40 protein-coding genes and 5 pseudogenes are annotated in these 43,067 nt (G+C 35.1%); 15 read left to right on the forward strand and 30 right to left on the reverse strand.

The features are described from left to right. Positions 1-463 precede the first annotated feature (463 nt). From ACQKMR_RS17210 to ACQKMR_RS17230, 5 genes are all read left to right on the forward strand, one after another. Positions 464-2,275 carry a helix-turn-helix domain-containing protein gene (locus tag ACQKMR_RS17210; RefSeq protein WP_427698382.1) on the forward strand — a complete coding sequence of 604 codons (1,812 nt, stop codon included), beginning with the start codon at positions 464-466 and terminating at the stop codon, positions 2,273-2,275. A gap of 661 nt (positions 2,276-2,936) precedes the next feature. After that, entirely contained in the window at positions 2,937-4,079 is a 1,143-nt protein-coding gene (locus ACQKMR_RS17215) for a ParM/StbA family protein (RefSeq protein ID WP_427698383.1), read from the forward strand. Between the two features lie 6 nt (positions 4,080-4,085). Continuing rightward, on the forward strand, positions 4,086-4,517 hold the full coding sequence (locus ACQKMR_RS17220; protein WP_427698384.1) for a hypothetical protein: 432 nt from the start codon (positions 4,086-4,088) through the stop codon (positions 4,515-4,517). 536 nt (positions 4,518-5,053) lie between these two features. Next, entirely contained in the window at positions 5,054-5,737 is a 684-nt protein-coding gene (locus ACQKMR_RS17225; RefSeq protein WP_427698385.1) for a MerR family transcriptional regulator, read from the forward strand. A gap of 580 nt (positions 5,738-6,317) precedes the next feature. Continuing rightward, on the forward strand, positions 6,318-7,007 hold the full coding sequence (locus ACQKMR_RS17230) for an alpha/beta fold hydrolase (protein WP_427698386.1): 690 nt from the start codon (positions 6,318-6,320) through the stop codon (positions 7,005-7,007). A 353-nt stretch (positions 7,008-7,360) separates the two neighbouring features. Here the strand turns inward: ACQKMR_RS17230 and ACQKMR_RS17235 are convergent, their stop codons facing one another. After that, positions 7,361-7,984, reverse strand: a complete 624-nt coding sequence (locus ACQKMR_RS17235) for a hypothetical protein (RefSeq protein WP_427698387.1) — start codon at positions 7,982-7,984, stop codon at positions 7,361-7,363. Between the two features lie 670 nt (positions 7,985-8,654). On the opposite strand from ACQKMR_RS17235, the gene ACQKMR_RS17240 reads away from it, so the two are divergent. The 5 genes and pseudogenes from ACQKMR_RS17240 (at position 8,655) to ACQKMR_RS17260 (ending at position 12,069) form a co-directional block, all read left to right on the forward strand. Then, complete coding sequence (locus ACQKMR_RS17240; RefSeq protein ID WP_427698388.1) at positions 8,655-8,816, forward strand: aldehyde dehydrogenase family protein; 162 nt, start codon at positions 8,655-8,657, stop codon at positions 8,814-8,816. Positions 8,817-8,862: 46 nt separating this feature from the next. Continuing rightward, positions 8,863-9,116, forward strand: a pseudogene (locus tag ACQKMR_RS17245) (aldehyde dehydrogenase family protein). Between the two features lie 148 nt (positions 9,117-9,264). Then, positions 9,265-9,564: pseudogene (locus ACQKMR_RS17250) on the forward strand (aldehyde dehydrogenase family protein). Between the two features lie 80 nt (positions 9,565-9,644). Further along, on the forward strand, positions 9,645-9,830 hold the full coding sequence (locus ACQKMR_RS17255; protein WP_427698389.1) for an aldehyde dehydrogenase family protein: 186 nt from the start codon (positions 9,645-9,647) through the stop codon (positions 9,828-9,830). Positions 9,831-11,274: 1,444 nt separating this feature from the next. Then, a complete protein-coding gene (locus ACQKMR_RS17260) occupies positions 11,275-12,069 on the forward strand; it encodes a hypothetical protein (RefSeq protein WP_427698390.1) in 795 nt (264 codons plus the stop codon). 772 nt (positions 12,070-12,841) lie between these two features. Here the strand turns inward: ACQKMR_RS17260 and ACQKMR_RS17265 are convergent. The 18 genes from ACQKMR_RS17265 to ACQKMR_RS17350 form a co-directional block, all read right to left on the reverse strand. Beyond that, positions 12,842-14,251, reverse strand: a complete 1,410-nt coding sequence (locus ACQKMR_RS17265) for a hypothetical protein (RefSeq protein ID WP_427698391.1) — start codon at positions 14,249-14,251, stop codon at positions 12,842-12,844. Continuing rightward, on the reverse strand, positions 14,248-15,027 hold the full coding sequence (locus ACQKMR_RS17270; protein WP_427698392.1) for a glycosyltransferase family 2 protein: 780 nt from the start codon (positions 15,025-15,027) through the stop codon (positions 14,248-14,250). The genes ACQKMR_RS17265 and ACQKMR_RS17270 overlap by 4 nt, the downstream gene beginning before the upstream one ends. Positions 15,028-15,145: 118 nt before the next feature. Continuing rightward, positions 15,146-16,195, reverse strand: a complete 1,050-nt coding sequence (gene pseI / locus ACQKMR_RS17275; RefSeq protein ID WP_427698393.1) for a pseudaminic acid synthase — start codon at positions 16,193-16,195, stop codon at positions 15,146-15,148. Between the two features lie 4 nt (positions 16,196-16,199). Beyond that, positions 16,200-16,742 (reverse strand): UDP-4-amino-4,6-dideoxy-N-acetyl-beta-L-altrosamine N-acetyltransferase, encoded by a 543-nt coding sequence (pseH, locus tag ACQKMR_RS17280; RefSeq protein ID WP_427698394.1) that lies wholly within the window; start codon positions 16,740-16,742, stop codon positions 16,200-16,202. A gap of 1 nt (position 16,743) precedes the next feature. Beyond that, on the reverse strand, positions 16,744-17,838 hold the full coding sequence (gene pseG, locus ACQKMR_RS17285) for a UDP-2,4-diacetamido-2,4,6-trideoxy-beta-L-altropyranose hydrolase (protein WP_427698395.1): 1,095 nt from the start codon (positions 17,836-17,838) through the stop codon (positions 16,744-16,746). 2 nt (positions 17,839-17,840) lie between these two features. Beyond that, entirely contained in the window at positions 17,841-18,611 is a 771-nt protein-coding gene (locus ACQKMR_RS17290; RefSeq protein WP_427698396.1) for a cytidylyltransferase domain-containing protein, read from the reverse strand. A gap of 15 nt (positions 18,612-18,626) precedes the next feature. Beyond that, positions 18,627-19,799: a UDP-4-amino-4,6-dideoxy-N-acetyl-beta-L-altrosamine transaminase gene (gene pseC / locus ACQKMR_RS17295; protein ID WP_427698397.1), complete on the reverse strand. Its 1,173-nt coding sequence runs from the start codon at positions 19,797-19,799 to the stop codon at positions 18,627-18,629. A 37-nt stretch (positions 19,800-19,836) separates the two neighbouring features. Further along, complete coding sequence (pseB, locus tag ACQKMR_RS17300) at positions 19,837-20,805, reverse strand: UDP-N-acetylglucosamine 4,6-dehydratase (inverting) (protein ID WP_427698398.1); 969 nt, start codon at positions 20,803-20,805, stop codon at positions 19,837-19,839. Between the two features lie 34 nt (positions 20,806-20,839). Beyond that, positions 20,840-21,802 (reverse strand): CgeB family protein, encoded by a 963-nt coding sequence (locus ACQKMR_RS17305; RefSeq protein ID WP_427698399.1) that lies wholly within the window; start codon positions 21,800-21,802, stop codon positions 20,840-20,842. A gap of 1,050 nt (positions 21,803-22,852) precedes the next feature. Beyond that, positions 22,853-23,305, reverse strand: coding sequence for a tyrosine-type recombinase/integrase (locus ACQKMR_RS17310; RefSeq protein WP_427698400.1), 453 nt, complete (start codon positions 23,303-23,305; stop codon positions 22,853-22,855). 174 nt (positions 23,306-23,479) lie between these two features. Beyond that, complete coding sequence (gene hepT / locus ACQKMR_RS17315; RefSeq protein WP_427698401.1) at positions 23,480-23,887, reverse strand: type VII toxin-antitoxin system HepT family RNase toxin; 408 nt, start codon at positions 23,885-23,887, stop codon at positions 23,480-23,482. Continuing rightward, entirely contained in the window at positions 23,877-24,284 is a 408-nt protein-coding gene (gene mntA / locus ACQKMR_RS17320; RefSeq protein ID WP_427698402.1) for a type VII toxin-antitoxin system MntA family adenylyltransferase antitoxin, read from the reverse strand. Before mntA ends, hepT begins: the two co-directional genes overlap by 11 nt. 550 nt (positions 24,285-24,834) lie before the next feature. Further along, on the reverse strand, positions 24,835-24,969 hold the full coding sequence (locus tag ACQKMR_RS17325; RefSeq protein ID WP_427698403.1) for a hypothetical protein: 135 nt from the start codon (positions 24,967-24,969) through the stop codon (positions 24,835-24,837). A gap of 572 nt (positions 24,970-25,541) precedes the next feature. Beyond that, positions 25,542-25,721: an IDEAL domain-containing protein gene (locus ACQKMR_RS17330; protein ID WP_427698404.1), complete on the reverse strand. Its 180-nt coding sequence runs from the start codon at positions 25,719-25,721 to the stop codon at positions 25,542-25,544. Positions 25,722-26,171: 450 nt separating this feature from the next. Next, positions 26,172-26,798, reverse strand: coding sequence for a hypothetical protein (locus tag ACQKMR_RS17335; protein WP_427698405.1), 627 nt, complete (start codon positions 26,796-26,798; stop codon positions 26,172-26,174). Beyond that, on the reverse strand, positions 26,782-27,270 hold the full coding sequence (locus ACQKMR_RS17340; protein WP_427698406.1) for a hypothetical protein: 489 nt from the start codon (positions 27,268-27,270) through the stop codon (positions 26,782-26,784). Before ACQKMR_RS17340 ends, ACQKMR_RS17335 begins: the two co-directional genes overlap by 17 nt. A 593-nt stretch (positions 27,271-27,863) precedes the next feature. Then, positions 27,864-28,733, reverse strand: coding sequence for a cation diffusion facilitator family transporter (locus ACQKMR_RS17345; protein WP_427698407.1), 870 nt, complete (start codon positions 28,731-28,733; stop codon positions 27,864-27,866). A gap of 470 nt (positions 28,734-29,203) precedes the next feature. Next, positions 29,204-30,031, reverse strand: coding sequence for a DUF2935 domain-containing protein (locus ACQKMR_RS17350; RefSeq protein WP_427698408.1), 828 nt, complete (start codon positions 30,029-30,031; stop codon positions 29,204-29,206). Between the two features lie 506 nt (positions 30,032-30,537). On the opposite strand from ACQKMR_RS17350, the gene ACQKMR_RS17355 reads away from it, so the two are divergent. Continuing rightward, positions 30,538-30,720, forward strand: coding sequence for a YolD-like family protein (locus ACQKMR_RS17355; protein ID WP_427698409.1), 183 nt, complete (start codon positions 30,538-30,540; stop codon positions 30,718-30,720). A 351-nt stretch (positions 30,721-31,071) separates the two neighbouring features. Here ACQKMR_RS17355 and ACQKMR_RS17360 read toward each other — a convergent pair whose 3' ends face one another. The 6 genes from ACQKMR_RS17360 to ACQKMR_RS17385 all read right to left on the reverse strand — a co-directional run bounded on the left by ACQKMR_RS17360 (position 31,072) and on the right by ACQKMR_RS17385 (position 35,461). Then, complete coding sequence (locus tag ACQKMR_RS17360) at positions 31,072-31,797, reverse strand: YetF domain-containing protein (RefSeq protein ID WP_427698410.1); 726 nt, start codon at positions 31,795-31,797, stop codon at positions 31,072-31,074. A 321-nt stretch (positions 31,798-32,118) separates the two neighbouring features. Further along, positions 32,119-33,351, reverse strand: a complete 1,233-nt coding sequence (locus ACQKMR_RS17365; RefSeq protein WP_427698411.1) for an MFS transporter — start codon at positions 33,349-33,351, stop codon at positions 32,119-32,121. A 48-nt stretch (positions 33,352-33,399) separates the two neighbouring features. Then, positions 33,400-33,708 (reverse strand): hypothetical protein, encoded by a 309-nt coding sequence (locus tag ACQKMR_RS17370; RefSeq protein ID WP_427698412.1) that lies wholly within the window; start codon positions 33,706-33,708, stop codon positions 33,400-33,402. Positions 33,709-33,722: 14 nt separating this feature from the next. After that, complete coding sequence (locus tag ACQKMR_RS17375; protein ID WP_427698413.1) at positions 33,723-34,127, reverse strand: MBL fold metallo-hydrolase; 405 nt, start codon at positions 34,125-34,127, stop codon at positions 33,723-33,725. A gap of 20 nt (positions 34,128-34,147) precedes the next feature. Further along, positions 34,148-34,801 carry an ArsR/SmtB family transcription factor gene (locus ACQKMR_RS17380; protein ID WP_427698414.1) on the reverse strand — a complete coding sequence of 218 codons (654 nt, stop codon included), beginning with the start codon at positions 34,799-34,801 and terminating at the stop codon, positions 34,148-34,150. A gap of 522 nt (positions 34,802-35,323) precedes the next feature. Next, positions 35,324-35,461, reverse strand: a complete 138-nt coding sequence (locus ACQKMR_RS17385) for a YjcZ family sporulation protein (protein WP_427698415.1) — start codon at positions 35,459-35,461, stop codon at positions 35,324-35,326. Between the two features lie 682 nt (positions 35,462-36,143). On the opposite strand from ACQKMR_RS17385, the gene ACQKMR_RS17390 reads away from it, so the two are divergent. Then, the gene (locus tag ACQKMR_RS17390; RefSeq protein WP_427698416.1) at positions 36,144-36,281 is read left to right on the forward strand and encodes a hypothetical protein; all 138 of its coding nucleotides are present in this window, start codon (positions 36,144-36,146) and stop codon (positions 36,279-36,281) included. Between the two features lie 558 nt (positions 36,282-36,839). Here ACQKMR_RS17390 and ACQKMR_RS17395 read toward each other — a convergent pair. After that, on the reverse strand, positions 36,840-37,373 hold the full coding sequence (locus ACQKMR_RS17395; protein ID WP_427698417.1) for a YhcN/YlaJ family sporulation lipoprotein: 534 nt from the start codon (positions 37,371-37,373) through the stop codon (positions 36,840-36,842). A 476-nt stretch (positions 37,374-37,849) separates the two neighbouring features. On the opposite strand from ACQKMR_RS17395, the gene ACQKMR_RS17400 reads away from it, so the two are divergent. Next, positions 37,850-38,254 (forward strand): VOC family protein, encoded by a 405-nt coding sequence (locus ACQKMR_RS17400; protein WP_427698418.1) that lies wholly within the window; start codon positions 37,850-37,852, stop codon positions 38,252-38,254. A 223-nt stretch (positions 38,255-38,477) separates the two neighbouring features. Here the strand turns inward: ACQKMR_RS17400 and ACQKMR_RS17405 are convergent. Continuing rightward, a pseudogene (locus tag ACQKMR_RS17405) lies at positions 38,478-38,928 on the reverse strand (transposase); the annotation flags it as partial. Positions 38,929-39,223: 295 nt separating this feature from the next. On the opposite strand from ACQKMR_RS17405, the pseudogene ACQKMR_RS17410 reads away from it, so the two are divergent. Then, positions 39,224-39,428 (forward strand): annotated as a pseudogene (locus ACQKMR_RS17410) (IS110 family transposase); the annotation flags it as partial. Positions 39,429-39,705: 277 nt separating this feature from the next. Here the strand turns inward: ACQKMR_RS17410 and ACQKMR_RS17415 are convergent. The 3 genes from ACQKMR_RS17415 to ACQKMR_RS17425 all read right to left on the reverse strand — a co-directional run bounded on the left by ACQKMR_RS17415 (position 39,706) and on the right by ACQKMR_RS17425 (position 42,385). Continuing rightward, the gene (locus ACQKMR_RS17415) at positions 39,706-40,326 is read right to left on the reverse strand and encodes a recombinase family protein (RefSeq protein WP_427698419.1); all 621 of its coding nucleotides are present in this window, start codon (positions 40,324-40,326) and stop codon (positions 39,706-39,708) included. A gap of 284 nt (positions 40,327-40,610) precedes the next feature. Continuing rightward, positions 40,611-41,501, reverse strand: a complete 891-nt coding sequence (locus tag ACQKMR_RS17420; protein ID WP_427698420.1) for a hypothetical protein — start codon at positions 41,499-41,501, stop codon at positions 40,611-40,613. A 389-nt stretch (positions 41,502-41,890) separates the two neighbouring features. Beyond that, positions 41,891-42,385, reverse strand: coding sequence for a hypothetical protein (locus tag ACQKMR_RS17425; RefSeq protein ID WP_427698421.1), 495 nt, complete (start codon positions 42,383-42,385; stop codon positions 41,891-41,893). A gap of 497 nt (positions 42,386-42,882) precedes the next feature. Here ACQKMR_RS17425 and ACQKMR_RS17430 point away from each other — a divergent pair. Next, positions 42,883-43,067, forward strand: a pseudogene (locus ACQKMR_RS17430) (IS110 family transposase); the annotation flags it as partial.

Here is a 43,067-nt window from a genome sequence, read left to right on the forward strand (position 1 = left end):
AATGATTGAATGCTAGATATACCAATGGATTGATCTAGTATACAGGTTCCGCTCAACTTACCATTCATGTGTCACTAATGGTGCATTTAAGATTGGTTTTTATATGCAGACTCCGCTCAAATTCAAACAAAACGGTGCGTTTGGTGCACATTGTTCCAATCTCCTTTATTCAATTTGTTACGCAGATGATTTTACGGATGTATGACATAAGATGAATTGGTGCATTCACTTTACATTTATTTAATGAACATACCAGAATGATTGCTCCAATTTGAACTATATTGGTGCTTTTTCTAAAAAAACTGCGGTCTCTGTGTACTAATTGGTGCATTTTGATTACGATAAACCATAAATCCTTGATATAATAGCAAAGGAGTGGTGCATTATTGTTTGAATTTAATAGAATGCACCACGTTTACTAGTTTTATAGAATGCCTTGCATGTACTAGAAAGGATGTTATCGATGAAGTATGAAAACATACCTGATTCTCTGATTTTAAACTATGAACTTTTAAAAATATCAATATACGAAGAAAATAAGGCCTTATTTAATGACCGGCGTTATATTCTGGAGAAATGGAAACAGGAAGCCTACCATATGACTGAGGAAGAAATGAGGAAACAGGCTCCTGACTATACAATGGGATTAAGTTTTCGCGCCCTCTACTCCTTGTTCACCCAGACATTATACTTTGAACAACCTATCAGCAAAAATATGATAAAAAAAGCTGTGAATGCCTATAAAGACACAATAAAGGTCATTTTAGCCGGACACTTTATCAATGAATTTCCTACAGATGAAATTAAGCGTAGCGTAAACGAAGAAAAAATTGATGAAGCCCTCCACCGGGATTACATTTATTCCAGCATGGATATGGATTTTCATTTAATGAGAGACATCGTAACGAAGAAAAAGGACTTCAAAGAAGGGGAGACTGGTCTTTTGGCAACCGAGATAATCGACAACAGAGGAAAGTTCAGGGGTTTGGCTGAACTCCGTCCCCATGAATTACAAACAACCGAGATCACCTCCGATCAGCAGGAAATGTGGCTAGAGCTGATTGAATCCACCATCAATTCCTTGGATGAAATGACAGCCGACCTCTTTGATTTAATTACATACTTATGGATGGTGACACCCAAGAGCCCGGACGGATATATCGAATTTCATAGTAATGATGCCCTCCGCCTTAGGAATTTAAAGAAACGGTCTGCCCATGGCAGAGAAATTGATTTTCGTGAAGAGGATCGCTTCAATATCATGAAACGGGTGGCAGCCCTTTCAAGCATATGGGTATCTCTTGGTGATGAACAGGTAAAAGTAGTACAGACACAAGATATCCAGGACAATGAACTGTATGAATTCAAGGACTTTCAAAGGATGTTCGAGATTGGAAAAATGCGAGTTGCCTATGATAAAAAGACGGGCCAGCCAAAAGGGATTTATGCGGTGCAAGTGAAACCCTCCCCTATCTTAACCCCCTACCTGGATGGACCAAACCAATCACTTGGAGTATTGGATCTGAAAGTATTCCAATACAGCCACTTTACTCAAAGGGAACATAAACGATTGACCCGATACTTAAACCTCCAGTGGAAAATCAGGACCCTTAAACGGACTCTGCAGCAGCCCTTTAAAGTGTCTACACTATTGAAAGTGATGGATTTCTCATCCAGATATAACGGGATACAAATCAGGGATAAATTCGAAAACGTTTTAGATCAATTAAAAGCGGACAGCGTGATTGAGAGCTGGACCTATAGCGAAGAGATTGACGAAGAACGGGTTGGAAAAAAAGGCTGGGTGAACAATTACTGGTCAAAGGTCAATGTTATCATTTTACCTACAGAGATGGTTGTAAGAGAAAATCAAAAAAAACTGATGATCAACTCCAACCGGCTTGTCAATGAAGAAATCCTAGAAAGAATGAACCTAATCGATCAAGAAAACCCGTATTCTCTTTCCGAGAACTTAGAATTAGCTCAAGTTGAATCAGCTGTCTCCAATGATTCAGGATTGATCTTGGATATGCCCTCAGCGACACCTTCTATAGACATCCAACAGTCATTCAATTTTGGAATGGAGGAAATCAGCTTGTCTCCGGAAACGATGATAGAGACTATGGATTCACTGAACATGAGCATTAGGAAAACGGCAGAGGAAATTGGCATTGCCCATACTACCCTTTCAAGGTACCTCAGGAGAGAAAACAAACGCCAGAATAATAAAAATGACGAAAAGATGCTCGAATGGCTAAAAGAGAAAAAAAAATAATAGTATAATTTTTACACATTGAATAAGTTTGACAAATTCAGATTTTAAAAAAGGCCACTGAAAATGTGGCCTTCTTAAACCAACAGCAAGGTTCTTGGACAAATAGCATGTGTCCTAAATCAAACAAAGCAGGTATTATTAATCAGATTTAAAACAGTTTGGCTCTTTTATACCCATTCTCTTATTACTCTTTCCCACATAAGAGCTTTACTACATTGAAGTAAATCCCCTTTCATAAATAATTCTAGAACCATTGGTAAAACGATGGTCCGTTTGCGAAAAGAACACCATGGATTATTGTTCTTTTACTAATCATTAAATCTGCTCTATTAGAAAATTGTTAAATTAATTTCTCCACCATTTCCTTATTTCTAAACTATACTATCCCTTTTGTCGAGCAAAATCTAACCCAACAAGACAATGGACTATTATTTACCCCCTAATATCCAAGAACATACCAGTTCCTAAGGCCCACTTCGTTTTGAACAGCATGAATGAAAATAAAACTACATTTCCCACCTAAATCTTAAAACCTATTAGATTTAATTAGCGATAAGTGCATGCAATTTGTATGCATTCTTGACATTTGTATGCAAATTGCATACAATGACAATGAATGTAGAATGAAAATCCAAAAATACCAAGGAGGAATCTTACTAATATGGCTAGATTCGTATCAATTGATATAGGTAATGATGCAGTAAAAGGTTTTTTGGGAGACCTTGAAACCCGCCTTTACATACCGAATGTTATTGCAAATGTACAAGACCGAGAAATCGTAGAAATGGAAAAGAACCCTCTGAATGCCTTGCATGTAGAAATTACTTCTTCTGCTTTGAAGAATAAAAATGGCAGTTTTGCCGTTGGAAAATTGGCTTCCAAATATCCGAATAACGATGAATTGACTCCAGACCAAGATAAAGCTGATAGCGATCAGCCCGTTATCATGCTCTTAACATCCCTTGCCTATGATGCTGTCGGGCAGTTCACAGAAGAAGATGGCGTGATCGAGGCTTCTTATTATTTATCTACCGGCCTGCCCCTTGACGAAACTAAACAAGGTAAAGCCAAAGAATTCAGAAAAAAACTGAAAAGTTCACAGCATGAGGTTAAATTCCTGAAAACACCATCTTTGGAAGGTAAAATCGTCCGGATTAAATTTGAACAAGTGCTTGTCAACACAGAAGGTTTTGCAGCATTCGTTGATTTAACAACAAACAATGATGGATCCACCAAAAATGAGGATTTGATAGGAAAAACCCTCTTAATAAATGATATCGGTGGCCTTTCTACAGACTCTGCCATCATTTCAGCTGAAGCAGAGGTTGATAACGAATACAGTAACGGTATCAAGAAAGGTGTTTCTACCTATCTTGACAACATCATTCGCAAAGTGTATACAAAATTCAAATACACGATTAAAAGCCGTCGGACCCTGGTCGAAATCATTACAAATGAGCAACCTGAAGAACAATATCATATCTGGGTAAATGGAAATCGGGTTTCCATCAAGGACATCATCGATGAGGAACTATCCATTCTCGCAAAAGAGGAATATAAATTGATTAAGGATATGTGGCGGAATGTCCCAGATACCCGACTTGCTTATCAAATTGGCGGGGGTTCGCTTGTATTGAAGCCCTATCTATCTGAATTGAATCAATCTGAAAAGAACTACCCTCTTCGCTTTGTATCTGAAGATGATAGCATTTGGATGATTACCCGTGCATATTTCAAGATATTGTTGATGTATTTGCAAAGTAAAGGGATTTCCACACAAAAACAAGCCCTAATCAAAGAGTGATTTTCCATGACTGAACGCTTTGAACCTGGAAAAACGGTCTCTTTTCGCTTGCCACCTGATACCCCTTTACATGTTGTAGACTATCTAACCCAAAAGAAGAATGAATTGGGCCGGAAATTCAGCAGTGAAATTGCCCCTATTTTTGTTGAGGCCGTTTCGCAAAAAGCCCTGGGTAATGCAGATAATGCTCAAATATCCATTACCCTACCCGAGGGTTTAACTGCCGATCAAAAAGAATGGGTGAAGCACCCCAATACGAAGGCATTGATTAGTCAGCTTCTTTATCAGGTAGTGACAAAGCCCACTACCCCACTTGATTTCGATAAGCAACTTCTTAAAGATCCAGTGGAGGAAAAAGAGCCTGTTTTCAAGACCAATGCCATGATTCAGAGCTTTACCCAGAAAACATTCTTAAATTTCGACGAAGATGACGATTAACCCCCATCCATAGATGGGGGGTTTTTTAAGTCAATTTTAAGTTTCAGAGGAAACTTTAGATTTGAAATTCCCTATATTCTTAATCCCTTTATAGAAAATCACCAAAAATATGTTAGGTCTCGCCCCCCTCCCCCACAAATATAGAGGAATAACAGGACAGGATGTCTAATACTAAGAATAACGCTATTTTTATGCACCACTTATGGTCAACACTCCATAACTAAACTACACAAACCGATAATCCACTCATTTTTTGTGGTCTATATATAGCATGTAGTCTACAATTGGAGTAAAAAGTTTTAGTTTAGAGTATCTGAATCATTTTATTCAACCCATTTTATTTTAATTTCTTTATTCTTTATATTAAGATAGAAAGTATGATAAAGATATTAGTGGACCATATATGGATTGTTCTCTACCATTTATGTATATGTTGTACACAATATGTACTCCACTAAATACATGTGGAACACATTTTATGATTATTAAAAGAAATACATAAAGAATTGCACCTTAAAAAAGGGGAGGGATAATACATGAAAGAAAATAGGCATTGGAGAATAAGCGATTTTGTAGAAGAGCTGAACAAAGTTTTCGATAATCAGCATGTACATATCAATACTGTCGATGGCTGGTTTAAACGTTTGGAAAAGAGCAGCATTCATTACATCAATCGCACGATGGAAACGAAAGAGAAGATATACGATGATTTGGATTTGAAAATTGCAATATTCATCAAAAAAAGAAGGGGGGAGAAGTGGGCTCTTTCCGCCATATCAAGAGATCTCCCCAATCACTTTGAATTACGTCCGTTTCCCGTAAAAGAGAACAAACCGACACCACATGTAGACGATATAGAGAGCATAAAAAAGCAGATATCCGAGGAAGTTAGAAGAACCTATGAAGAGTTGGCTGCCAGTCAAATTGAAGAGCTGAAAAATCAATATAAACAATTAATCACAAGCTTACCAAAACCACCGTCAACAGAAGAAAAAAAGAATCAAAGTTTTCAAGCCATGGTGATTCAAAGGAAAGTTGAAAGCACATTGGAAGAAGAAGCGAACCAGGCTTGGACCAAGTTACCTGACGATCAGCGCCTGAAGCGAATTGGATTTTTCAGAAAAGACATCGATTTGGAGAAAAAGGACAAATTTGTCCGAGATTATATCAATGAGAATTTCGTAGATCGGTTAAAAAAAGAAATGGAGCTTGACAAGTAAAGGATGAAAGAACATTAAGATTGAATACTTTCATCCCTATATTGATAGATTGAGGGGACATTGAAGGGGATAATTATACACAATCTATTGTACTATTGATGATAGTACTCACTTTCAGACACTATATCTTTTTATGCAGTAAAATTCTTGCATTTAATTTATGAAACTATCTTGATATAATATGGATTTCTATCTTAATAATCAAATGAAATTTTCAAAAGTCATCTATCAGGAATTTAATTTCCTAATAGATGACTTTTTTGTTAAGTGAACATGATTTGCGATGGTAGATTATGCTTATATTTAGTGAAGAAATTACTGGCTCGACAAGGGGTTACGCGGCAAAAAATGGTTTTATTGAAAAAGGGAGTTTTGGCTTTCTATTGAACTCTCATTACGTTTTAAAAAAGTAACGATTACAGTAGATGAACTATCTTGATTACAGGGGGAAGATGAGCAGGGAACGAAAGGGGAGAAGAGTTTAAGAAGGGAATATTCTCATATTCGCTGAAATATATAAGTATGTACATTAAATAATAGGGTTTCTAATGACGAAACTCACCCTAGGAGATGATCAGAGATGGAAACACGAGTGAATCAAATTGAATTGAATGGACTCACTTTTCAATATCGCGAGAGTGGGGAACCTTCTGCACCACCGATTGTTGCACTTCACGCGCTGGGGAAAAGTGCAAAATCATGGGATCAAGTGGCTGCTGTATTAGGAGAAAATTACCGCGTTTTAGCTCTAGATCAACGGGGGCACGGCGGGAGTGCGAGAACTAGTACATACACTTTTGAATTGATGTGCGATGACTTGCTTCATTTTGCGAACGCTATGAATTTGGGACAGTTTACGCTAATTGGTCATTCCATGGGGGGAACAGTATCCTATCTTTTCTCGGAAACATTTCCGTCAAGGATAGAACGGTTGATTGTTGAAGACACTCCTCCTCCTTTTCCGGATAAACCGATCGAAGTTCCTTCCAAACCTTCTGATCCATTACCGTTTGATTGGCTGGTTGTTCCTTCGATTCTACGGCAACTTAATGAACCCAATCCCGAATGGTGGGCGCGCCTTACAGAAATTATCATACCGACTCTTATCATAGGCGGTGGGTCCAGCCATATTTCTCAAAACAAATTGCAGGAAGTTTCAGAGCTTATTCCGACCTGCGAATTGGTGACGATAGTGGATGCGGGGCACCATGTGCATGATGCTAATTTACCAGCCTTCTTAACTGCCGTAAAAAGTTTCCTTAATTCATGAGTTTCCGAACGCTTTAACTGTTACCCTAATTCATATTAAACAAACGAGCATTTTAATTGAGGAAGGATTACAGAAATGATCTTTAACTTTTATAAAAGACATGATTCAATTGAATATATTAAGAGCGTGTTTTGATCAAACTTTTTTTCAGAACACGCTCTTTTCTATGATCGTTTATCAAGGTTATTAGTATTAATTTGATCAAACTTTATTTTAAAGCAACAATATGGAAGAGGCTTAAGACTTGATCAATGATGTTTAAAAAGAGTAAATCAAACCGACACCAAATACCACAATATCAATTTCTATAAAAAGCTATATAAACCAGTCCTAGTAGAACATAAACGTACTACTTATTTCAGTTTATCCAGCCACCCATTGATTGATTGCGATAAATTGCTGGTCCCGGTTTTCATTTCATCCACTATAAACGAGGTAATTGCGCTCCAGGATACCTGTTCCTCATAAGGATTGTTTTTATTGATGAATTTCATGACCTGTTTCAGCTCCCTCATTCTACCTTCATCCACGTGTTTGCTTAAAAAAATCCGGACATACTCATTGATGAAATCCGAGTTTTTCACACTGGCGTCCAGCAGTAAGGCAACAGCCGTCGTCGGTGTGACATCCAACGCGTAGCCTAGGGTCCTAATGTTCTCAAAAGACCGTTGGGAAAACCGCATGGTAATTCGCTCCTTCCGTCCGGCTGGAATTTCACTCTTGATTGAGGCATTAGCTAAGTCTCCCCTATATAACGTTTGATCCAACCAAATCTGACGACGGAAATAGACGGACATATGCTCCATGACCTTCTTCGAAACCACACCCGCCTCGCATATATCCACACACACATCTTTAACCGGTGTATTCGTGATATAGGAAATCCGGTAGATGCATTCCTTTAGCGTAACAGGAATTGTTGGCCTAACATCTCGTTTTTTATCCGATCGGGTGGATCTCAACTTTTCTTTTAACATGTTTTTCCCCTCCTAATCTTATTTTAAAGTTAGGACACTGTCATTTAGTCCCTGGCTAATTCTATTTATATGAGAGAGGCTAGGAAAGCATGTATAACTTTTGAAAAGCCTGTCCAAGATGAATAAAAAGACAATCGGGAGGGAACAATCCATGAAAAAAGAGGACGCAGCCACTTTGGCCAAAAAAATGATTGATCATGCAAACATCTATCATTTACCGTTGAAAAAAGGGAAGAAGAAAAAATAATCTGCCATTTACCGTTGAAAAAAGGGAAGAAGAAAAAATAATCTGCCATTTATCCAAAATCATATTACTTTTTTCGGAGATAAATGGCCTATAAATCTAGGACACCCTGACATTGTCCTAGATTTATAGGCCATTCTAACGATATATTCTAACGAGGTTTATGGTTGAGATATATACTTTCATATTCCCCTAATATATCATCATTAATTATCCACTGTTTTCCTTTTCACTTAGTGTCAAAAGTTGCCTACCTCGGTAGGGGGTAAGGAAATTACTTTTGATTTATTATCCACAAGAATGACCCTGTAAGGAGGCGCTGAATGGAGACAAAAGGTTTATTCATTAATGGTAAATGGGAAACAAAAGATAGAACCTATACACTTCATTCCCCCTTATAGTAGAGATGTTATAGGTAACATTAGTATGGCGGACGAAGCATATGTCAAAAAAGCTTTAGAAGGGGCACAGGCAGCTTATGAAACGATGAAAGAGATGCCTTCCTATAAGCGATCAGAGACTTTATTTGATGTTGTTCAAACCCATCATGAAAGAAGAGAAGAGTTAGCTCACGTTTTGGGTACTTGAGGCTGGTAAGTCTATTCGAGTAGCACGTGGAGAGATAGACCGGACCATCGCTACATACCAATTTGCAGCAGAAGAGGCGAAAAGGATTTCTGGGGAAACCATTCCCATGGATTCCGCACCTGGTGGTGAAAATAGACTAGGGTTTACCTGGAGGGAGACATTAGGTGTTGTGGTGGCCATAGCCCATTTAACTTCCCGCTGAATATAGCCACCCATAAATTAGGACCATGCTTTGCCGCCGGAAACACGGTTGTCTTGAAGCCTGAAAACAACACCTTTAAGTGCGTATTTGATTGCTGAGATCTTCCAGCAAGCCGGACTACCAGACGGTGCTTTTCAAAAGAAATGGAAGAGAGCTAAGTGATGCTCTTATTACAGACGAAAGAGTAAAAAAAGTGACGTTCTCAGGAAGTGTAGGGGAGCCAAGCTGATTAAAGAAGATGCAGGTTTGCGAAAAGTTACGTTAGAACTGGGTTCCAATTCTGGATTACTTATTGAACCAGACGTTCCTCTGGAAAAAATTATTCCGCGATGCTTAGAAGGTGAATTTGCTTTTGCAGGTCAAGTTTGTATTTCACTGCAAAGAATTTATGTTCATTAATCCATTTATGAACATTTAGAGCGCTTTATAGAACAGGCAAAACAATTAACAATCGGTGATCCGATGGAAGAAATAACCGATATAAGCGCAATGATTAATCGTAAAGAAATGGAACGAATAGAGTCATGGGTTAAAGAAGCAATTTAGCAAGGCGCTAAAATGGGGCTAGGTGGTAAACGCGAGGGTCCAACTTCACACCAACGGTTTTACAGAATGTCACAAATGATATGGCCGTTTCTTGCCCTGAAACATTTGCTCCAGTTGTTTCAATCGTTCCCTATAATGAGTTCGATGAAGTAATTAATATGGTCAATGATTCCATGTATGGACTGAATGTGGCCATATATACCCAAAATATCATGAATGCATTGAATACTGCCAAAAGGCTAGAGTCCGGTAGGCTTCATTATTAATGATATCCCGACATTTAGACTGGTAACAAAATCTGAATAAAGAATGACCTAGTCTAGTGAATTTTAAGCACATACTCAGAGTTTCAATAAATGTTCTATGTTTTTGAAAATTAGGCGTTTTTATCCAATCCAATTAATTCTAGGTTCATAAGATACAGTAATATTTGTTAAAAGGAGGATACCAAATTGCCTAAGGATAAAAAATGTAAGAATTGCGGACATAGAAAATGCAGATGTAACGTACAAAAGGTAGTGCAAAACGTTGAAGTGAATGTAAACCGACCTGAAAAAATGTAAGAATTACAACATAGTAAATAAAAACAAATGCAAATGTGTATCTAAACACGAACAAAAAGGGGGAGCCCAAACGTTTAAGTGGATGTAACCCCCTACCTGCAGGGGCAACAGAAGCCACGGCAGCAACCGCGGCTAAAGGAAAATTGGATTATGCCTTTTCAAAACCGGCAAGCATATTTTTGCCTACTCCTATACAACAGTGAGCAATAGTAGCCTCAATTAAAACCCTCAAATCGCAGGTGAACCAGAGGACCAATATTTTGGAATGTCATTATGAGATTGGTGTTAATATTAATGAGTAATCAGCATATTTGAGGTCCAAGTTCTATGTAGATCCTTCAGTTGGATTGGCGCATGTCACTTATGCATTGAAGGCACATATCGATTCCACGTTGTCCTTAGGTTATACAGCTGACATCAATGATCCAATTGTTTTTGTGCTGGCATAGCCTATCCAGTATAGGGAACGATGCCCCCCAGAAATCATGTCTGCACATTGTATTTAAAGCAAATAGAAAAATACACGTTTGAAAGAGGAGTTTTTTGTGTTTTTAGTCATTATTCTAACAAAATTGGTCACAGTTAATGATAGTCAATCTTTGAGTCTTAAAAACTTTAGATTTCTGGTACAAAGATTACAAGCAGTTGAACAAGGCATATAGATTCCTAATGGAATCTATATGCCATAATAACGAATAGTTTATGATTGAACCTCCAGAAATAATGGATTTAGCTGTGTGCAAAAGGATTTCAATCGTAAATAACATAGAACAAACTCGGTTTAAACCGAAGATCTTGCTCGACTATGCTATACAAAATGGATATGTCGATTTAATCAAGGGGGTGTAAGAAGGGACGATAGACACATTTTAATAAAAAAAACATCTAGTTTACATAAGATTTATTCTAGGTAGTACTCTGGATAAAATACTGTATTAAAATGAACATTTTAAATATTGTCTTTATTGGCTGGGTAACAAAGGCTGGATAAAGTGTGAATTAGTCTAGTGAATATAAGCATTTGCCCAAGAATTTAAAAATGTTCAATATTTTTAATAATTAGGCGTTTTTTATCGGATTTTGTCCAATCTAGTGATTTCCTCTATTCATAGTATAATGTTATGTCCCTTAAAAGGAGGATACAAAATTGGGTAAGGATAAAAAATGTAAGGATTGCGGACATAGTAAATGCAAATGCGAATCTAAACAAGAACAAAAGGTAGAGCAAAACGTTGAAGTGAATGTACCTGCTAAAGGTAATCAGGGTCCGCAGGGTCCGCAGGGCGCTCAAGGACCTCAAGGTTCTCAAGGCGCTAAAGGTAATCAAGGGCCTCAAGGCGTTCAAGGTAATCAAGGGCCTCAGGGCGCTAAAGGTAATCAAGGGCCTCAAGGGCCTCAGGGCGCTAAAGGTAATCAAGGGCCTCAAGGCGTTCAAGGTAATCAAGGGCCTCAGGGCGCTAAAGGTAATCAAGGGCCTCAAGGCGTTCAAGGGCCTGGAGTCGTGGGCTTTTCTTTTTCCGACCCGGCAAGCATACCTTCTCCGGGATTAATAACAGTGACCAATGTGGAAGTCCCAATTACAACCCTTACTGTCACTATCACCCAAAATGCAGTGGTAGAATTACGGGGTCTAGTAGGGTGGAGTTCACCTAACTTTGCTGGTTTAGCGATGATTTCACCTAACTTTTTTAATCTCGTGATAATTTTTAGGATCCGCAGGGGAGTCGGAGGACCAATTATTTGGGAAGGTTATGATGGAATTAGTGCTGATACTGATGAGCAAACTCCATATTTGAGCTCCATTTTAGATGTAGATACTTCTCCTGGAATGGGGCCTGTCACTTATGAATTGACTGCACAAATCGATCCCGTACTGTCCCCAGATTCTGCAGCTGAAATTAACGGTCCCATTGTTTTTGTTGGAACAGCTTATCCAATATAGAGAACGATACCCCAAGCATCCCTGTCTACAAATGGAAAAGAAAAGAAAAAAAACCACATTCGAGAGTTGAACGTGGTTTTTTTCCGTGTTATTATCCACACTTAATGTTTATGCAGTTTTTAATCTTACGAAGATCCTGTTCAACTATTCTATTAACAGTGGAAATATAATAAAGAGGTTGTAAGAAGGGAAGACAGACTGCCTTTTTGTGTTGAAAAAAATATTTAGTTTACATAAGACTTATCCAAACTAAAAGTAATCTATTGATAGTGTGACAATAAAAGAAATTTTACCCTTTAGATACTAATTCACAATGTCTGCAAAACTTCGGATCGATGTAAGAGTTAAAAAAAAAGCGCCCTACCATGACCACAAAGGTTAACACTTTGATTTTTGAGCCCCTAACTACAATAGGAGATAAACCCCTGTCAACAAGAACATTACCTAAAAGTGACAAAAAACCTCCTTAGAAGTGGGAGAAAAAGTTCACTTTATCTTATTTAGCAGTAACAGTAATAATTAACCATTACTCTTCGAGAGTAACATACATTCCACTCTTGTAATAGAACATTACTTGGCTAACAAGATCTATTTCCAGCATTACATTGATCCATACCACACCTATAGTAACTACCGGCTTATTATCAACCTTTGGATATTATATGTGTCTCAAATAAAAAGCAACTAATATATACATTAGTGGGTAGTTTGCCTGATACATGTAAGGGTGCATTAAAGATATTCTGTTTAGATTTTTACTTACATCGTGCACTCACATGTTAAAATTTTTAATTAAATCGATTAATTTCTTCCCGGAAAATCCGTCGTTATAAGAATCGGATAAGTACAGGTTTCTAATATTTTCATATATCCCCTTATGCTCGCTAGAAATAAAATAATCATTCACAACTTTGGTCAGTTGATTAGGGTCTGTTTGTATATAATCACCTAATTTGTCGAAATAATCATATGATCGATTACTATTTAAGAAGTTATAAATAAACACAGGTTTATTAAGTAATATACTTTCTAAAACGACTGTAGATAAAGAAGAAACCACCCCGTCGACATGAGAAATTAATTCGTATAGGTTATTTTCTCTTGAAGTATAAACTTTTATTGATTTGTATTTTTTTTCAAGTTCTAAATATACTCCATATTTCTTCTTTCCCATCTCCCACGGATGGGGTTTTATTATTATTTGGAAATTTGGGTTGTCTAAAATATTCTTAATTAGAGTTTCGAATTTAATAAAATCTAGTTGTGGCCCAGTAATTACTAATAAGGTTTGCTTATTTGGATCAAAATCATATTTATTAAAAAAGGTTTTTTTGTCTATTATAGAATTTGTAAAAATCTCATCGAATTTAGGATGACCTAATTCTGATATTCGATTTATTGGTAGTCCTCTTTGCGAATACCATCTTTTTTCATAATCACCATAGATCCCTACTATTGTTGTAAAAACGGGCATAAATGCTTCTTCCCCCATTAATATCCCGTGCTGTAAACAGATACTTTTGATACCTCGCATTGAACCAACGATAGAAAGAGCTCTGCTTAGCATATCTTCAGTGGTCCCCACAACGATAGAGGAAATATCAAGTTTATCAAAAAGGTTAAATACTGTACTAAGGGTTTTCACGATTAATGGTATTCGATTTAGAAATGTCTGTTGAAAGAATTCATTACCAAATGCCGGATGACTTCTAAATTTTGCAAATAAGGAGGTAGCATTTTTTACAATTTCTTCAGAATCCTTAGTATTTTTCTCTTCATATTTCGCAATACTCTCGCTAGGAATCCCAAAAATATGTGAACTTTTTGAACGAGAAAGAATAATCGTTTCATTGGGATTAAACAATTTATTATAAGTTAGTTCAGGAATTCGAGTATAATCAGAATTAATTAAAATCTTTCCATTATTAGTCTTAATCATTAAAGGTACTCTGATTTTTTCAAGCATTTTATCAAAATACGGTTGTATCCTCTCCTGATTTAATTCAGGTGTTTTTAAATTTTCCTGAAATTCTTTATTCTCCATTTTGATTTTAAGTTCATTATCAATTTGCTGATAAAAATTAGTTAACAATACAATAGGGACTTCCCTGAATTTTAAATGATTAAATGTTTCAACAAACTCCTGATATAGAGTCCAATAGTTTGATAAATAGGTGCTCATCCTCCTTCCCTCCGTCTATAGGCTCTAATAGATTCTCTTAGTTCTTTACAAGTTCTTTGTTCTGGTAACAATTTTGAAAATTCGTTTGGGGTATCATTAAACAATTGAGCATGGATAGATTTAGGAGTTATATAATTAAAATCTAAAATCTCATTAATGGGATAAAATGGCCAAAAGTGATTGATTCTCCAAAAGAATCTAGCATCTCCTGTTCTATAAAATTGAGGATCCTCATCCCAATATGAATCAAAGAATTCTTTTATTTTAGGAAGGATGGACATTCGATGCATAATGGAACAATGGTCAGTCATACAAGAAGCAACCCATGAAACTGTTTTTGCGGGTCTAACAATGTGGTTTGTAATTTCCCCCTTCTCATCTAGATTAAAAGTTTTTGATGCTGAGTATACTACCATTGCTTTAGGCTGTTTATCTAAGTAATCTACCATTTTCTCAATTTTCCTTCTGTGGTGAACATTATCATCCGTAGCATAAGTAACATACTCTCCCTGTGCTAATTCTAGTGCTTTATTGATTAAAACCGCATATCTTGTTTTCTCTACCCTTTCCTCGATTGTTTGAATATCACTCCTGAAAAATTTTACTCTTTCATCGTTTAAAAATTGTTCAATAACACTTATAGTTTCGTCATTTGAATTATCATCCATAATAAATAATTCAAAATCCTGAAAAGTTTGGTCTAAAATTGAACGAATAGAATCCGACACATATTCTTGTTTATTAAAACTTGTTAATATTACTGTAACTTTTGGCAAAAAAAACCCCACCTCTATATATCATATTTGATTCGTCAGGAATTTAAACTAGCAAAAGTAAAACTGTTTGAATCGATATTGCCTGCAAGGACATTTTTTTATTTCCTATTTACAAATACTATAAAATACTCCAATCCACAGGGGTACCTGCTTTTATTGCCTTATCTACCTTTTTCCCCAATAAATGTTCGTAATATTTAGGTGCTAAGCCATAACCTGGTCTTATGACTCTTATATTTTCTTTTGTCAAAACGTCTCCTGCCTTTAAGTCTTTTACAATATAGATTGATCTTCTAAATTTCATGGATTTTTGCTCTTCTTCAGTCGGCCCGTAAGTTATATGTCCTAAAGCTTGCCAGGCTCTTTCAGTATCTACTACTAAAGCCTGCATTTCACTCGGCTCCATAGAAAAAGCAGCGTCTACACCACCATCGGCTCGAGATGTAGTAAAATGTTTTTCTATAATAGTCGCCCCAAGTGCAACACTTGCCACAGAAACGGCAATACCCATCGTATGATCGGATAACCCTACTTGACATCCGAAAAGCTCTTGCATGTGTGGAATCATCGATATGTTTGTATTTTTAGGTGTAGCTGGATAAGTACTCGTACACTTTAAAAGAATAATATTTTTACACCCAGCATCTCTTGCCGAACGAACAGTTTCATCTAACTCAGCCAGAGTTGCCATACCTGTAGATATAATCATTGGCTTGCCTGTGGAAGCAACCTTCTTAATGAGGGGGATATCATTGTTTTCAAACGAGGCTATTTTATACATAGATATATTTAACTCTTCTAGGAAGTCAACGGCTGTTTCATCAAAAGGAGTGCTAAAGGGGATGAGTCCCAATTCTCTGCATCTTTCAAAAATTGGCTTATGCCACTCCCACGGAGTATAGGCTTGTTGATAAAGTTTGTAGAGGTTATTTTTATTCCATAAACTATTCTTATCATCAATTTTAAAATCTTTATTATCTATATCCAAGGTCATTGTATCCGCAGTATAGGTTTGTATTTTCAATGCGTGGACGCCAGCTTTAGCTGCAGCTTCAACTATTTCTAAGGCACGTTCTAAAGATTGATTATGATTTCCTGACATTTCCGCAATAATAAAAGGAGGATGATTAGATCCAACCAATCTTCCTGCTAGATTAATATCATTCATGTGATCACGCCTCTGCTGTAAAATTCAAGTTTAATTTCCCTTTATGCATTTCCCACTCTTCTTTTAGTAACCCAAAACTGATTACATCGATAAACTGCCCTTCTCTACTAAGTTTATTTTTATAAAGCCCCTCATGCTTAAATCCTAATTTTTGATGAAACCTTTCACTTTTTTTATTAAATGATAAGACTTCACCAATAATTTTTCTCATGTCTAAACAATGAAAGGCGTAATCTATTCCTAAACATCCCATTATCGTACCAGAGCCTTTAGGTGCATTGATTTCACCAATATAAAATCCCCAGACACACGTTTGATTTTGTTGGTTAAGATTCTTAAAAGAGATGAGACCTAATGGTTTGTGTTGATAAATGAAAAGTCGATAATAATCCCTTTGATTATTCAGCATATCTTCAAACCATCGACTATGATCTTCATAGGCAATTGGTTGATCATTGTACATGTTCATACGAATATGCTCCGAATTTCTCCAGTTAAAGATCATTTCCTTATCCTTTTCAGATAATGCCCTTAAACAATAATCCATACTATTCATCCAATCTCACTATTTCTTTTATCATCGTTTGTTGGTTTACAATATTATCTTTCATAATAAGATAGGAAAACCTTGACATTTCATTTCGTTCAACTTCATTGCCTATCAAGTTTTCCAATTGTTGCGTTAAAAATGTCTGCTCAAGTGTTTCCTTTTCCCCTAAATATTTGATAATCTTCTTTCTCCCTAGAGTTTTACAAATTTCCACCTGATTATCTGCAACACTCCACACTATAGAAGGCAAACTAAGATAACACCGTTCCCAGGTAGTTGTTCCACCTGCTCCAATTGAAAGATCAGCCTGACACATCAATTCGGCGATATTATTCACTTGATAATAAAAATGTAGATAATCATACTGATTGCAAATCGATGCAAGCTCTGTTTTATGACGATTAGACCGACCAACAACAACATCTACTTGGATGTCATTACGACCCATTTTTAAGAAAGTGGCTAGTGCTTTTCCAGTTTCATTCGTTTGATCAATTCCACCAAAAAAAATTAAAATCCGTTTCACAGATCCACTTCGTATCTTCTGCTCACTCCATTGATCATAAAACTCATCTCTTAACAAGACGTAAGACGGTCCTAAAAACGTTTTACAATGTGGTGGTACAAGAGAATGATAACGACTTGGATAATCCTCAAAATAATTTTGATCTATTAAAAAATCACAATCATGCTTACGGTCCGCCAAATCATCAATTACCAAAATTTTATTTGAAATTTCTCTAAGACTTCCTTCCCAGATCTCGTTAATTGCATAATGATCGACAATTAACAAATCAACGAAGCTTTTCCTTAGTAAATTTTTTGTTTGTATTGCATCAACACTCAATGGAACACCTAACCATTTAGAGTGTTGCGTGTAATTTGGAATTTTCAAATTCACTTTAGAAACTGGCAGTCTTAAAACTTTATATCCGTTTATTTCGATAAAATCACATAAATGTCCGGTATGTTCTCTACAAATAAAACTGACAATGTTGCCTTGTTTACTTAATCTTCCTGCAAGAGTTAAACATCTCATTACATGGCCTATTCCAATGTCTATTGAGGCATCAACACGAATAAAGACATTCATATTTAATCCTCTAATTCTGAATTAAATATTTTACTTTTCGATACTTCCTTTTGTTCAATATGGGAATTTATTAATACCCACTCTGGTTTATCTTGTAACAAATAAATAATATCTTCGAGTGTAAAGTACTTTTTATTCCTTTCATAAAGACTATTAATTAATAGTCTAATCAGCACTAAATCATCTTCCGTATCAACGGTTAAGCGAAAAGAGCTTAAATCGATATGATGTTTAACAAATGCTAATTTAAATTTATCTGGATGATGGTAAATATACGGTGTAACATGTTCACGATAAACGGTGCCTCTTGCTTCTCGATAAGATTGCTCCAATGCTTTCATTGAGAATACTTCAATATCTAAACCACGTGGATAAGTTCTTTCAATCGTATTTGAAACATAATCGTACAGACTTATTTTCGATAGGTATTCATAAATGACTTTATCAATAACATTAGGATCGATTAGTGGGCAATCTGATGTAAGTCGAACCACTACTTCGGCTTCATATTTACTGGATGCTTCAAAGAATCTCATTAATACATCATCTTCCGCACCTCGAAAATAGGCTACTGATAACCTTTCACATAGATCAACAATTGGCCGTTCCGTTTCCTTTGTAGTTGTTGCCACAACTATTTTATTAATTAATTTGGACCTTCTTACTCTTTCAATTTGATATTCAAGAAGAGGTTTACCTAAAACTTCCTTCATGACTTTCCCTGGTAACCTTGTTGATCCCATTCTTGCTTGAATAATAGCTACTACCTTCAAAGAATCACCTTCTAATCATCTAGAGTAACGGGTAATAACCTTATACACAGCATTAATAACATCGAGTACATCATTTTCTGTCATTGCTGGAAAAAGGGGTAATGTAAGGACCTCTCCGTACAGCTTTTCAGCATTTGGACAAAGTCCTTGTTGATAACCTAGCCCTTGATAATAAGGTGAAAAATAAACCGGAATATAATGCACATTCACCCCGATATTTTCTTGAACTAAGGCGTTGAATATATCCTTTCTATTTCCTGTTAATTGCTCCAAATGAAGCCGAATCACATACAAATGCCAGCTTGAACAACTATCCTCATTTTGATATGGAATTGTAGTTGAACTAATTTTTTTAAACGCCTCATTATACATCGAGACATATTTTTTTCGTAAATCCAAAAATTTATCTAATTTCTTTAACTGACTTGATGCAAGGGCTGCTTGAATATCTGTCATTCGATAGTTATAACCTAAAAAATGCATCTCATAATACCAAGGACCCTGATTTTCTAACATTTTGCTAGAATCACGAGTGATTCCATGTGATCGGAATTGTAATAGCTTGTCATAATACTCTTTATTATTGGTTGTAATGATGCCACCTTCACCGGACGTAATATGTTTAACGGGGTGAAAGCTAAACATGGTCATATCGCTAATAGAACCTATCCTTTTCTGTTTATACGTTGAACCTAGCGCATGTGCTGCGTCTTCAATAATAATTAAGTTATGTTTTCTTGCAATCTCATTTATTTCGTCTAATGGAGCTGGCTGTCCCGTAAAATGGACAGGGATAATCGCTTTTGTTTTTTGGGTAATCTTCTTCTCTATTTCTTTTGGATCGATATTGTATGTTTTTTCATCAATATCAGCAAAGATTGGCTGTCCACCTTGAAATAAAACACAGTTTGCACTAGCTGCAAACGTTATGGGGGTTGTAATTACTTCGTCCCCTTCACCTATACCGGCTGCAAAGCATGCGCCATGCAATGCTGCCGTTCCATTGGAGAACGTTACAGCATACTTTGCTCCTACATAATTTGCTATTTCCCGTTCAAAGTTTGAAACGAAAGGACCAGTAGTAAGATAATCTCCTTTTAAAACATTAACAACTGAATCGATATCTTCATCATCGATCCATTGTCGGCCGTAAGGAAGATAAGTATCTCTTATTGGCCTATTTTTCAATTTAGCCTCCCCCTTCCGCTTTTTATAACTAAGACTTTTAATCTCTTACTAGGTTTCTTAGCTCTTCGACAGATAGCCATTGGTCATTCGTATTACTTACATAGCTAAAGCCATCAGGTAATAGTTTCCCACCTTTGTAAGATTTAGCATTCCACCACGGAAATTCCGGTTGAATTACATAGTATGTGCCGTAGTCTAATGTCCGACGAGCATCATCTTCCGTTATCATCGCTTCATGTAATTTTTCACCTGGGCGTATTCCCTTAAACTCAACTTCACATTCCGGAGCAATCGCTTTTGCTAAATCCGTTACTTTCATACTTGGAATTTTCGGAACGAAAATTTCTCCGCCCTTCATTCTATTGAGGTTATCAATAACAAACTGTACACCTTGAGTTAGTGTAATCCAGAAGCGAGTCATACGCTCGTCTGTAATCGGTATTTTACCAGTAACCCTAATTTTTTTAAAAAATGGAACTACACTACCACGACTGCCAACGACATTACCATAACGAACAACACTAAAACGCGTCTTCTTGTTCCCAGCATACGAATTTGCTGCAACAAATAATTTATCTGATGCCAATTTTGTTGCTCCATATAGGTTGACCGGGCTTGCAGCTTTATCAGTGCTTAAAGCTATGACTTTTTCTACCCCTCTGTCAATAGCAGCCTCAATAATATTTTGGGCACCATGGATATTTGTCTTAATGGCTTCAAACGGATTATATTCACAGATGCCCACATGTTTTAAGGCTGCAGCATGAATTACAACATCGACGCCTTCAAATGCACGAAATAATCTCTCTTTATCTCGTACATCCCCTATAAAAAAGCGAATTCTAGGATCCGTATATTCCTGAGCCATTTCATATTGCTTTAGTTCATCCCGACTGAATATAATGACTTTCTTAACATCCATCTCCAAAACCTTACTGACAAATTTTTTCCCAAACGAACCCGTACCACCAGTTACCAAGATAGTTTTATCTTTCAAATAAAACATTCCATCCCCCCCCATTTTTGGATTATTGAAAGTATCATAATATTTTATCTAGGATAAATTGAATTCTATGAAAAAAGGTATGACCATTCAAAACCCTTTCTTTTGCATTTTTACTATATTGATTTCTTGAGTTCTCGTTATTCACAAAATGATTAATTAATTCTATACAATTATCATTATTTGCATAGGAGACAATTTCATTAGAAACGTTAAAATGCATACCTAAATCAGGTTTATTAGGAATTAGTTGAAAGCCGCCACAGGCTGCGATATCAAAGGTTCTATTATTTAAACTTTTACTTTCAATACCAAGTGTATTTATATTTTTATCAAAGTCGTAAGTACGATGAGGGTTTAATATAATTTTTGAACTAATATATATGTTTCTTACAACTTCAGGAACAACCCATTTATTGATAATAGTCAATCTTTCAAAGTTATTACTTGTTATATATTTTCTCCACCGAGATCCAACAAGGATCAAACTATATTGTGTATGATTTAGAATATGATTGACTAATTCAATCCTCTCCGGGTATGGATAGCCAACGAGACATAAGTCATATAAAAACTTGATAGGAGTAAGAGAAGGTTGATACAAATTAGGATCTGCACCTAAAGGAAGGTGGAAAAAGTTTCTTTCGGGAAACTTCTTCTTATAAAACTCAAAAGCCCCTAAATCTATTGTAAATATATAATCATAATCCTTAACTACTTCAATTGAGGTATCAATATAAAAGGGATCTTCTGTTAACCAAATACTTAAAATCGAACCACTTTTTTTAAAGAACTCTATTAATTGTTTATCTACCCTATAACCAACAAGTGTTATGATTAAATCTGGAGTAAAATCTTTAATTTTTTCAATTGTTTCTTGTGTATAAACTGGGTTTATTTTAATAATTGTATGATTTAAAAACATAAATGCCTCTTCTATTGCTTGTTCAAAATAAGGGTATATACCCCTATAGCCTGATGAAATCAGTAAGATTTTCATAGAATAAAATACTCCTCTATCTTGAAAAGGGGAAAATATAAAACCTTTTTTAGAAATATATTTTTCCCCAAAGAACAAACCTATTATCAGGGTAGGGTTCCTGAAAAGGATTCTATATCTTTACAACGTACTGTGGTTAAATGTCTTTCCAGAAATGGCGAAATCAATTCTTGCTCCAAAATTTGGACGGCGCAACACTTGACCATGCTTAGCTCCCCCTCAACAATGTCGCCAGATTTTGTTCGTATAGTAACGTTTTGCCCTTCATATTTTTCCATTAATTCACACAAACAATCCTTTTTACAAAAAAACAATATAATCACTCCTTTTTTATAATCCATAAAACTAAACACGAAATGAGGTGACTAAAATATGGTTATGAAAAAGAAACGATATACATCAGTTTTTAAATGCCAAATTATCGGGAGGGATAAAAGAGGAATCATTGAATCACTCCAAAAAATGAATAATTATTCATTTTAGCTTCAATGAGCAACCAATCCTCTATTATTCAGATATCCTTGATTCAGGCCCATCTTATAAAATTTAAAATAACGGCCTGACGAGGCGGGATTCTACTTTTTTGTTTCTTGGTTAATGTATTCATATGTGGACGAGCATGTGAGGGCACATGCCGAAAAAAGTCCACAAATAGTTACTTTGGATTATGATACTCTTGGAATCCATGCTCTCTTTTTAAGACTGATGGATTATTTATGGTTAGATAATTACATCCAAAAGGATGGACAAAAACAAAATCGCTCAAGAAAGGAAAGTTTTATTATTCATCACGTTGGCAAATTCATAAGTAGATTAGGTACCTCAATCACAAAGGGGTTGGGATTGATCATGTTTATTTGATAAACATTATTAAGAAATTGCTTTTTTTTAAAATTACTAAACTATAATCAGAACCCTAGATTAGTCTTTAGATTTACAATAGCTGAACTAAATGAATTAAGCTGTGAGGAAATAGACCAGAAATGAAGCAGGCTACTTTAATTTGACAGTGTGTCAGTCAGATTTATATGGTTTGAGTATTTTAATCGCTTATGGATACATGTCTAACTCGAAATTTACACTCCATACTAAAAAAGAGAAGACTAGAAAATCTTCTCTTTTTTCCATCATATAATCCTTGTCCCTATAATTAGTTCTGCGCTCTCCCAACTCTTCTTCAGCCTTTTTGGCCTTTTCCTGTTCAGGGTTTGTATAAAGGGCTGCTGTAGTGGTTGAAGTGTGACCAAGCTGAGTCATCAGCAAATGGATATCTCCTGATTGCTCCATTAAGTTCGTGCCATACGTATGTCTTAGTTTGTGTGGGGACATGGATTTATTGGACTTAAAGGCCTTCGTGTATTTCTTTACAAGAGCTTCGATGGCACGGTTGGAAATAGGGGTTGCTCCATCATTCACCTTAGTCAAGAATACATACGCTGTATCATCGTTTGACCCTTTATAGCGCTCTGTTCGTACAGGTAGGTAATCTTTCACCTCCTGCATGGAGGAGGAGAGACTGCCACGACATCTTTTTTTCCACCCTTACGTAAAACATGTATTTGTTTTGATCCGCTATATCTACTTCACCCAACTCTTTAGGTTCAAAAACTTCACGTACCGTTTTTACATCGTGATTTGTATTAATATGATAGACTCGAATTTTATCTCATCGCCCCCCTAATTAAAAGATAGAATCTGTTTTGTATAATCCGTGAAATCACCAAGGTGGTTATCGACAATCTTTTCCAAGATGTCTAAATTAATGGTTTGATAATCATGTACTGCAATGTTTCGAAATCCAACCATAGCTTTAAGGCGTTTGGCTATGTTTTCGTCGATAATCGAGTGAGTTTGCAGCATATCAAAAGCATCCCTACTGGTCTGAGGCAATCCAAGACGCTGTTCAGCTACTATATGCATGGCCAAGTCGATAGAGGATTCACATGCACGTTGTATATTGAGGATAATTGAATCCTGTTTCGTATAGTCTTTTAAGTTTTCTGGGTCGTTCGAATAAACATCCTTAACGCGGTTGATACAACGTTCAATAACACTGATTTTGTTTAAAATCACATCATTTTTCATAAATAGACCCGCTTTCACCTATTTTTTTCAAGATATTTTCACGTTCCTCATTCAATTTTGCGTACATGCTAAGGGCAGTCATTTGATCATTTTTAAGCATTGTATCATCATTCGAATAAATAACCATACCGGATGTATAAATTTGTGCTTTGAAAACAGTTGACGCTGTACGAAGGTTAACCAAATCAACTTCAATTTTTAAGTTATCCGCTAAATCTTGAGCAAGTCTGAATATTTCATATGTAGTAAGTGACTGATTCTCACAATAGAATGCCACATCAATATCACTTTCTTTATGTGTAGAGTTTTTAGCATAAGAACCAAAAACAATAATGAAAGTAGGATTAATTTTGCTTATTAGGAAATCTTGAATTGTTTGAAACATTTCTGTTTTCATACGGCACGCTCCCTAATGATTATAAGAATATTATACCAAACATCTTTCTTATATCCACTATTCGTAAAATCAGGATTTTACGAATAGTTGGATATTTAATCACCTCATTTTCATAACGACAGTAGGCAAAAAAAGCCAACATTTAGATAGTAAATCTAGGAGAAATAGAAGATAACAAGAGCCAAGCCTAATCTGAGAAAAACAGTGTTAACGAAATAAGGCGCCCCATCAGGGAAGCCTATACTTTAGTGAAGGTAGATTTATTGTTTTCTCTTCATTCCTTTATTTTTTTATTATTTTTGAATATCTTTCTGAATTCAGCGGCTGATCATTTTTTAAAATTCCCTTAGGGTATATATGTGCTGCAAATAATAAAATAAGCGAATGTTAAGTAACATAATACTGTACTAATTCCCGCTAAGAATAACATAAAACCCGAGGATGAAATCTAAAGAGGTTCTCGCATCCTTAACCAAGAATTAATAATAAAGAAAGTGACTCAGGAAGTTTAAAAGCTTTTCCTGAGCCACTATTTCCTGTTGCTTAATTGTTATTGGTTTCTTTTATCTTTAAGACTTTTGGGGACATAGTCATTAAGTGTGTTAAATAAAGAAGTAAGGTAGGAGTTGAGTTCAAATCGATCTTCCTGAACAAATTCGGCTAACGAAACACCATTTTTTTTCATTTCTTTTCCCCCCTTTGCAACTTCCATTTCATCTTGATGCATAAACTCTCATTCTCTTATCCCTGTAATCAAATTGCTTTTCACTCTTCTTGCACGATTTCAATTAATTATTATTTTTGAGACAGCCCTCAATTGATGTCTTAATTTCCTTACAAAAAATATTTACAAAATTAGTGAAACTAAATGAACATCATGAAGATAGGCCTTATCTCGGTCTACTTACCCCAATATGGTTCCACGCCATTAATTATCATAACTATACAAGAAAGCGCTTACAATGTAAAATGTTATAATACTATAGATTCCTATTTACTTAGAATGTTTCTCATAATAAAGTTTCTTGTCCATCAAAATTGAAGATAAGGAAATATCCATAATATTTAACCTCATCAGCTTTTGAAGTGCGATAGTGCTTCTTTTATTTTTTCTTACCTTTTTCCTTAAACGATATTTCAATATTCCTACTATTCTCCAAAATTTTAATAATCAAACCAATACAAGGCTGATTTCCTTACATTGTGAGCCTTATTTTTTATAAACAAGTTTCTGCGTTTTTACTTTGTGGCAAAAGTTTAAGAAATACTCTTTAATTCTTCTGTTAAACGAATAAACTCTTCCTTATTACGCATTTTCAATGATTCATCGATTTTTTTTTCAATTTGGGCTTTCCTGTAATCGCTGAGGGCCTTATTTAAAACCATTTCAGCCATCACTTCAGGTTCTAGTGGTGTTCCAGGCAATTGCTTCTCCATACGAAACCAACTCCTTAACCTTTTTTCTATTATACTAAGTAACTTGGAGATTATTATTATTAATTAAATCCTTGTCTTCCCCCCTCTTTTCTATTTGCTTATTCTCATGATTCCCATGTAATCAATCTTCTATACATAAAGATTACTAATTTTATTATTTTAAATACAAACAAGTCAAACCTTAGTCTTATTTCTAATTCGATTTTTAAATGGTTTATGAGATTTGATAATCTAGATAATGTAAGTGATAGACTTTTCCCTTTTTTGAAAAGATTCAAACTAGGAAAAACATTACTCCAATAAGTACGGTAAAATAGCTTGAACAATAAAGCAACCTGCATAAATGATTTAATGACCCATTTATTCTTTCATTCAATGTGTATAAGTTCCAAAAAAAAAGGATAGTGGTTAAACACTATCCTTTCTTCATGATTGTCCTCTGCTTTCTCATCAAAAATAATCCTCATAGTTCAATAGAATGGCCTTCATGGTTTGACTGGAGTTTCCCTGTTCTTTAATTCTTTGTAGAAAGTCCATAAACAAAATCACCAGTAAATCCTCGACAGTGAGTTCTTCATCCATCAAGTACGGTGAAATGTCATGAAGAAAGACCTCTCCCCGGTAAATCTCTGACTCCTTGATCCGAAGTGTAATCTCCGCTTGTTTTTCTTCCGATGTTACCTCCATCTCTTCTTCCCTTTGCTCAAACGAGAAAAGATTGGTCGTCACCTGTTTCAACACCCTTTTTTCAATCATCGGCCGTTGCATGAATTTTTTCTTGGAAGAAGTCAAAAAGGAACAGAGTTGGTCGTATTTAGCTCCTTTTTTCACTTGTTCTAGAAAATCAAAATACAAGAGGGCAATCAGGTGATACAGTGTCAAATTCTGAGGCGCCTCTTCAAACAAGTCCTTAATGTCTTCTACGAATACCTCACCTCTCAAATATTCATAATAGGGTACTTCAATCTGTAGATACCGATATTTAGGCAATAAGTAATCAAAAAAACCCTTTTTTTCCTTAGTTCCATAAAGCAGCTTGTTCGATAAAAGACTGAATTGACTATAGGATTTCTTCAACGGAACCCCCTCTTTCCAGCCAGGAAACAGCATGATGGATCATGAAATAAACGACTCTACGATCAGAAAGATCCTTCAAAATGGCGACTTCATGTAAGCCCCCTTTTTGACCATATTCGGTTTCCAATAGGTAGGTATGCATATACTCCTTCGTGTCTTTGTAATCCATAACATAATCCACATCCCTCCACCTTGCTAGTCCAAACCGCAGCAACAAAGTATTACAGGCCGTTTGTGTCAAAGGCTTTCCGGTCTTTTGATAATATTTGGGGCTTAATGCTTGGCAAAGAGTCCGGAGCTTGACCTTCATAACGTAATCTACAGGGAATTTAATATCATGCTGCTTGTCCTTTCTCACTTTTCTCAACGACGTTATTTGGCGTGATGGATTTTCCAAAGATTTTTTTTGAATAACTTTTTCTTTGGGATTCATTTTCTTCAATTCATTGAAAAAAGGGTTCAAAGATGACATCCCCTCCCTCCTCTCTCCTCATATTCTATAAAAATGGGAAAATACCTTAAGGTCACTTTGTCAGTTTTCCACTTTACTAACAATATAGTGGGGAAAGGCAATCATTAGAACCGGATAAAGTATGAATTCTCTTTTCCTTGGTCATACTATTTAGCAAGAATATTAAATTGCGAGGGATATAAAAATGAAAAAGATTAAAAAGGATACAGAGGTAAAGAAAAAATTTGCAAAATTATTGGAACAGGCAGGTAAAAAAGCCGGAGGGAAAATTGTAAAGGTAAAGATTAAGTAAAATTCAAAAGGACACTTAAATAAAAAATTACATAATCAAAAAAACTCTGGTGACTATATCATCTCCAGAGTCTTTTTCACGATTATCATTAAATAAAACTTTTGAAGCTGCAATATGTATTTCTTCTCCTGTTTGTGGGGTATCTACCAGTTCAGGCTGCTCAAGTCGCTCACTTCAAGCGTAATAGAGTTTGTTTCTAACAAGGCAACATTATATGAGTCTTAAAAAGGGGTGTCAAAAGATGGCCGACTACACACAGTAAATTACCAAACAAGTGGTGTGCTTCTTAATAATCAGCTTTTTAGTTCGGTTCTACATGAATATGAACCTCATAGACATCGTATTCGGTTTTTAATACATTTTCAACCTTCGTAGAAATGTCATGTGCATCTTTAATTTCCAAAGTAGAATTAACGAGAATAACAGCATCTACAACAGTATTATTACCGTAATTCCTTGCTCTGATATCCTTAACTCCTTTTACACCAAAGGTATTAAGAATGGTTTTTTTATAAGTTTCTATCAGTTCTTCATCGAAACCATCTGTCAAATTAAGTGAAGCTTCTCGGAAAATATCCCAACCAGTTTTACATATCATTAGACCTACGATAACAGCTGCTACAGGGTCAAGCCACGCAAGATTAAATTGAGAACCAATAATTCCGACTACCGTACCTATACTTACCCAGGCATCTGAAAGATTGTCCTTTGCCGCAGCCATTACTGATTGACTATTAATTTTCTTCGCCAAATTCCTATTATATCGATAAACGAAATATATAACTATTGCACAGAATATGCCTGTCCATGCTGCGATTAAATCAGGAGATTCTTTTCTTCCCTCGAATACCGAAGAAATAGCTATATATAAAACTTGAATGCCAACAGCCACCATAATAAAAGAAGCAACCATCGATGCCACAGTCTCGGATTTCCAATGACCATATGGATGGTTCTCATCAGCTGGCTTTTGTGCTATTTTCAGACCTATTAGAACTGCGATCGAAGCAATGATATCAGTCAAATTGTTTAACCCATCTGCTTTTAAGGCTTCTGAGTCTGCTGAATAACCAATAAATAACTTTGCAGCAGATAAAAATATATAAGTGCAGATACTGAGGATAACTCCTCGTTCACCCATTTTTAACTCATTATACTTCTGTTGTTCCATGGCTACCCCTCCAAATATAACACTTGACTATATTACCAAGCATTAAATGGGTGGGTCTATAGCAATCTTTTGTTATTAGTCCATAGAAATAACATCTGTCAAAAAAAGTTTCCTTAAGCAAACACTGTAATGGTCATTATTTCCTAACCATATTTTTAACTTTAGTGAATATATTTTTTAACACCTAAGGAAGTTTGAAGATAAACTCCTTATCATTGTAAATCCATACAAATCAAAAAAGGGGAAATTCCTCCCCCTTAACCTTACTGCAACTTCATCAATGAGGGCTCTTTAATCCAAACTTCAACTTTATATTCTGCTTAAAAGATCGTTTGTTATCGTTCAAATTGGTTGATTCCTTCATTCCTATGAAGAATTTTCCTACATAATCTCCTGGATCAATATAAAACAGAATAAAACGCTAGTTCTTAATGAATTTTCCATGCCTTCGTACCTTATCTAAGTTTCTATTATTCTTCCATCAAATGTGCTTCAAACATATCAATAATTGCAAGGAATCGTTCGGCTTCTCGGAAAACATGATCCGCCAAAAGAGGATGGATAATACTCTTAATTTTACATTCTTCAATTAGATCCCGGGCAGTTTTCTTAAAATCTCGAAGTGATACTACAGACACACGATTCTGATCAAGAAACTGATCCAAAAGAGGAACGGTCTGTGATTGTGGTTTCATAGACTCTAAATCTGTAGCCTGATAGACCAATTGATCAAAATCATTGCTAAAGTTTCGCGCCATGTCTACAAGCTTTCTTTCCGATGGGTCAAGTAAGTGCCCAATAAATTTAGCGTGGTCGGCCATTATTCTTAAAAAGAAAACATTTTCTTTAATGATAGCATCAGGAAGTGGTTTCAATTTCCCTTCGTTTAATTCAATTAATCGTTTTCTAAAATAATTTGCTTCTCTACTTGTATGATCCACTAAAAGGGGAAAATTGTTTGCTCCTGGTAATTGACAGGTTAGAATCAGTCCTAACACTTTTCGCTTAAATGCGTATATACCTGTCGCAGCCTGTTGGACTTCCGAATTAAATCTTTTAATTTGTTCTGGATCGGTTTGATTTGTAAATGAATGTGATTGCTGTTCAATCCTTTCAAACAATCGATAAAACTGATTAGCTTCTTCAATTAACTGTGTATCTTCACATCTAAATCCTAGCCTAAGAAATAATGAGTGTTCTTTCATAATTCTAGACCAAAAACGAATTTCATCTAATGAACGCGCAACAAACATTCCAGATGCTATTCTCATATTAAATTCTTGTGAATTCTCAGTCATAGCTAAATCCCCCTTTAAAAAAACCATCTTTCAAATTTTATTAACCAGGAGTCATAAAAATACCTAAGTAATAATACGAATCAATTGTTAGAGCTAACATCAATATCTGATATCCCCATTTTTATTCGTCCTTTTCTAAGAATGTATCAAAAAATTACAAACCAAGAATCTACGTGATATCGTTGAGTCAGCTTTAGAAATGATTATTCAATTAGTAGGTGAAATACTCTATACATAGAAATAAACCTTTGTCTCGTTGGCTTCATTTTGATAAGTATCTTCTATTATATTTTGCTACTTTGAAAGTCAATCTATAATAGAATGTATCCTACAGAAACTGATATTTCACACAACGTTCAAATATCACTGAAAGCGCTTGCAGTTATTGGTGTATACTTTATGTTATACAACCAATTGTTACACTAGTTTTCTTACTAATCATCATAAATAATTGATTGCTAGCATAAAAGTTACTTTTATAAAACCAGCAGAAAGGAGATGATCAGATGATATTAAAATCATTGAAAAAAAATGGCATAATGACAATCACTTATTTTAAAGATGGGTTTTTAGAAACATGTAAGGGCCATATGTATAAACTTAACCTTAATGAACAAACCTTGTCCTTAACGGATAAAAATCAAAATATTTTCTCCATTCGATTATCTCACATCAAGGAAATACATTAACTTAGATACAAACGGCCTTAGGAAAATCAAGGTCTCTAAGAAAATCCCTCTTGCTGGGCTGTTTGGCTGTTCGAAATGTTATTAATCCTAGCATAGAACAGAGTCGCTTCTACAAATAGCGGATGATCTTGCTCCACTATGTTATAAGTAGCATACCATCAGGTAACAGAAGTATTTGAATAACATTAGTGGAGTTTCTTCTTATGAACAAAACCCACTTTTTTCGCCAATTGCTGAAGAACTTGTGGGGACAAAAATCGTTGTAATTCCTGAGAGTAAGTCCATTTGAAATCTCGCTACACATAAAAAACACTATCCTTTTCATCATATTACAGAAAGAATAGCATTTTTTTATTTTGAAGGTAATGATTTGCCCTGAGTTTCTTTATTGGTACTGTTTATTTTAGATATATACAGTTTTTTAGTATTATCTAACCCAGCATAAAAAACCTCTGAACAATCTTTGATATTTTGTTTATTAAGTTCAGAAGTTAGCCATTCTTTATCTAATCCAGCACTTTTTAAGTTTTCCTCCATTATCGTTCCATCAATGATTATATCCTTTTCAAGACCTGAACTTGTTGTTTGAATGTTCATATGATAAGGAGTAAGTGGTTTTTTATCTGATTTGGGTAATACAGATAAATTACCATCCGTTTCCATTAAAGCGAATTCTACGTCCGCCAAATTGAAAGCATCTTTTTCTCTTAATTTCATCTTTAATTCATTTATGGTCAATTTCATTTTCTTCATATTTTCATCCACAATGATTCCATTTTCAACTAAAGTAACCGGTTCAGAATTAATTAGCTTCCTTAATGTGAAGTTTTTCAAGCTTAAATATCCAGTGAATACAGTCAAAATGGTAAATAATATTAAGGCAGTAGTAGCTGATAGTGTTGCAAATTGCTTATCAATAATGGCATTTGCGACTAATGAACCAATTGAAACCCCCATAATAAAATCAAAAAAATTCATTTGTGAAATAAGTTTTGTGCCTATTTTTCGTGTTAAGAATAATGCTAAAACGTAAATTCCAATACCTTTTAGTATTGTAATGAAGAAAACATTTCCCATTTATGTACTACCTCTCTTATATCTTATTATCATCTATAGATAGTAGTATTAGAAGAATTTAACTGGATATTCATTTATCAACCGATAATTTATTTTACATAAATCATGGAAATACAGACTAATGGAGGGAGTATCACATAAACTGTACGATAAAATTTAAAGCCTGTAAAAAGGATATTTCCAATAATGATCGTTTTAGGGGAAATCCTTAATTAGCAATGGTTTAATCCTTAGCGTCGATTTTTTATAAAGGGTTAATGCTCTCTCTTATACAAATAAAACCGAGCTCAATTTTATAAGCTCAGTTTTTGATAATTACTTTTATGTTTTTCTGTTGACAGAGGGTAAAGTTTCATTTAATCGAATTACTGCTATTATCCCTGCACTTAATGGTAACAGAGCTACTAAACCAATTGCCCAATTTAAGTTTAGTATATCAGTTAATAGTCCAGCAATTAATGCTCCAAATGCATATCCACTATCTCTCCAAAAGCGATAAACCCCCATTGAGGAAGCTCTCCATTCTGGTTGGGCTACATCACTAATTGAAGCTTGTAAGGTTGGATATACCATTGCAGTTCCTAGACCTAAAAGAATAGCTGCTACTAACCACAGACTATATTGACCTACAAATAGAATCATCCATAATGAAAGGGCTTGAAGCCACATCCCACCAACAATCAACCACTTTCGCCCGATTTTATCGCTCAACGCTCCAGTGAACAGTTGAAAAAATCCCCATGACGCTGGGTAAATGGCCACTAACACCCCTATTTCAAATACAGTTAAGCCCACACCCATAAAGAACAAAGGAAATAGTCCCCAAACCATTCCATCTTTAAGGTTGGTGCTCAATCCTGCAAAAGTAATACTTGATAAACTTTCATCCTTAAACGTAGTATTTATGAAAACTTCTTTTGCAGATAAAAACGGACTATTATTAGATGACATTGATTGAAGTTTTAAATGTTCCTCAGTATCTTTTACAATTAATGATAAAATAAAACCGATAATCACAATAACAATACCTATATAAAAGGGCTCTGGGCGATTAGAAAAATTTGATGCAACAAATCCAGAGACAGCAGCCATCACTGCTACCCCTATATACCCCGCAAATTCATTTAGCCCTACAGCAAATCCTCTTTGAGTGGGTTTAGATATATCAATTTTCATGTTTACAGTCATTGACCAAGCTAACCCTTGATTTATACCTAAGAAAATATTTGCTACTACAATCATCCACCATGAACTAGCAAAAATAACCAATAGGGGAACTAATAAACCGATACTCCAACCAATAAGAAGGACTTTCTTTCTTCCTAATCGGTCTGCAATAGCCCCTGCAAAGTAATTAACAATCGCTTTTGAAAATCCAAAACTAATAATAAAAGATAATGCCGCGCTTGCAGATGCTAAACCAAAGTCATCTTCACCAATAATGGGTAGAATGGTTCTTTCCAAACCAACCATTGAACCTACAAAGAAATTTGTAACAACTAATAGTAGGAAATTCAATAAATTCTCTTTAATTCCAATTTGTACTTTACTCAAACCATTCACCTCCAAAAAGGGAGACACAAAAGGAGGTTCTCCACTTTACTATTTTCCTTGATTAGTACTTCTCATTTCTTTAAAACCTTCTGGTTGTGGCGGCACGTTAGTTGTCATAAACTCAACGAATTCTTTCTCGTTATCGAATTGCATAGCCTGATTGTAACGTTTCTCAAACCCAATGGTAGAAGTTGGTTTACCACTTAAACCACGTCCACAAACTGAACCAGAAAATGCTCCCGGATAAACTTCAATATGGTCATCTAATTGAGTAACCTTTTGTAAACCTTGATATAAATTCTTTGCACCATCTTCTAATGAAGAAGCTAATTCAGTTCTTCCCGCATCTCCAACCATTAACGTGTGACCTGTTAAGACAAACCAAGGCTCATCGGCTCTGCGTTTATCGGAAACCACGATAGAAATGTGCTCTGAGTGTGGCCCGGAGTATGCATGAATTTAAGCAGTGTATTACCAGCTAATAACTCTTCTCCATCTTCAACTGGAGAAAAGTCATAACTGGTTTCTGCTGAAGAATGAAGGACATATTTTGCACCTGTTTTTTCAGCTAATTTTCTTGCACCTGAAATATGGTCAGCATGTAGATGTGTATCAATTACATAAACAATATTCATGCCTAACTTTTGAGATTCTTCTACATAAAAATCAACTAGGTCATCAAGTGGACCTACTACTACTCCTTGTGATAAACTTCCACACCCAAAGAAATACGATGCTGCTACTGAATTTGTGTGTAAATATTGACGAAATAACATGTTCAAATTCCTACTTAAAGTTAATGAATATATTCAGCTTTTTTCCACTCATTAACTCCTTCTTCCATACGATAAGCTTCATATCCAAGGGAGTTTAAGGTTTCAACAGCTTGTGTAGCAAATAAACAATATGGGCCACGGCAATATGCTATTATTTTTTTATCTTTAGGGAGAGATGATAGATGCCCTTCTAAGTTTTGGATAGGCATAGATATAGCTCCTGAAATATGTTCATTTTCATATTCATTTTCAGGCCTAACATCGATTAGAACAGCTTCGCCATCGTTTATCTCGTCTAAAACCTCTGTAAGACGGACGGTTCTAATTGTCTCACCTCTTCCTATATACACTTTCTTCCAGTGTGTTATATCAGTAAACTGCATTTCGGCTAAATTCTTAATCGAATACAAGACTTCAACGATCTTATCGTCAGATAGTGAATAGTACACATAGTTTTTATCTTTGCTATATTTAACTAACTTAGCCTCTAGCAGTGCTTGAAGATGTTTTGAGGTATTTGCTACAGACATCTTTGTCTCTTTTGATAAATTCTCCACTGTTTTTGGACATTGAGATAAATAATCTAATAACTCAAAGCGTCTTGGACTGGAGAGCGCTTTACTTATTCGAGAAAACTGACCATAAACAAGGTCCTTAAAATCCCTAGGTTCCAATTTATCGCCTCCATCTATTCAACTAATCAATTGAATAGTTGAATTGTAAGTCAAATAATTGATATTGTAAAGAGGTTTGCTTGAATTTTTTTATTATTGCCTAAAAGGTAAATTAGAATGAGGTTTATGGAGGATGAATTTTTTGGTTATATGGTTGCAAGTTAATTGTAAGTTTAATACGCAGTTTGACCTAACTCTGCAACAATTTTCTTTCTAAGTCATTTGTCTATGAGTTGGTACATGAAGAATGTTCCCGGAAGCCAAATAGAGGAGCCTAAACCCTCTGTTTATAGAGATAACGACTTGCGATTATACAGCATAGGTTTCAATATAGGATCATACCGATACAAATTGAAAAAACGAGGAAAGCACTCTGGTGTGTTTTTATGAACATGTGGGTGTTTGCACTATAATATAGAGTGAAAAAATAAAGGCTGTCGAGGGTTTCTCGACAGCCTGATCCAACTATAGGTTGGATTTTTCAGCAGAATGCACCATAAATGCGGGGTCGTATCTACCACCTTAACAAAAACCACCACAAAAACTAGCTCCAATAATGATTAAGAGGATAAATAATACGATTAATAGTGCGAAACCACCTCCAAATCCACGTCCACCATCAAATCCATCACAACAGCCATCTCTTCCAAAACCAGACATTCAATCACTCCCTATTTGTTTTAAGGAGGTACTTACATATGGGTTACTGTAGGTTATGTGTTCATTAGGGTAAATGACACATATTAATTAATTAGTTAATTAATTTATTTATTTGTAAATTATTTAATAAGGTGTTGTTCAAGAAACGCGCAATTACTAGCTAATTACCCATTATATGGTCTTCAATCTTGATAGGACCTGGGATTAATAGCTGGTCTACTCATATTGTTTCAATTGAATGTAAAAAATTATATTCAACGAATGATACGAAACAGTAACTTCTAAAAATCGGGTATTTAGAATTTCAGAATACACTTTTAAAAATTATTACACTACCTTGACGTCGTATTTTCCAAATTAATTCGATTAACAGCTGTTCTTGCACAGTTGTAAACACCGCTATTGATCTAAACCTTCCTGATTGGAGAAGATCGCTAACAGATACAATGTATTGGAAATATACGATTTTCTGATGATGACAATGGCCATCCACCCATTGAGAAATAAAAAACATAACACCTAAAGTCCGGACTGAGAGATTTACACCAAGGATTATAAGGATGAAAAAGAAAAAATTATTCAATCAATCAATTTGCAATCAGAGCTGAATTATTCTTAGTTGCATTGTGAACCTTTAATAGTGCATATTAATTTTTAGAAACATTGAAAGGAGTGAATCACCATGAAAAAGCAAGTAAAGCAAAATGAAAAGGATACTGAAGAAAGAAAAGAGGAGCTGCAAATAATTAATGATATTTCTAAAAGCGAAAACGAGCAGCCTGTCCCTCAGCCTAAAGATTACGATGAAATAGAGTATTAAAATAAAAGTAAATCCTCAGGTTAAAGCGCTTAAGACAATTCTTTTAGTAACTAATTCAAGGATTTATTAAAAAGCAGATTTACAACATCAAGATATAAATATTATGCCACTTGCCTCAAACATGATGGGAATGGAGACTGAGATGCAAGGACAGATCAACAACAGTCCTTCAGATGATGCCACTAATCTTTCTTCATTTCCACCCTTCACAACAATTAATCCGTTTCCAAAATGAGACTTAGCTTTCTAACAATATCCCTTAGTTGAATTACTTCATGAATATCTATTTTTGAAACAATTTGAGGAGAAGTTAAAAAAATGGAAAGAAAAAATTTAAAAGGTGATGATTATTCCTTAGCGTAGGAAAAATCCTAATGATGTCTTGACGATGAGAAAGCATCGATAACCTTGATTGGATAAACCGTGCCATTCTATACATGGTTTAGGGGAAGAACCTACCCAAAATTGTTTTCTATACCATATGATTAAGCCCCTCTCAAAAGAGAAGGGGCCAATAAACGACATACTAAAACTATTTAATATAAAAAAGGTGTTCTTCTATTTGGCATCTGGGAACATTCTTCGTGCCATATCACCAAACTCATTAAATAGTCCGCCAATCGGCTTTCCATTTTGAATATCGTTGGTATAATCATTCATACTTTTAACAAAGTCCGGATTCGCAGAGACATAAACGTGGTCTGTACCTTCATCTTGTTTTTTTACTTGATCAACAATTTTCTTTTCTAAGTCATTTGTCAGGTTCTTGTCATTTGTTAGATCCACGGCGACATATGCGTTATTATCTGTAATAATGACAGAGGCACCCTTTACATCATTCATGTCCTCTAGCTGATTTGCTACATCATCAGCCACGCGCATTTTATTATCATTGTCACCATTGTTTAATGGCCTTGTATTGTAATCGTTGACCCCGTTTCTATTATTTACATTCAAGGGATTGTCAATGGAATTATTATTATCGCTTCGAGTATTCATTCCTACATTTTTTCCATTATCATTATTATCACTTGTCCCACAGCCGGTAAGGAATAGAGCAATCAAGGCGCTTGTTAAAAATGTGTATTTCATGTTAGTCACTCCTTTAAATTTATATACCCTAGTACTATCTGCTGTATTTCCGAAAATATTCATAAAAAAAGCACTTTATTAAAAGTACTTGCTATGGATATGCCTAGTTTCACGGGGAATATACGAAATTAATTTTATTTCAATAATTACTGTTTCTGATCTTATATATCCGTTCTTAACTGTTCATAGGGTTATTGATAGATATAAACATTTCTAATTGCAAATAAAGAAAGCTTCTGAATAAATTATTGACGGCACTTTTTGGAAGTCTTTGCGTTCACAAAAGTACACTTTTAGGTAAAGTAAGTATTTTACATCAAAAATTAATTTACTTTATTTTAACCCCGGACTAAAATCAGAACGGGTTATGCGTGTTTGAGGTTTTAAAATTAATAAACTTTATTGTCACTTTACAGTAGAATTAAAGCAGAAGATATTTAACAAAAATACAGCATAGAGAAGGAGTAATAAATTTCATGCCAGAAAAATATGTGCATCATATATGCATTCAAACAAATACATATATAGAAACAGTAAAGTTCTATACAGAAGCATTAGGGTTTGAACTCGTACAAGAGTCACCGAATTTTCATGAGAGACAATTTAATACTTGGCTAAAGCTTGGTTTTTTTTATATTGAGCTTCAAACTGGAAAGCAGAATAAAGTGCTTGGTAAAAATAATTCGAATAATGAAGGGATTGTTCACTTATGTCTATGGGTTGAAAATCTTGAACAAGAAGTAGAACGGTTAAAAGAAAAAAATATAAGCTTTATTTGCAAGAATGGTGAAATTATTTATCAAGTTGAAAACGGTCACTTATGTAAGTTAACAGCTCCAGAAGGAACGATTGTGGAGTTACGTGATAACGAAGGAATCTAATATGGGAAGACTCGGCACGCGAAATAAATAGGCATAATTCACCAATTTCTTATAAAGTTTCTTCTTAATTATCTAAATTGAAGCAGTCATTCTGAACAATTTTTGTTCAAAATAACTGCTTTTCATTTGCTATAAAATATTATTATTAAGATGTTTTTTACCGACTATATTCAAAGGCTGCATCAGAATAGAGACTAAGTATAAACTCGATTCACCTTGTAGTTCCTTCTTCACGTTTCTTATCATAAAACTCTCGTAATCTCTTGTTGGAATGATTTCATCGGTCGTTTTCTTTTGGCGACAATCACAAATGGCACATTTAACGGCCATTTACAAGGCGTGTCGTAGTCTGCTAGAACCTCTTTTGGTAATCCGATTCAAAGGAACTTGGATCGATTCTGGCAAATGCAACTAGTTTCTTAGGGTGATTACACCAATGAATTTCCCCTATTTCTGAAAAAATCGTTGCCGCGATTTTTTCGCCGATACCAGGGATCGATTGGATAACCTCATACTCTTCAATACTTTTTGTATTTAAGAAGCATGTTAATATTCATATCTAGGCTTAGGATAAGACTATGATATAAGGTTTTCTGAAAAGGTTTTTGATCTATGGCAGCCTTTTTCTTGTTGAGGTAATGGGGGCAGGTTTTTGGCGATTTATTTTCAAAAAAGGTTTCATTATTATTGATGTTAAAGGAATACCCCACTTCAGAGGCACTATTAACAGCCGAGGAAAGTAAACTAGCAGAGAGTGTTATAGAGTTCTGTTCCAGCCGATCGGATCAATGGGCATGGGAAAAGCCAAAAAAATAATAGATTCCGCATCTCGAAATCCATTTCGAACAAGGTATGTATCAAAGTCACATTGTATGTATATTAAGTTGCTTTTTCATTATCAGGGACACCTTTTGGAAGATCGTATAGTTTCCCTAGCAAATGAAATGAAGAAGATAAGATGATCAAAAATCGAGCAGACTACGTCATTCCCTGTATCTTGCCGTATTATGCGGCATAAGGTGTTTAAGAAACAATAAACTTATAAAGCTTTCTATGATAAGAAAAAATCAGAAGGAAAGCCAGCCAAAGTGGCAATCGTTGCCTGTATTAATAATCTCCTTCATTGGATTTACGCTTATTAAAGAGAAAAGAAAGGTTCCTAGATTTAGCCTAATTAACGTTTTGTGAAACATAGAAAAGTCCTTCCAAAAGGGTAATAGAGGATTATTTGGCATGGCTAAAAATATTTTAAGGGAAATGGAAATTTTCGAGGAATATATTGACATCCCATTAGCCGGTTTAGTTGAATATAAAAAAGTAAAGAAAGTCGATTCCTTAACGTAGGAGTGCGCAACAGAAAACCGGTTGCCCCTTGCATCCGTTTTCTGTTTGTTAAATACTAGCCTCTACTCAATCTAAGTAAAGGCTAATTTTTTGACGAGTTCCTTCTATTATATGGTTATCTTTTTAAAGTCTTTTTCATATTCCTTAACCAACTTATAAAATGTCGTCTTTTTAACGCCTAATTTCGCCATGGCTTTAACGGCTGTCAACTCTCCTGCTTTCCATATATTATAGACATCTTTAAACTCTTCCGTTACTTGAGCTTTCGGCCGACCGAAGGGTACACCATTTAGCATAGCCACATCAATTCCTTCACGTTGCCGTTTTCTAATACGATCCCGTTCCTCTTCCGCCATCCATGAAAGGATTTGTAAAACAAGATCTGCGATGAAGGTCCCTAAACTATCCTTAAATTGAGTTGTATCCAACAAAGGCATATCCATCACAACGATATCTGCTTGGATATTTTTCGTGATGTCATTCCATTCTTTTAGAATTTCTTCCTTGTTTCGTCCAAATCGATCGAGTGAATGAATATATAGGACATCCCCTTTTCGGATCATCCGTTTTAATAGTTGATATTGTTCTCGGTCAAAGTTTTTCCCACTCTGTTTATCCATAAAGATATCTCGTTCATCAAGTTCCTTTTCTTTCATTGCCTGAAGTTGTCTCTTTTCATTTTGATCTTTGCTACTAACTCTTATGTATCCGAATTTACGAACATCCATTTTTTACTCCTTTTTCACTTTTCTTTCTCTTATTCTATCAAAATCGTTTGTAAAAGTGTATGTAAAATCACGAACGTTCGTAAACTATTTTTCAACTTTAGCGAACGTTATAATAAGGGGATTATATTAAAAAACAACCCGTTCGCAAAAGTCTACTTTTACGAACGATAGCAACAATGCTATACCTGTAGCTTTGAAATGAAGTTTAATTAAATTAACGTTATAAACATTGATACAAGCGCAAATAGAAAAAGCGTGTTTTGAAAAAACAAAACACGCTTTTTCTATTTACCATTTATTGATCCTAGATAGAATGAGGTTTGCGATAATATTTCATTTGCGTAAACTTCGTTATTTTCATCAATAAGTAGATGAAAACGCAGCTCATGACCCATATGGTGTCCCTTTTTTTTTGCAGCTTGAGCAAATTTACCAACATTTGAACGAACGTGATTTTCAAATTGTCGTATTCTTTTAGTATAGAAATCTACCTCTGTGCCTATTTGAACACTTGTTTTTGCAGTAGTTAATCCCAGCCCAGGGGGTGCATAAACTACTCCAGGTTCTACTTCAATTAATGATAGGACACCTGATTTTCTGAAAGAAGCAATATTGTCGTCTGTGAGTTTACTATTTAGCTTATGTACTCCTTTTAATCTGAAATTTTCAATAGAATCAGGCCAATTTCGGTGAATAACTTTGATCATTTTTTGTTTCGTGAATGAATGATGGTCCATTACATCGATTAAATAAGCATTTGATTTATCAAATCGTGCAAATAAAACTAGACCTGTCCTTTTTATATAACCATCTGATTCTACCTTTTCCCCAAGGTGTAGGTGGTGAATTCCCCAATCGTTAAGTAAATCATCGTTATAATCTAAATCCTTCAATTTTCGGCTGAGGTGGGGCCATATATGCTCACCTTTAATAATTTTTTCTTCGAGAAGTTTTAATCCATTAAGATGCTTTTGAGGACACGTAAATTCATCTGATTTATAAACTCTTCTTATTTGAGGTAAAACATTTCTTCTTATCCAATTAAAGTAATTGTAGCTTATTTCTTGCAAATCCAAATTTCCATCAATTTTATAGCCTAATGTCTCTAGTTGCATCTTTAGGTATCTTTTCCAATCCTCTGAAAAATTTATATGGACCTGGTGATTAAATGGCATTTTATCAATTCCTTCACTTATTTAACTAACAATTATCAAACTGGTAAAGCAACCATAATTAACAAGGTCCTACAAAGATTCTGAATGGTTAACGCTATACCGTAAAAAGTAAAAAAGCCCAGCCCATTACAGGCTAAACAGATTTCCCGCAAGATTAATCAAAACATGGCCTTATAATATTTAATTGGCTTATTCTTTTATAAAAAAGATTGATCATTTTTGTTTTCCTTAATGAACTAACGCACCCGTTAGTTTAAGTAGAAACCTTCACAATCTCTTCTACTATATTATCCAATCTCTTAAATGTGTTGTTCCTGATCCTTGCCCTTTACAAAAAAACGCCTTCTTATTAAAGAATCGCGCCCCTTTAATTGAATAAACCCACATCTTTATTCTACTAATTTATTTTTTCGTTTTCTATATATTATGAACCAGCCAATACCATTTACCAAAATCAGCCCAAAAATAGTACTGCCTAGAGGCGCCCATCCATTCTCGCCTGTGAATAGTAATGACAGGATAACCTTGCCAATGAGTGTAACATTCAATATGATCAAACCAAATTTAAGTGAATGCTTCCAAAAAGCCATTAAGATTAAAACAACAAAAACCATCATTAAAGCAATCGTAAAAATAGCTGAAACAGGGTTACTTAAGAGCATTTGCTCGTATTCCAAAACTGTCTGCATTTGCGGATTAATCGTCTCTGGTGCTGGAAACCAAACCATACTGCTCATCATTAACACAAAAGTTATGATAACACCTTTCCAACTACGTTTATATGCAAAATAGACTAATACGATTAAAAAGATGGGGCGAATATACCAGCTTAACGGATTTAGATGCCTCTGAAAAGCCCAATCCAGTATTTCTTGAAATCCCATTGATTTCACTCCTCTCGCTAATTCTGCAATGCTATGTAAGTAGGGTAAACATATTAAGTTTATACATTGTATTAGTTTTTATCTGAGTTATTCTAATAATAATCCTTTCTCCTCCACTAAACTGCCTCGATAGTTTAAGTTTATTTCTTTACAAACTCACATAATTTATCAGGTTTTGTTTGAGAGACTTACTCCATTAAATGGCCCAATTTTTGAACAAAGGTAAACAGCACTCTTCAACTATCCTGCCCCTTCGTATTATAATGTCAGCCAGAAATTTCTGGTTGACCATTTTTTATATCGATATATGATAACGGTAGCCGGGGTAGAACGTTCCTGCCCGTGGGGCTTGGACCCCGTCAACTAAACAGTTCGCCCCCTACTTGTGGAAACATGATTAGGCTGGTTGGGACGTAGATCTCGTATAACAAGCGAAGCTATGATACTACAAGAAGGATTTAGGGGTACCGGCAATATTCTTTAGGAGGAGATAATAAATGAATCCAGTGGTTGGTCTGGATGTAGCTAAAGGTGAAAGTCAGGTTCAAGCATTCTTGGAGAAGAAGAAGCCTTATCAAGGCAGTTTCAAAGTTACGCATACCATTGAAGGACTAGAAACACTCTTTCACTTTCTGAGAGAAATAGAAAATAGAACGGGGATCAAACCTCCGATTGTATTGGA

This window comes from Peribacillus sp. NPDC096540 (assembly GCF_050278525.1).
Taxonomy (GTDB): domain Bacteria; phylum Bacillota; class Bacilli; order Bacillales; family DSM-1321; genus Peribacillus.

Coding starts and splice junctions, on each gene's coding strand:
- mntA (WP_427698402.1), bottom strand. CDS start 24,284: ATGAAAACAGAAATGTTTCAAACAATTCAAGATTTCCTAATAAGCAAA.
- ACQKMR_RS17240 (WP_427698388.1), top strand. CDS start 8,655: ATGGCGGACGAAGCATATGTCAAAAAAGCTTTAGAAGGGGCACAGGCA.
- ACQKMR_RS17305 (WP_427698399.1), bottom strand. CDS start 21,802: ATGAAAATCTTACTGATTTCATCAGGCTATAGGGGTATATACCCTTAT.
- ACQKMR_RS17310 (WP_427698400.1), bottom strand. CDS start 23,305: ATGCAGGAGGTGAAAGATTACCTACCTGTACGAACAGAGCGCTATAAA.
- ACQKMR_RS17265 (WP_427698391.1), bottom strand. CDS start 14,251: ATGAGCACCTATTTATCAAACTATTGGACTCTATATCAGGAGTTTGTT.
- hepT (WP_427698401.1), bottom strand. CDS start 23,887: ATGAAAAATGATGTGATTTTAAACAAAATCAGTGTTATTGAACGTTGT.
- ACQKMR_RS17360 (WP_427698410.1), bottom strand. CDS start 31,797: ATGGGAAATGTTTTCTTCATTACAATACTAAAAGGTATTGGAATTTAC.
- ACQKMR_RS17210 (WP_427698382.1), top strand. CDS start 464: ATGAAGTATGAAAACATACCTGATTCTCTGATTTTAAACTATGAACTT.
- ACQKMR_RS17395 (WP_427698417.1), bottom strand. CDS start 37,373: ATGAAATACACATTTTTAACAAGCGCCTTGATTGCTCTATTCCTTACC.
- ACQKMR_RS17370 (WP_427698412.1), bottom strand. CDS start 33,708: ATGGTTGGAGATGCGGGAAGAACTGAATTAGCTTCTTCATTAGAAGAT.
- pseB (WP_427698398.1), bottom strand. CDS start 20,805: ATGTTTTATTTGAAAGATAAAACTATCTTGGTAACTGGTGGTACGGGT.
- ACQKMR_RS17400 (WP_427698418.1), top strand. CDS start 37,850: ATGCCAGAAAAATATGTGCATCATATATGCATTCAAACAAATACATAT.
- pseG (WP_427698395.1), bottom strand. CDS start 17,838: ATGAATGTCTTTATTCGTGTTGATGCCTCAATAGACATTGGAATAGGC.
- ACQKMR_RS17420 (WP_427698420.1), bottom strand. CDS start 41,501: ATGCCATTTAATCACCAGGTCCATATAAATTTTTCAGAGGATTGGAAA.
- ACQKMR_RS17215 (WP_427698383.1), top strand. CDS start 2,937: ATGGCTAGATTCGTATCAATTGATATAGGTAATGATGCAGTAAAAGGT.
- ACQKMR_RS17255 (WP_427698389.1), top strand. CDS start 9,645: ATGGCCGTTTCTTGCCCTGAAACATTTGCTCCAGTTGTTTCAATCGTT.
- pseI (WP_427698393.1), bottom strand. CDS start 16,195: ATGAATGATATTAATCTAGCAGGAAGATTGGTTGGATCTAATCATCCT.
- ACQKMR_RS17225 (WP_427698385.1), top strand. CDS start 5,054: ATGAAAGAAAATAGGCATTGGAGAATAAGCGATTTTGTAGAAGAGCTG.
- ACQKMR_RS17330 (WP_427698404.1), bottom strand. CDS start 25,721: ATGGAGAAGCAATTGCCTGGAACACCACTAGAACCTGAAGTGATGGCT.
- ACQKMR_RS17375 (WP_427698413.1), bottom strand. CDS start 34,127: ATGTTATTTCGTCAATATTTACACACAAATTCAGTAGCAGCATCGTAT.
- ACQKMR_RS17235 (WP_427698387.1), bottom strand. CDS start 7,984: ATGTTAAAAGAAAAGTTGAGATCCACCCGATCGGATAAAAAACGAGAT.
- ACQKMR_RS17230 (WP_427698386.1), top strand. CDS start 6,318: ATGGAAACACGAGTGAATCAAATTGAATTGAATGGACTCACTTTTCAA.
- ACQKMR_RS17425 (WP_427698421.1), bottom strand. CDS start 42,385: ATGGGATTTCAAGAAATACTGGATTGGGCTTTTCAGAGGCATCTAAAT.
- ACQKMR_RS17325 (WP_427698403.1), bottom strand. CDS start 24,969: ATGAAAAAAAATGGTGTTTCGTTAGCCGAATTTGTTCAGGAAGATCGA.
- ACQKMR_RS17385 (WP_427698415.1), bottom strand. CDS start 35,461: ATGTCTGGTTTTGGAAGAGATGGCTGTTGTGATGGATTTGATGGTGGA.
- ACQKMR_RS17220 (WP_427698384.1), top strand. CDS start 4,086: ATGACTGAACGCTTTGAACCTGGAAAAACGGTCTCTTTTCGCTTGCCA.
- pseH (WP_427698394.1), bottom strand. CDS start 16,742: ATGGATTATTGTTTAAGGGCATTATCTGAAAAGGATAAGGAAATGATC.
- ACQKMR_RS17355 (WP_427698409.1), top strand. CDS start 30,538: ATGATATTAAAATCATTGAAAAAAAATGGCATAATGACAATCACTTAT.
- ACQKMR_RS17415 (WP_427698419.1), bottom strand. CDS start 40,326: ATGGATGTTCGTAAATTCGGATACATAAGAGTTAGTAGCAAAGATCAA.
- ACQKMR_RS17340 (WP_427698406.1), bottom strand. CDS start 27,270: ATGTCATCTTTGAACCCTTTTTTCAATGAATTGAAGAAAATGAATCCC.
- ACQKMR_RS17345 (WP_427698407.1), bottom strand. CDS start 28,733: ATGGAACAACAGAAGTATAATGAGTTAAAAATGGGTGAACGAGGAGTT.
- ACQKMR_RS17350 (WP_427698408.1), bottom strand. CDS start 30,031: ATGACTGAGAATTCACAAGAATTTAATATGAGAATAGCATCTGGAATG.
- ACQKMR_RS17390 (WP_427698416.1), top strand. CDS start 36,144: ATGAAAAAGCAAGTAAAGCAAAATGAAAAGGATACTGAAGAAAGAAAA.